Source organism: Thermoanaerobaculia bacterium (assembly GCA_018057705.1).
Classification (GTDB): Bacteria; Acidobacteriota; Thermoanaerobaculia; order Multivoradales; family JAGPDF01; genus JAGPDF01.
Map to the genome: position 1 here is coordinate 25415 of JAGPDF010000012.1, position 56135 is coordinate 81549.

56 protein-coding genes (1 of these 56 cut by a window edge) are annotated in these 56135 nt (G+C 69.3%); 39 read left to right on the forward strand and 17 right to left on the reverse strand.

Going from position 1 to position 56135, the window contains the following annotated elements; genetic code table 11:
* From KBI44_05700 to KBI44_05710, 3 genes are all read left to right on the forward strand, one after another.
* Nucleotides 1–206, forward strand: a 206-nt coding sequence (locus KBI44_05700; protein MBP9143958.1) for an ASPIC/UnbV domain-containing protein, incomplete at its 5' end; no start/stop codon positions are given.
* On the forward strand, nt 203–1150 hold the full coding sequence (locus KBI44_05705; GenBank protein MBP9143959.1) for a hypothetical protein: 948 nt from the start codon (nt 203–205) through the stop codon (nt 1148–1150). The genes KBI44_05700 and KBI44_05705, both read left to right, overlap by 4 nt.
* 145 nt (nt 1151–1295) lie before the next feature.
* Nucleotides 1296–1715, forward strand: coding sequence for a response regulator transcription factor (locus KBI44_05710; GenBank protein ID MBP9143960.1), 420 nt, complete (start codon nt 1296–1298; stop codon nt 1713–1715).
* 10 nt (nt 1716–1725) lie between these two features.
* Here the strand turns inward: KBI44_05710 and KBI44_05715 are convergent, their stop codons facing one another.
* On the reverse strand, nt 1726–3177 hold the full coding sequence (locus KBI44_05715; GenBank protein MBP9143961.1) for a DUF2867 domain-containing protein: 1452 nt from the start codon (nt 3175–3177) through the stop codon (nt 1726–1728).
* A gap of 155 nt (nt 3178–3332) precedes the next feature.
* On the opposite strand from KBI44_05715, the gene thiO reads away from it, so the two are divergent.
* Nucleotides 3333–4460 carry a glycine oxidase ThiO gene (gene thiO / locus KBI44_05720; protein ID MBP9143962.1) on the forward strand — a complete coding sequence of 376 codons (1128 nt, stop codon included), beginning with the start codon at nt 3333–3335 and terminating at the stop codon, nt 4458–4460.
* Here the strand turns inward: thiO and KBI44_05725 are convergent.
* The gene (locus tag KBI44_05725; GenBank protein MBP9143963.1) at nt 4436–6196 is read right to left on the reverse strand and encodes a hypothetical protein; all 1761 of its coding nucleotides are present in this window, start codon (nt 6194–6196) and stop codon (nt 4436–4438) included. The two genes, thiO and KBI44_05725, sit on opposite strands and share 25 nt — an antisense overlap.
* Before the next feature lie 179 nt (nt 6197–6375).
* On the opposite strand from KBI44_05725, the gene KBI44_05730 reads away from it, so the two are divergent.
* On the forward strand, nt 6376–8574 hold the full coding sequence (locus tag KBI44_05730; GenBank protein ID MBP9143964.1) for a UvrD-helicase domain-containing protein: 2199 nt from the start codon (nt 6376–6378) through the stop codon (nt 8572–8574).
* Nucleotides 8575–8590: 16 nt separating this feature from the next.
* On the opposite strand, the gene KBI44_05735 is transcribed toward KBI44_05730, so the two are convergent.
* A complete protein-coding gene (locus KBI44_05735) occupies nt 8591–9148 on the reverse strand; it encodes a GNAT family N-acetyltransferase (protein MBP9143965.1) in 558 nt (185 codons plus the stop codon).
* Nucleotides 9149–9426: 278 nt separating this feature from the next.
* Between KBI44_05735 and truA the strand changes: the two genes are divergently transcribed.
* From truA to rseP, 5 genes are read left to right on the forward strand one after another with little or no spacing between them, the layout of a single operon-like run.
* On the forward strand, nt 9427–10233 hold the full coding sequence (gene truA, locus KBI44_05740) for a tRNA pseudouridine(38-40) synthase TruA (protein MBP9143966.1): 807 nt from the start codon (nt 9427–9429) through the stop codon (nt 10231–10233).
* Nucleotides 10234–10281: 48 nt separating this feature from the next.
* On the forward strand, nt 10282–11187 hold the full coding sequence (gene uppS, locus KBI44_05745) for a di-trans,poly-cis-decaprenylcistransferase (GenBank protein MBP9143967.1): 906 nt from the start codon (nt 10282–10284) through the stop codon (nt 11185–11187).
* Between the two features lie 23 nt (nt 11188–11210).
* On the forward strand, nt 11211–12041 hold the full coding sequence (locus KBI44_05750; GenBank protein MBP9143968.1) for a phosphatidate cytidylyltransferase: 831 nt from the start codon (nt 11211–11213) through the stop codon (nt 12039–12041).
* The gene (locus KBI44_05755; protein MBP9143969.1) at nt 12041–13201 is read left to right on the forward strand and encodes a 1-deoxy-D-xylulose-5-phosphate reductoisomerase; all 1161 of its coding nucleotides are present in this window, start codon (nt 12041–12043) and stop codon (nt 13199–13201) included. The genes KBI44_05750 and KBI44_05755 overlap by 1 nt, the downstream gene beginning before the upstream one ends.
* Nucleotides 13202–13220: 19 nt before the next feature.
* On the forward strand, nt 13221–14522 hold the full coding sequence (gene rseP, locus KBI44_05760; protein ID MBP9143970.1) for an RIP metalloprotease RseP: 1302 nt from the start codon (nt 13221–13223) through the stop codon (nt 14520–14522).
* A gap of 355 nt (nt 14523–14877) precedes the next feature.
* Here rseP and KBI44_05765 read toward each other — a convergent pair whose 3' ends face one another.
* Nucleotides 14878–15771, reverse strand: coding sequence for a deoxyribonuclease IV (locus KBI44_05765; GenBank protein ID MBP9143971.1), 894 nt, complete (start codon nt 15769–15771; stop codon nt 14878–14880).
* Between the two features lie 79 nt (nt 15772–15850).
* On the opposite strand from KBI44_05765, the gene KBI44_05770 reads away from it, so the two are divergent.
* The 7 genes from KBI44_05770 to KBI44_05800 all read left to right on the forward strand — a co-directional run bounded on the left by KBI44_05770 (nt 15851) and on the right by KBI44_05800 (nt 21498).
* Complete coding sequence (locus KBI44_05770) at nt 15851–16582, forward strand: PASTA domain-containing protein (protein MBP9143972.1); 732 nt, start codon at nt 15851–15853, stop codon at nt 16580–16582.
* Entirely contained in the window at nt 16579–17241 is a 663-nt protein-coding gene (gene rpe / locus KBI44_05775) for a ribulose-phosphate 3-epimerase (protein MBP9143973.1), read from the forward strand. The genes KBI44_05770 and rpe overlap by 4 nt, the downstream gene beginning before the upstream one ends.
* Complete coding sequence (bamD, locus tag KBI44_05780; GenBank protein MBP9143974.1) at nt 17238–18005, forward strand: outer membrane protein assembly factor BamD; 768 nt, start codon at nt 17238–17240, stop codon at nt 18003–18005. Before rpe ends, bamD begins: the two co-directional genes overlap by 4 nt.
* 2 nt (nt 18006–18007) lie before the next feature.
* Complete coding sequence (ybgF, locus tag KBI44_05785) at nt 18008–18826, forward strand: tol-pal system protein YbgF (protein ID MBP9143975.1); 819 nt, start codon at nt 18008–18010, stop codon at nt 18824–18826.
* A gap of 200 nt (nt 18827–19026) precedes the next feature.
* Nucleotides 19027–20211: a LysM peptidoglycan-binding domain-containing protein gene (locus tag KBI44_05790; GenBank protein ID MBP9143976.1), complete on the forward strand. Its 1185-nt coding sequence runs from the start codon at nt 19027–19029 to the stop codon at nt 20209–20211.
* A 120-nt stretch (nt 20212–20331) separates the two neighbouring features.
* Complete coding sequence (locus tag KBI44_05795) at nt 20332–20613, forward strand: hypothetical protein (protein ID MBP9143977.1); 282 nt, start codon at nt 20332–20334, stop codon at nt 20611–20613.
* Between the two features lie 156 nt (nt 20614–20769).
* Entirely contained in the window at nt 20770–21498 is a 729-nt protein-coding gene (locus KBI44_05800; protein MBP9143978.1) for a lytic transglycosylase domain-containing protein, read from the forward strand.
* Here KBI44_05800 and KBI44_05805 read toward each other — a convergent pair.
* Nucleotides 21495–21671: a twin-arginine translocase TatA/TatE family subunit gene (locus KBI44_05805; GenBank protein ID MBP9143979.1), complete on the reverse strand. Its 177-nt coding sequence runs from the start codon at nt 21669–21671 to the stop codon at nt 21495–21497. The two genes, KBI44_05800 and KBI44_05805, sit on opposite strands and share 4 nt — an antisense overlap.
* Nucleotides 21672–21739: 68 nt before the next feature.
* Nucleotides 21740–22705: a phosphotransferase gene (locus KBI44_05810; protein ID MBP9143980.1), complete on the reverse strand. Its 966-nt coding sequence runs from the start codon at nt 22703–22705 to the stop codon at nt 21740–21742.
* 89 nt (nt 22706–22794) lie between these two features.
* Here KBI44_05810 and KBI44_05815 point away from each other — a divergent pair, with 89 nt between their 5' ends.
* Together KBI44_05815 and rlmN are read left to right on the forward strand one after the other, a co-directional pair.
* Nucleotides 22795–23133, forward strand: coding sequence for a hypothetical protein (locus KBI44_05815; GenBank protein MBP9143981.1), 339 nt, complete (start codon nt 22795–22797; stop codon nt 23131–23133).
* Between the two features lie 10 nt (nt 23134–23143).
* On the forward strand, nt 23144–24232 hold the full coding sequence (gene rlmN, locus KBI44_05820) for a 23S rRNA (adenine(2503)-C(2))-methyltransferase RlmN (protein ID MBP9143982.1): 1089 nt from the start codon (nt 23144–23146) through the stop codon (nt 24230–24232).
* Here rlmN and KBI44_05825 read toward each other — a convergent pair.
* Complete coding sequence (locus tag KBI44_05825) at nt 24220–24948, reverse strand: polyphenol oxidase family protein (GenBank protein ID MBP9143983.1); 729 nt, start codon at nt 24946–24948, stop codon at nt 24220–24222. The genes rlmN and KBI44_05825 overlap by 13 nt on opposite strands.
* A gap of 43 nt (nt 24949–24991) precedes the next feature.
* Here KBI44_05825 and gatB point away from each other — a divergent pair, with 43 nt between their 5' ends.
* The 3 genes from gatB to KBI44_05840 are packed head-to-tail and all read left to right on the forward strand — an operon-like array spanning nt 24992 to nt 28167.
* Nucleotides 24992–26452, forward strand: coding sequence for an Asp-tRNA(Asn)/Glu-tRNA(Gln) amidotransferase subunit GatB (gene gatB, locus KBI44_05830; protein MBP9143984.1), 1461 nt, complete (start codon nt 24992–24994; stop codon nt 26450–26452).
* A 54-nt stretch (nt 26453–26506) separates the two neighbouring features.
* Nucleotides 26507–27259 carry a cell division ATP-binding protein FtsE gene (gene ftsE, locus KBI44_05835; protein MBP9143985.1) on the forward strand — a complete coding sequence of 251 codons (753 nt, stop codon included), beginning with the start codon at nt 26507–26509 and terminating at the stop codon, nt 27257–27259.
* The gene (locus tag KBI44_05840) at nt 27256–28167 is read left to right on the forward strand and encodes a permease-like cell division protein FtsX (protein ID MBP9143986.1); all 912 of its coding nucleotides are present in this window, start codon (nt 27256–27258) and stop codon (nt 28165–28167) included. The genes ftsE and KBI44_05840 overlap by 4 nt, the downstream gene beginning before the upstream one ends.
* Nucleotides 28168–28294: 127 nt before the next feature.
* Here the strand turns inward: KBI44_05840 and KBI44_05845 are convergent, their stop codons facing one another.
* The 3 genes from KBI44_05845 to ruvC form a co-directional block, all read right to left on the reverse strand.
* Nucleotides 28295–29647 (reverse strand): OmpA family protein, encoded by a 1353-nt coding sequence (locus KBI44_05845; protein MBP9143987.1) that lies wholly within the window; start codon nt 29645–29647, stop codon nt 28295–28297.
* Nucleotides 29648–29869: 222 nt separating this feature from the next.
* Nucleotides 29870–30691, reverse strand: coding sequence for a DUF4388 domain-containing protein (locus KBI44_05850; protein MBP9143988.1), 822 nt, complete (start codon nt 30689–30691; stop codon nt 29870–29872).
* A 113-nt stretch (nt 30692–30804) separates the two neighbouring features.
* The gene (gene ruvC / locus KBI44_05855) at nt 30805–31311 is read right to left on the reverse strand and encodes a crossover junction endodeoxyribonuclease RuvC (GenBank protein ID MBP9143989.1); all 507 of its coding nucleotides are present in this window, start codon (nt 31309–31311) and stop codon (nt 30805–30807) included.
* A 167-nt stretch (nt 31312–31478) separates the two neighbouring features.
* Here ruvC and KBI44_05860 point away from each other — a divergent pair, with 167 nt between their 5' ends.
* The 5 genes from KBI44_05860 to KBI44_05880 all read left to right on the forward strand — a co-directional run bounded on the left by KBI44_05860 (nt 31479) and on the right by KBI44_05880 (nt 38976).
* A complete protein-coding gene (locus KBI44_05860) occupies nt 31479–34526 on the forward strand; it encodes a TonB family protein (GenBank protein MBP9143990.1) in 3048 nt (1015 codons plus the stop codon).
* 9 nt (nt 34527–34535) lie between these two features.
* A complete protein-coding gene (locus KBI44_05865; GenBank protein ID MBP9143991.1) occupies nt 34536–34769 on the forward strand; it encodes a hypothetical protein in 234 nt (77 codons plus the stop codon).
* A 151-nt stretch (nt 34770–34920) separates the two neighbouring features.
* A complete protein-coding gene (locus tag KBI44_05870; protein MBP9143992.1) occupies nt 34921–35766 on the forward strand; it encodes an acetyl-CoA carboxylase carboxyltransferase subunit beta in 846 nt (281 codons plus the stop codon).
* A 29-nt stretch (nt 35767–35795) separates the two neighbouring features.
* Nucleotides 35796–37124 carry a bifunctional folylpolyglutamate synthase/dihydrofolate synthase gene (locus KBI44_05875; protein MBP9143993.1) on the forward strand — a complete coding sequence of 443 codons (1329 nt, stop codon included), beginning with the start codon at nt 35796–35798 and terminating at the stop codon, nt 37122–37124.
* A gap of 55 nt (nt 37125–37179) precedes the next feature.
* Nucleotides 37180–38976, forward strand: a complete 1797-nt coding sequence (locus KBI44_05880; protein ID MBP9143994.1) for a hypothetical protein — start codon at nt 37180–37182, stop codon at nt 38974–38976.
* Here KBI44_05880 and KBI44_05885 read toward each other — a convergent pair.
* The 5 genes from KBI44_05885 to KBI44_05905 all read right to left on the reverse strand — a co-directional run bounded on the left by KBI44_05885 (nt 38973) and on the right by KBI44_05905 (nt 44096).
* Nucleotides 38973–40379, reverse strand: a complete 1407-nt coding sequence (locus KBI44_05885) for a 3-deoxy-7-phosphoheptulonate synthase class II (protein ID MBP9143995.1) — start codon at nt 40377–40379, stop codon at nt 38973–38975. The genes KBI44_05880 and KBI44_05885 overlap by 4 nt on opposite strands.
* On the reverse strand, nt 40333–41643 hold the full coding sequence (locus KBI44_05890; GenBank protein ID MBP9143996.1) for a serine hydroxymethyltransferase: 1311 nt from the start codon (nt 41641–41643) through the stop codon (nt 40333–40335). The genes KBI44_05885 and KBI44_05890 overlap by 47 nt, the downstream gene beginning before the upstream one ends.
* Complete coding sequence (gene rpiB, locus KBI44_05895; protein ID MBP9143997.1) at nt 41640–42077, reverse strand: ribose 5-phosphate isomerase B; 438 nt, start codon at nt 42075–42077, stop codon at nt 41640–41642. The genes KBI44_05890 and rpiB overlap by 4 nt, the downstream gene beginning before the upstream one ends.
* 13 nt (nt 42078–42090) lie before the next feature.
* Complete coding sequence (locus tag KBI44_05900) at nt 42091–42441, reverse strand: hypothetical protein (GenBank protein MBP9143998.1); 351 nt, start codon at nt 42439–42441, stop codon at nt 42091–42093.
* 107 nt (nt 42442–42548) lie between these two features.
* Entirely contained in the window at nt 42549–44096 is a 1548-nt protein-coding gene (locus KBI44_05905) for an acyl-CoA carboxylase subunit beta (protein MBP9143999.1), read from the reverse strand.
* Nucleotides 44097–44244: 148 nt separating this feature from the next.
* Here KBI44_05905 and KBI44_05910 point away from each other — a divergent pair, with 148 nt between their 5' ends.
* From KBI44_05910 to KBI44_05965, 12 genes are all read left to right on the forward strand, one after another.
* Entirely contained in the window at nt 44245–44658 is a 414-nt protein-coding gene (locus tag KBI44_05910) for a hypothetical protein (GenBank protein MBP9144000.1), read from the forward strand.
* A 160-nt stretch (nt 44659–44818) separates the two neighbouring features.
* Nucleotides 44819–45106, forward strand: a complete 288-nt coding sequence (locus KBI44_05915; protein ID MBP9144001.1) for an AtpZ/AtpI family protein — start codon at nt 44819–44821, stop codon at nt 45104–45106.
* Complete coding sequence (locus KBI44_05920) at nt 45103–45540, forward strand: hypothetical protein (GenBank protein MBP9144002.1); 438 nt, start codon at nt 45103–45105, stop codon at nt 45538–45540. Before KBI44_05915 ends, KBI44_05920 begins: the two co-directional genes overlap by 4 nt.
* Nucleotides 45541–45571: 31 nt before the next feature.
* Nucleotides 45572–46453: a F0F1 ATP synthase subunit A gene (atpB, locus tag KBI44_05925; protein ID MBP9144003.1), complete on the forward strand. Its 882-nt coding sequence runs from the start codon at nt 45572–45574 to the stop codon at nt 46451–46453.
* A 115-nt stretch (nt 46454–46568) separates the two neighbouring features.
* Nucleotides 46569–46844 carry an ATP synthase F0 subunit C gene (atpE, locus tag KBI44_05930; GenBank protein MBP9144004.1) on the forward strand — a complete coding sequence of 92 codons (276 nt, stop codon included), beginning with the start codon at nt 46569–46571 and terminating at the stop codon, nt 46842–46844.
* Between the two features lie 20 nt (nt 46845–46864).
* Entirely contained in the window at nt 46865–47449 is a 585-nt protein-coding gene (gene atpF / locus KBI44_05935; protein ID MBP9144005.1) for a F0F1 ATP synthase subunit B, read from the forward strand.
* Nucleotide 47450: 1 nt separating this feature from the next.
* On the forward strand, nt 47451–48071 hold the full coding sequence (atpH, locus tag KBI44_05940) for an ATP synthase F1 subunit delta (protein MBP9144006.1): 621 nt from the start codon (nt 47451–47453) through the stop codon (nt 48069–48071).
* Between the two features lie 3 nt (nt 48072–48074).
* Nucleotides 48075–49823, forward strand: a complete 1749-nt coding sequence (atpA, locus tag KBI44_05945; GenBank protein MBP9144007.1) for a F0F1 ATP synthase subunit alpha — start codon at nt 48075–48077, stop codon at nt 49821–49823.
* Nucleotides 49824–49827: 4 nt separating this feature from the next.
* On the forward strand, nt 49828–50709 hold the full coding sequence (atpG, locus tag KBI44_05950) for an ATP synthase F1 subunit gamma (protein MBP9144008.1): 882 nt from the start codon (nt 49828–49830) through the stop codon (nt 50707–50709).
* 59 nt (nt 50710–50768) lie between these two features.
* On the forward strand, nt 50769–52217 hold the full coding sequence (gene atpD / locus KBI44_05955; GenBank protein MBP9144009.1) for a F0F1 ATP synthase subunit beta: 1449 nt from the start codon (nt 50769–50771) through the stop codon (nt 52215–52217).
* A 2-nt stretch (nt 52218–52219) separates the two neighbouring features.
* Nucleotides 52220–52618, forward strand: coding sequence for an ATP synthase F1 subunit epsilon (gene atpC / locus KBI44_05960; protein MBP9144010.1), 399 nt, complete (start codon nt 52220–52222; stop codon nt 52616–52618).
* Between the two features lie 249 nt (nt 52619–52867).
* Nucleotides 52868–53341, forward strand: coding sequence for a hypothetical protein (locus KBI44_05965; GenBank protein MBP9144011.1), 474 nt, complete (start codon nt 52868–52870; stop codon nt 53339–53341).
* On the opposite strand, the gene KBI44_05970 is transcribed toward KBI44_05965, so the two are convergent.
* Both KBI44_05970 and KBI44_05975 read right to left on the reverse strand, forming a co-directional pair.
* Nucleotides 53305–54093: an RDD family protein gene (locus tag KBI44_05970; protein MBP9144012.1), complete on the reverse strand. Its 789-nt coding sequence runs from the start codon at nt 54091–54093 to the stop codon at nt 53305–53307. The two genes, KBI44_05965 and KBI44_05970, sit on opposite strands and share 37 nt — an antisense overlap.
* Nucleotides 54090–56135 carry the 3' portion of a tetratricopeptide repeat protein gene (locus tag KBI44_05975; protein MBP9144013.1) on the reverse strand. Its footprint extends 75 nt past the window's final position, so the window shows 2046 of its 2121 coding nt (coding positions 76–2121); the start codon falls outside the window, past its right edge — the gene reads right to left on this strand; it ends in the stop codon at nt 54090–54092. The genes KBI44_05970 and KBI44_05975 overlap by 4 nt, the downstream gene beginning before the upstream one ends.

Genomic DNA, 56135 nt, shown 5'->3' on the forward strand with positions numbered 1-56135 from the left:
ACCCGCGGCTGCTCTTCGGCCTGGCCGGAGGCTCCGACCTCGAGGCGGTGGAGGTCACCTGGCCCGACGGCCGCGCGGAGCGCTTCCCGCCCCCACCGCTGGGCGCTTACGCCACCTTGCGGCGCGGTCAGGGACGGATCGGGGAAGCGACGACCGGCGCACCTCCTCCTGCCACCGTGCCCCCAGGGCCGCCCGGACGCCGGTGACACGGCGAGGCATCCAGACGCTGCTCTGCGCTCTCGGGCTGCTCACACCGGCGGCCGTCGCGGCGCAGCCAGCGCCCGCGGCGGGTGCTGCGCAGTCACCCGCTGCCGCCACCCGCGAGGCGTCACGCGCGCCGCTCCGGACGGTGCCATGGCCCAACCTCGCCGGCCTCGAGCCAGCGGTTCGGCAGGCGTTGCAGCGCGCCTCCACAACGCTCGCCACCGGGACGTCGGACGGGGAGGCGCACGGCGAGCTCGGCCGGCTCTTCCATGCCCACGGTTTCCCGGCCGCCGCCCAGGTCTGCTACGCCAATGCCGCCGACCTTCAGCCGGACGACTTCCGCTGGCCGCACCTGCGCGGGCTGGCGCTCATCGAGGAGCAGCGCCTGGAGGAGGCCGGGGACGCGTTCGCCGAGGCCTTCTCGCGACGGCCGTATTACCCCGCGCTGCTGCGTCAGGCGCGCGTCGCACAGGAACTCGGCGACTTTGCGCAGACGAAAGCCCTGCTCGCGGTCGCCCTCGCGCACTCACCCAACGATCCGGCCCTGCTCGCCCTCCTCGGCGAGCAGGCGGCGCTCGAAGGCGACGATCGCGCCGCGGTCGACCAGCTGTCGCGCGCCCTCGCCGGAGCTCCGGGCGCAACTCGACTGCACTATCCGCTGGCGCTCTCCTATCGTGCGCTCGGCGATGTCGCGGCGGCCGACCGTCATCTCGCGCTGGCCGGGCGGGTCGGTATCGTGCCGCTCGATCCGCTCGCCGACGAGGTGCGCGCCCGACGCGTCGGCGCCACGGCCTGGGACCTCGAGGGACAACGGGCCCTCCAGGCCGGCGACGCTGCCGCCGCGGCGAAGGCCTTCCGCAAGGCGCTCGAAGCCCGTCCTGACGACCCGGAGCTGCGCAACCGCCTGCGCGCCTCCGAGGCCGCGATCCCCGGGGAGAAGAGATGAACGGGAACCTGATCCACGAATCCACGCACTTCACGACCCGTCAGGCATCGGACACGCGCGTGCCGGGTCATCTCATCGTCGCGAGCCGCAACGAGTGCACGTCGCTCGACGGATTCACCCCGGACCAGGCCGCCGATCTCATGCGATGTCTCGTGCGGGCCGAGGCCCTCCTGCAGCAGATTCTCCAGCCCGAGAGAATCTACATTCTCAAGTTCGGCGAGGCGGTGCCGCAGATTCACTTCCATGTCTTTCCCAGAACCGCCCGACTCCTGCAGGCGTACCTCACCGAGGTCGTCGACCGGGAACCCTACAGTGGCGCACGCATCATGGACTGGGCGTGGACGCACCGCGAGTCTGCCGGCTTCGCCGACGAGGAGATTCAGTCCTTTGTCGACGCGGCCAGGGCCCGCCTGGGACCCGGAGGCGAGATCCGTTGACCGCCGGCGATGCACTCGGCATCTCCGTGAACACGGTGCGCAAGCACATCCGCAATCTCTACGAGAAGCTCGAGGTCCATACCCGCTCGGAGGCGGTCGGCAAGGCGCTTCGGGGCGGCTGGATCTGACGGGCGCGCCTCAGCCGGCTTCGGCGCGCCCGGCGAGCCGGCGCACGAGGCCGCTGAAGATCAGGGCGTGCACGGGGTAGAGGGCGTACCAGTAGAGCAGGCCCGCGAGGCCTTTGGGCGCGAAGAAAGCGGTCTGTGCCAGAACGGTCGAGCCGTCGGCTTCGCGGATCTCGAACTGCAGCCAGGCGCGGCCCGGCACCTTCATCTCGGCGCGCAGGCGCAGGAGCGTCGGCGCCTCCACCGTCTCGACGCGCCAGAAATCGAGCGCGTCGCCCGGCCGCAAATCGTCGGGATCGCGCCGGCCACGCCGCATGCCGACGCCCCCCACCAGGCGATCGATGGCACCGCGCACACGCCAGGTCCAGTCCATGAAGAGCCAGCCGCGGCGGCCGCCCAGCTGCAGCACCGACGCGAAGACCCTTTCCGCAGGCGCGGCGACGCGCAGCTCGCGGCGCTCGAGGATCATCCCTTCGCGGTTCTCCAGCCGCACCACCGGGCGGTCTCCCTGACTCGAGGCCAGGGCGTCGCTCCAACTGGTCTCGACCTCGCCGGCGTCGAGCTTCGCCAGGGCGCGGCGCACCGCTTCGGGGTAGCCGACCGGGACGATTCCCGGAAAGAGCCGGCGCGCCGTCGTGTCTCGCACCACGACCTCGTTCTTCAAGCCGTCGATGAGCGGCCGCGCGATCGCCGCCGGAATCGGCGTCACCAGATGGACCCAGAACGAGGAGAGCCGCGGGGTCAGCACGGGCACCGGCAGGAGCCAGCGCCGCAGCCCGCGCTCGGCGGCATAACCGGTCATCATCTCGCCGTAGGTGACGACGTCGGCGCCACCGATCTCGATCACCTCGCCGGCGCTCTCCGGAGTCGTGAGCGCGGCGACTAGATAGTCGAGGACGTTGCGGATCGCGATCGGCTGGGTGCGGGTGAAGACCCAGCGCGGGCAGATCATCACCGGCACGCGCTCGGCGAGGTAGCGGATCATCTCGAACGACAGGCTCCCCGAACCGACCACGACTCCGGCCCGCAGCTCGGTCACCGGCACCCCCGCCTCGCCGAGCGCCGCGCCGGTCTCCTGGCGCGACCGCAGATGGTGCGAGAGCGCCGTCTCCGGGTCGCCCAGCCCGCCGAGATAGACGATGCGCCGGACACCGGCGGCGCGCGCTGCGGCGCCGAACGCCGCGGCGGCCTCGCGATCGCGCCGGGCGAACTCCTCGCCCGTCCCGAGACTGTGGATCAGGTAGTAGGCGACATCGACGCCGGCGAGCGCCGGCACCAGGGTCGCGGGCACCATCGCATCGCCGCCCACGACCTCGACCCGCCCGCGCCACGGCCGCCCCTCGAGCCGCCCGGGGTCGCGCGCCAGACAGCGCACTGCGAAGCCCGCCTCGAGCAGGCGCGGCACCAGCCGGCCGCCGACATAGCCGGTGGCACCGGTGACCAGGATCCGCTGAGGATTCGTCATGTGGAGAGTACGCTCCGCGGAGGCGTCCGGACCGATCGGTCCCAGGTGCGCGAGAGATCGGATCCAGAGCATACTGCCTCGCCGGGCAGGGAAGGGCGCCGGGCGGAACCGCTATCGTCGTGGCGGACAGGGCGCAGCTCGAACGGAGACAGGAAATGACCACCGACATCGTCGTGATCGGCGCCGGAATCCACGGCTGCGCCACCGCCCTGCGCCTCGCCCGGGCGGGCGCGCGGGTGACGGTCCTCGAACGCAGCGTTCCCGGAGCCGAGGCGTCGAGTGCCGCGGCAGGGATCCTCTCGCCCGGCGTCGAGGCCCAGCACGGCGGACCTCTCCTCACCCTGGCCCAGGATTCGATGCGCCGCTGGCCGCGCTTCGTCGAGGAGCTCGAGGCGGCGACCGGGATCGACCTCTTCTTCCGCGCCAACGGCACGCTGCGCATCGTTTTCAGCGCCGCCGAAGCAGCGGCCTGGCGCGCCGACCTGCCGCGGCTGGTCGCCCTCGGCGTCGCCGCCGAGTGGCTCGACGGGCCGGGTCTCTGCGCCCTCGAACCAGCTCTTGCCGCGAGTGTCCAGGGTGGCTTTCTCTTCCGGGGCGAAGCGTGCCTCGATCCGAAACCGCTGCTGCGCGCGCTCGCCCTCGCGGCGGCCGGCGCCGGGGCCCGCTTCGTCACTGGTCGGGTGCGGCGCATCACGATCGAGCGGGGCCGGGTCGCCGGCGTCGACCACGACTCGGGACACATCCCCGCCGGCGCCGTACTGCTCGCCGCGGGCGCCTGGGCGGGCCTCGTCGAAGGCAGTGGCCTCCCCGCTGGCGCCGTGCGCCCGGTACGCGGCCAGATGGTCGTCCTCGAAGGTCGTGCGCCGGGACCACCGGTCCCTGCGGCCCCTGCGATCGCCTCGCGTGTGGTCTTCTCACCCAAGGGCTATCTGGTACCGCGACCCGACGGGCGCGTGCTCTGCGGCTCGACGATGGAAGAGGCCGGCTTCGAGAAGGCCGTGACCGCCGGCGGCCTGCTGCACATTCTCGGGATGGCCGTGGAGACCGCTCCCCGCCTCGCCACGGCGCCCTACCTCGAGTCGTGGTCGAACTTCCGACCGGCCACCGCGGACGGGCTTCCCGTCCTCGGTCCGGGCGCGGTGCCCGGCCTCTTCTACTCGACCGGACACCACCGCCACGGCATCCTGCTGGCGCCGGCGAGCGCCGATCTCGTCGCCGCGTGCCTCCTCGGCGCGGCGCCGGAGCTCGACCTCACGCCCTACTCGGCGGCCCGGCTCGGCTGAGCGCCGCCCGACATTCCTGCGCCGCGGGCGCCGCCGGCGCTGGCGGCGGCGAAGGCCCGCTCCATGCGCTGCGGCGCGGCGAGGCGGTCGAGCTCGAGATCGGCGCGCGACCAAGAAAAGGCCAGCCGGCGGTCGACGGCTGCGGCCTGGATCTCCTTGCCCTGCCGGCGCAGCGCCGCGGCGAGGCCGGTGAGCGCCCAGCCGTTCTCCGGGTTGCGCTCGAGGTCGGCGCGGAAGTGCGCCTCCGCTGCCTCGTTCCGACTGGCCTCGAGCAGCAGCGGGCCGAGCATGTGACGCACCGGGAAGTACCAATCGCTCGGCTCGTTGTAGCGCAGCCCGTCTTCGACCGTCACGGCTTCCGCGAGCTTCGCGACTGCGGCGTCCCAGTCGCCGCGCGCGCGCGCCAGTTCGGCGGCGGCCAGGCTGCGCGCGATCTGCGCCAGGGCGGTCACCGGATTGAAACCCTGGAACGCCTCCGCTGGCAGAAGGGCATATAGGCGTTCGGCCTCGGCGCTCTCCTTCCCGGACTCCTCGAGGTTGCCGAGACGCGCCTGGGCGATGGCGCGCGCCACGTGGGTCACCGCCGTGGCGTAAGCGAACTCGGCGGGCGGCATCGGCTCGGCGAGGACCCCCTGCCAGCGCCCGAAGCGCACCAGCGTCCAGACCGGGTAGGCGAGCCAGCCGTCGTAGCCCGGCATGGCGCGCAGCATCTCGGCCGGCAGGCGCGCCGCGGTGTCGCGAGCGGCGCCGTAGGCTGTCGCGCTCCTGCCCTCCATCTGCGCCGCGAACCAGAGGAACTGATGATTGTGCGCGGCATACATCGGATAGATCATGAAGTTCCCGGCTCTGGGCAGGTAGGCGCCGTCGGCGGCCACCGCGCGCTCGTTGGCGAGCGCCGAGTCGGCGTAGCGACCGACGCGCTGGAAGATGTGCGACGGCATGTGCACGAGGTGGCCGGCGCCCGGCATTCGCGTGCGCAGGCGCTCCGCCGCCGCCACCGCGCGCTCGGGAGTCTTCGACGCCTCGACCGCGTGAATATAGAGATGGCAGAGACCGGCATGATCCGGCGCTTTCGCGAGCGCGCCCTCGAGCAGCGCCACGATCTCCGGGGTCCACTCCTTGGGCTCGCCGCCGGTCGTGTAGAGATCCCAGGGATGCAGGTTGAGGAGCGCCTCGGCGGCGAGATAGGCGACGTCGACATCGTTCGGGTGAGACTTCGCCACGGCGCGCATCGCGTCGGCGTACGCCAGGTCGAGTGCCGCCTGGCCTTCGGGCGTCGCGGGCGCAGGGTCACTGTAGCGCCGGGTGACCGCCTGGATGAGCGCGCGTTCGACCGGCGTCGCCGACCCGGCGCGTCGCAGCCCCTCCGCCGCCGCGGCGGCGGCCGCCACGGTGCGCTCCGGCGTCGCCGGGAAGTTGATGTGCGGCCCCAGCGCCATGGCGACTCCCCAGTTGCACATGGCGCAAGTGGGGTCGATCTCCACCGCGGCCCGGAACGCCCGCTCGGCCTCCTCGACGTTGAAGGCGAACATCAGCCGCAACCCCTGGTCGAAATAGCGCTGCGCCGCGGGCAGGTAGGTGGAGATCGTGCGATGGTGGTCGCCGAGGTTGTCGAGGATCGGGGCCGTCCGAGACTCCCCGGTGCCCGCCAGCGAGCCGTTGGCGTGACCCTGGGCAACGGCGGCGAGGCAGGACGCGATAGAGAGAAGGGCGAGAAGAGCGCAGTGTCGGCGCATGGAACACCTCCTGGAGGTGAATCCTAGGCAAGCCCCCGCCGGAGGCAATACTCACTTTCGTGAGCTGCGGGCTCTGACCATCGTGGGACCGAACCCTTGCAGGACGAGGTTCGAGGGGTCGACTCCCGCCGGCGCGCGGTCCGGACCGATGAAGGCACCGGCTGGTAAAGTGGCGGCGAATGCCGACTGCTACCCCCATCGATTTCGCCAAAGAGCTCAATCCGGATCAGTTCGCCGCCATCACCCACGGGGATGGGCCGCAGCTCGTCCTCGCCGGCGCCGGCTCCGGGAAGACCCGCGTCATCACCTATCGCGTCGCCTGGCTCGTGCAGGAGCGCGGTGTCGACCCGGCCTCGATCGTCGCCGTCACCTTCACCAACAAGGCGGCGGGCGAGATGCGCGACCGCGTCGAGCGGCTGGTCAACGTCTTTCCCCTGCCGACTTTCGTCGGCACCTTTCACCGCTACGCCCTGACGCTGCTGCGCCGTTACGGCGAGCGCGTCGGGTTGCCGCGCGATTTCGCGATCCTCGATACCGACGACCAGAAGCGCCTGGTGGTTCAGGCGATGGCCGCCGAAGGGGTGTCGGAGACGAGCTTCCCGCCGCGCACGATCCTCGCGGCGATCTCGGGCGCCAAGAACCGCCTGCTCTCGCCGGCTCAATACGAACGTGAAGCGAAGGACTTCTTCGAGCAGCGCGTGGCGCGCGTTTACCGCCGCTACCAGTCTCTGGTCGCACAGGCCTCGGGCGTCGACTTCGACGACATGATGAGCCTCGCGGTGAAGCTCTTCACCGAGCACAAGGAGATCGCCGACCGCCTGCGGCAGCGCACCCGCTACCTGCTGGTCGACGAGTTCCAGGACACCAACCAGGCGCAGCTCACCCTGGTCTCCGAGCTCGCCGGGGCGAACGGCAACCTGACCGCCGTCGGCGACGAGGACCAGGGCATCTATCGCTGGCGCGGCGCTGACCTCACGCACATCCTCGAGTTCGAGCGCCACTTTCCCGGCGCCGCGGTGCGCAAGCTCGAGCGCAACTACCGCTCGACCGGCATCATCCTGGATGCCGCCAACGCCGTGGTCTCGAACAATCAGCTGCGGCGGGGCAAGAAGCTCTGGACGGCCGCGGGCCGCGGCCAGCCGATCGCCCTTCATCGCGCCGGCGACGAGCTCGAGGAGGCGGCCTGGGTGGTCGAAACCCTGACCCGCCTGCGCGGCCAGCACGCGCTCTCGGACATGGCGATCCTGGTGCGCACCAACGCCCAGACGCGAGCTTTCGAGGACGAGTTCTTCCGCCACCGGATTCCGTACACCATGGTCGGCGGAGTGCGCTTCTACGAGCGCGCCGAGATCAAGGACCTGGTCGCCTATCTCCGCCTGCTGCGCAATCCGCGCGACAGCTTCTCGCTGTCGCGGATTCTCAACGTTCCGCCGCGCGGCATCGGCAAGACCACCGCCGCCATGCTCGACGAGCGGGCGGCGAAGCTCGGCGCCACTCTCTGGGACGTTCTCGAGGTCGATCCGCTCGAGAGTTTCCCGGCTCGCGCCACGACCGCGCTGCGCGCTTTTCGGGCGCTCATCCACGAGCTTCGCGCGACCGCCGAGGAGCTCCCGCTGCCGGCGCTCCTCGACGAGCTGCTGGCGAAGACCGGCTTCACCGACATGTTCCGGCGCGACAACGAGGAGGAGCAGGCCAAGCTCGAGAACATCCGCGAGTTCCTCTCGGCGGCACAGAACTTCACCGAGTCGAAGAGCTACGGCAGCGGCGAGGACGAGGACCTTCTCACCGCTTTCCTCGATCACGTCGCCCTGGTCTCCGACCTCGACGCCTGGGACGGCGAGCGCGGCGTCAGCCTGATGACGCTGCACAGCGCCAAGGGTCTCGAGTTTCCGGTCATCTTCCTGCCCGGTCTCGAGGACGGCCTCCTGCCACACTGGAATTCCCAGGGCAAGAGCGAAGACCTCGAGGAGGAACGGCGGCTCTTCTACGTCGGCATGACGCGGGCCAAGGAGCGCCTCCACCTCTCCTGCTGCCGGCGCCGCCGGATCGCCGGCGTCTACCAGGACCAGCGCGAGTCGCCGCTCCTCGCCGAGGTGCCGGAGAGCCTCCTTCAGGCTTCCGCGAGCCCCCGGATCTACCAGACGGAGCGCACTCGGCCGATCGAGGAGTTCTACGGCCGGCCGGCGGCCGCCCCCCCTCTGCCGGCCGCCGGCACTCGCGGCCCCAAGCGCGGCAGCCGCGTCCGCCATCCGACCCTCGGCCAGGGCGTGGTGCTCGAGCTCGAGGGCGAGGGCGACGACGCCAAGTTCACGATCTTCTTCGAGCGCGCCGGCAAGAAGAAGCTGATCGCCCGCTACGCCACGCTCGAGCTGCTCTAGCGCGGCAAGTGCCGGCTCAGTGCGCGGTGCGCGCCAGGAACTCTTCGCGCAGCAGGGCGTAGAGGTAGTTGTCGATCCGGCTGCCGTGGAGCGAGAAGTAGCTGCGCAGACGCCCTTCGCGGAGAAATCCGAGCCCCTCGAGGACGCTCGCCGAGCGCTCGTTCTCGACCGAGCAGCGGGCTTCGAGACGCTCGATGCCGACCGCCACGAAGAGCTCCGGGAGGAGCTGACCGAGCGCTTCCGACATCAGACGCATCCCCTGATACTCGGTGGCCAGGGCGTAGCCGATCTCGGCCAGGCCGTGCTCCCAGGAGAGGATCGCGAGCGTGATCCAGCCGGCGGACTCGCCGTCGACCAGAACGATCCACTGGAAGCGCTCCCCCCGCCCGCGGTAGAGATCCTCCATGCGCTGGCGCGCGAGGTCCGCCCGCAGCTCGCCGACGGACGACTCCTGCAGCGGCTGGTGGCGCCGCACCGACTCCTCCGCCCGCCAGGCGAAGAGACTCCCGGCATCGCCGGGCAGCGCCGCACGCAGGGCCACGCGGCGTTGACGGGGTTCGCGGTTGGCCACCATGGGGAGATCCTATCCAAGCGCGCGTTCGGCTTCGGTGGTGGGGGCACTCCGGCACTCGGGAATCCAGGAAAAATTGGTGACAGTTACCAATTTCCTGTAGTTGGGCGCGAAGACCCCGCCACGGTGAGTCTGGAAATTGGAAACTGTCACCAATTTTTCCCCGAGCGCCCCTGACCGGCGAAAGTTGGGGACATATTGCGGCCGCTCGGGAGCTTGGGCGGCCCACGGACAGCGAAGCCGCTATGTGTCCCCGGCCGAGAGTGAGGGATGATCCGGCGGTGCCGAGTCTGCCGCCCTTCGTCGACGACCGTCCCCGCGACCACGCGGTGCCGGAGGGTCACCTGCGCTATCGCCTCGACATCGCCTACGTCGGCGCCGGCTACGGCGGCTGGCAGCGCCAGCCGAACGCCGACACCGTGCAGGCGCGCGTCGAGGCTGCGGTCGGGGAGCTCGTCGGCGAAGAGGTCGCCGTGGTCGGTGCGAGCCGGACCGATGCCGGCGTCCACGCCCGTGCCCAGGTGGCGCACGTCGATCTCGGCCGGCCGTTCTCGCTCCGGGGGCTGGTCCACGGCACCAATCACCTGCTGCCGGCCGGCATCCGGATTCTCGCCGCGCGAGTGGCGCCCGAGGGCTTCCACGCCCGCTTCTCGGCAACCGCCAAGGAGTACGCCTACCGCATCCGGCCGGGACGCTTCTTGCCGCCGGCGCTCGCGCCGTTCGTTCTCGCCGTCCCCGCTCGGCTCGACCTCGAACGCTTGCAGGCAGCGACGCTGCGCCTGCCGGGGAGGCACGACTTCTCCTGCTTCGCTCTCGCCGGTGGCAGCCACCGCTCCCCCGTGCGCACGCTCTTGCGGGCCGCCTGGGAGGAGGAGGACTCCGGCCTCACGCTGCGAATTACGGGCGACGGCTTTCTGCGCGGCATGGTGCGGAGCCTCGTCGGCACCCTGCTCGAGGTCGCCCTCGGCCAGCGCTCCCCGGACGGCCTCGCGGCGCTGCTCGAGGGCGGCGACCGCGGCGCCGCCGGACCGACCGCCCCGGCGCACGGACTGACGCTCGAACGGATCGACTACCGGGCCGGGGGATAGGGCCGGCGCGAGGGTCCGGCGACCACACGCTGTGGTAGCTTGGATCGAATGTCCGAGCCGCTGCTGCGGGTAGAACCCGGATCGCTGGAAGAGACCCTGCTGCGTCAGGTCGACCGCAGCCGGTTGCCGCGCCACGTCGCCATCATCATGGACGGCAACGGACGCTGGGCCGGCAAACGCTTCCTGCCGCGCATCGAGGGTCACCGCGCCGGCGTTCAGGCGGTGCGCGAAACCGTCGAGAGCGCCGCCCGCCTGGGGGTCGAGGTCCTGACCCTCTACGCCTTCTCGATCGAGAACTGGAAGCGGCCGCGGCACGAGGTCTGGACGCTCATGAACCTCCTCAAGGAGTTTCTCCGGCGCGAGATCCGCACTCTGGTCGACAACGACATCCGGCTGCACATCGTGGGCCGCTGGCGCGAGCTCGACCCGTCGGTCGTCGCCACTCTCGAGGAGGCGCTCGCCCGGACCGCCGGGGGCAGGCGCATGGTGTTCAACATCGCGCTCAACTACTCGGGCCGCTGCGAAATCGTGGACGCCTGCCGGAGGCTCCTCGACCGGCGAGCGGCGGGGGAAGCGATCGAGCTCGACGAGGCCACGCTTTCGGGCGCGCTCGAGACCGCCGGGCAGCCGGACCCCGATCTGCTCATCCGGACCTCGGGCGAGATGCGGGTATCGAACTTTCTGCTCTGGCAGATCGCCTACTCCGAGATCGTCGTCACTGCGACCCTCTGGCCCGACTTCCGGCTGCGCCATCTCCTCGAGGCGATCGTCACCTTCCAGGGACGCGAACGCCGTTTCGGAGGCCTCGATGCCCCCCCCGGCCCGGCCGCGGAGAACGGCCGCAGCGATGGCAGGGATGGCAGCGTCGCCGGCGCAGAACGCAGCGAGCGCTCCGGGGAGGCGGCGACGCCGAATCCCTCCGCCGCCACCGCGCAGACCTCCAACCCGAGCTGACACCGAAAGAGCGGAAGCCATCGATGAAACGTCTCCTCACGGCCGCCATCGGCGTGCCTGCCGCCCTCTTCGCCGTCTTCCGCTTTCCCGAGTGGGCCTTCCTCCTCCTGCTGCTGGTGGTCTTCGAGTGGGCGGCGATCGAGTTCCTGGCCATGGTGCGGCCGCTCGCGCCGCAGGCCCCCTGGCGCCTCCTCTTGGTCACCGCCCCGCTCGCTGCGGTGGCGGTCGAGCGGGCGCTTGCGAGCGGCCTCGCCCAGGGCTCGCGGCTCGACGCGCACTGGCTGCTGGCGCTCGCGGCCGCGATCGCGATCGTGCCGCCGGTGGCGGTCCTCGTCACCCGCACACCGATCGAGCAGGCGGTGCCGGCGTCGGCCATCCTGGGCTGGGCCACGCTCTACTTCGCCGCGCCGGTTGCGAGTCTCGTCCTCCTGCAGCAGCGCGACCCATGGATCTTCTTCCTGCTGCTCGCTATCGTCTGGCTCGGCGACACCGCCGCCTACTACGTCGGCTCGACCTGGGGAAGGCACCGCCTGGCGCCGGTCGTCTCTCCGAAGAAGTCGTGGGAGGGGGCCATCGCCGGGCTCGCGACCTCGCTCGCTGCGACCGCCATCTGGTCGCTCTGGCGGCAGGGGGCCGTCGATCCGGCGCTCCTCGCCGTCGGCCTGGTGACGGCGATCGCGAGCCAGTTCGGCGATCTCGTCGAATCGCTGGTCAAACGAGCCGCGAACGTCAAGGATTCTGGCGCCATCCTGCCCGGGCACGGCGGTATGTTCGACCGCTTCGATGCCATGTTCCTCGCGGCACCGGTCATGCTCCTCGCGCTCTGGGCGGCTCGCGTCGAGCTCACGCGATGATTCAGCGCCTCGCGCTGCTCGGCGCCACCGGCTCGATCGGCGACTCCACGGTCGAGGTCGTCCGGCATCATCCCGGGCGCCTCGCGATCTCGACCATCGGCGCCCTGGGCAGGAATCCCGAGGCGCTGCTCGCGCTGGCACGGGAGTTTCGCCCGCGGCTCATCGCGGTCGTCGACCCGAAGGTAGCGCGCGACATCCGGCCGGAGCTGCCTCCCGGAGTCGAGATCGCCGCCGGGCCCGAGGCCCTCGTCGCCGCCGCCACGCACCCCGCGGTCGACAAGGTCGTGGCGGCCATCGTCGGGGCCGCGGGCCTTCCTCCGGTCGCCGCGGCGCTCGCGGCGGGCAAGTCGGTCGCCCTGGCCAACAAGGAGTCGCTGGTCGTCGCCGGCCGGCTGCTGACCGACCTCGCGCACGCCAACGGCGTCGAGATCGTGCCGATCGACAGCGAGCACGTCGCCCTTCACCAGGCTCTGCGTTGCGGCACCCGCACGGAGGTTCGGCGGCTCGTCCTGACGGCCTCCGGTGGACCGTTCCTGCATCGCGATCCGGCGACCTTCGCGTCCATCGGCAGAGAGGAGGCGCTGCGGCATCCGACCTGGTCGATGGGCGCCAAGATCAGCATCGACTCCGCGACCCTGGTCAACAAGGGGCTCGAGCTCATCGAAGCGTCGCACCTGTTCGGCGTCCCGCCCGAGGCGATCGACGTCGTCATCCACCCGCGCTCCCTGGTGCACTCCATGGTCGAGTTCCGCGACGGCTCCTGGATGGCGCAGCTCTCGGTCAACGACATGATCTTCCCGATTCAATACGCGCTCGCCTATCCCGAACGTTGGCCGAACGAGTTCCCGCGCCTCGCGCTCGCCGAGCTCGGCACGCTCGAGTTCCTGCCGCTCGACAACCGGCGCTTCCCGGCGGTCCAGATGGCGCGCGCAGCGCTCGCCGCGGGCGAGAGTGCGCCGGCCGTCCTGAACGCCGCCAACGAGGTGGCCGTCCACGCCTTCCTGGACGGCCGGATCGGCTACACCGACATCCTCGCCATCATCTCGGACGTCCTCGAGAGCCATCGCCCGGCGGGGGTCGCCGACCTCGAAGCGGCCCTCGAGTGGGATCGCTGGGGACGCGAGCGCGCCGCCGGGGCGCTTTCCAAGCGCTCGCGGTAGAGATAGTCTCCAGCGCCCCATGCTCCACCTCCTATCCAATACCGCCGCCTTCATCTTCGCCCTAGGCGTCATCATCTTCGTCCACGAAGCCGGCCACCTCCTGGTCGCCAAGGCCTTTGGAATGAAGGTGCTCGCCTTCTCTCTCGGCTTCGGGAAGCGCCTGTTCGGCTGGCAGATCGGCGAAACCGAGTACAAGGTCTCGCTGGTGCCCCTCGGCGGCTACGTCAAGCTCTCGGGCGAAGAACCCGGGGAATCGACCGACGACCCGCGCGACTTCCTCAACCAGCCGCGCTGGCAGCGCATCCTGGTCTATCTCGCCGGCCCACTGATGAACGGCGTGCTCTCGATTCTGCTGATCGCCGGGCTGTTCATGGTGGGCATCGAGGTGCCGGCGCTGCAGAGCGTGCCGTCGGTCATCGGCACGGTCGAGCCGGACTCGCCGGGCGCCGATGCCGGCCTCCTGGCCGGCGACGAGATCGTCGCCATCGACGGCCAGAAAGTGAGCCGCTGGCAGGACGTGGCGTTCACCGTCCTCACCGGCATCGGCAAGCCTCTCGAGTTCGAGATCGAACGCGATGGCGAGCGCAGCAAGGTCCGCGTCACGCCCGAGAAGCCCGCGGACTTCGACTTCGGCGACGCCGGCATCTACCCGAAGCTGCTGCCGCGGATCGGCGACATCGTCGCCGGCGGGCCCGCCGAGGCCGCCGGATTCCGCCTCGGTGACGAAGTGCGAAGCCTCGATGGGCGCCCCCTGGGAAGCCCCGCCGACTTCGTGGACTACATCGAGAAACACACCGGGACGGCGGTCGTGGTGGAGGTCCTGCGCGCCGGCGCGCTCACCCACCTCTCCGTGGTGCCGGCGGATCAGGGCGGCAAGGGGCGCATCGGCGTGCGGCTGACCGTCGCGCAGCGCTATCCACCGCTCGCGGCGCTGCGCGAAAGCGTGCGCTTCAACTACGACATTGCCAAGCAGACGCTGGCGGTCATCGGCAAGATCTTCAAGCGCGAAGTGGCGGCGAAGAGCGCGCTCGCAGGGCCGATCGAGATCGCCGCCCAGTCCGGCGCCGCGGCGCGCACCGGGTTCAAGAACCTGCTCTATCTGATGGGGGTTCTGAGCCTCTCCATCGGACTGTTGAATCTCTTCCCGATCCCGGTGCTCGACGGCGGTCAGATCACCATCCTGCTGATCGAGAGCGTGATGCGCCGCGATCTCTCCATGGCCGTCAAGGAGCGCATCGCCCAGGTGGGGCTCGCGCTAGTGGTGCTCTTGATGGTCACCGTTCTCTACTTCGATCTCTCCAAGAACCTGCTCGGCAAGTAGTTCCGCGCGTTTTCAACTCGGCGCCCGACAGGCCTCTTGCCCGGGGTCCTGTCTGGCCAGCTTCCCGGCGTTTCCGGGGACACATAGCGGCTTCGGCGCCCGTGGGCCGCCGAAGCGCCTGAGCGGCCGCAATATGTCCCCAACTTTCACCGGAAAGAAGAGCTGCCGACCAGGGGCGCTCTGGCGCTCGGGAACCCAGGGTGGGCGACCACGCTTCAAATAGGAGCCCGCCCTGGGTTCCCGAGTGCCGGAGTGCCCCCGCACCGCTGCTCGACGGGAGGGGACACATAGCGGCTGGAGATCCCGCTGGCCGCCACGGAGTTCGAGCGGCCGCAATGTGTCCCCGAATGCCTACCTAGATCAAACCGCGCAGGATCGCGAGGTCGCGCGCGTGCCCGAGCTCGTCGTCCCCGAACGGCGTCTCGAGGATCATCGGTGCGTGGCGCAGACGGGGCTCGGCAAGCAGACGTCGGAACGGCTCGACCCCGAGACAGCCTTCTCCGAGGTTGGCGTGGCGGTCCTTGTGCGACCCCAACGCTCCGACCGAATCGTTCAGGTGGACCCCGCCGACGAGGTCGAATCCGAGATGAGCGTCGAGCTCGGCCAGGAAGTCGTCCCAGCCGGCAGCGCTGTCGATGGCGTAGCCGGCGGCGAAGGCATGACAGGTGTCGAGGCAGATGCCCAGCCGATCCCGGCTCGCGGCGCGCGACCGGATCGCCCCCAGATGCTCGAGCCGGCTGCCCAGTACCGTCCCCTGCCCGGCCGTGATCTCGAGCAACACACGGGTGGGGCAGTCGCCGAGCCCGGCGTCCACGGCATCGAGCGACCGGGCAATGGCCGTCAGGCCCTCCTCGACCCCGGTTCCGAGGTGCGCCCCGGGGTGCACCACCAGCGCCGGGACACCGAGCGCCGCACAACGACGCAGCTCGTCGGCGAGGGCGGCGCGCGACTTCGCCAGGATCTGCGGATCGGGTGCAGCGAGGTTGATGAGATAGGCCGCGTGCGCGACGACCGGCCCGATCGCGCTCGCTGCGTGCGCGGTGCGAAAGGCCAGGGCGTCCTCCGGCAGCAGCGCTTTGCTCTGCCACTGGCTCGGGCTCTTGACGAAGATCTGGAGCGCCTCGCAGGCCAGATCGGTGCCCCGCCGCACGCCTTCGGCGAGCCCCCCGGCTACCGAGACGTGCGCGCCGAGAAGCGGGGACTGTCCCCGCTTCTTTGGGGACTGTCCCCGATTCTCTGTCGTCTTCATGACCCCACTCTAGCTGCAAGGCACCTCGGTTCGATCGGCGGGCGCCTGCTAGACTGCGCTCACCGTGGCTGGGCGTTTCGTGCGGCTCGTACAAAGTCTGCTCTGGGGAGTCGTGCTGCTGGCGGTTTTCGGCGCCACGGCCTATCTCTCGTTCAACCTGTTCGTTCGGCGGGGGGCGATGACCGTGCCGGAGCTCGCCGGCCTCACCGCCGAGGAGGCCTCCCGTCTGCTGGTGGACCAGGGTCTGCTCTTCCGCGCCGCCGAACCCGCCGGGCGCTGGAACGCCGAGGTCGCTGAGGGCCGGGTCATCGAGACCCGTCCCCGCGCCGGCGGCTTCGTCAAGCGCGGCAGCGCGGTGGAAGTCGTGCTCTCCCTGGGAGTGCGGCAGGCCAGTGTGCCGAATCTCGCCGGCAAGGCGATGAGCGCTGCCCAGCTCACTGTCCAGTCCGAGGGGCTCGTGCTCGGCGACACGCTCTCGATCGCGAGCTCAGCGGGTGAGCCCGGAACGATCGTCGGCCAGGACCCGCCTCCCGGAGCGAGCGTCCCCGCCGGCACCCGGATCGACCTGCTGGTTGCGCTGGACGCTCCGGCCGACACCTTCGTCATGCCGGATCTGGTCTATCGGCGCTACGAACCGGTGCGCAACTACTTCGAGGGCGGCGGCTTCCGCATCGGCGCGGTCAAGTTCGAGCCCTACGAAGGCATCTCGGACGGCACGATCCTGCGCCAGAATCCCCTGCCGGGGCACCCGCTCCGTCGGCGGGACGTCATCTCGCTCGTCGTCGCCGCCGCCCAGGGAGCCCTGCCGTGATCGAAATCGCCCCTTCTCTCCTCGCTTCCGACCTCGCGGATCTCGCCGGCGCTGCCCGGATCTGCGAGGCCGGCGGGGCCGACGTTCTCCATGTGGATGTCATGGACGGGCATTTCGTGCCCAACCTGACGATCGGTGTCCCGGTGGTCGCGGCGCTGCGCCGCCACACCCGTTTGCCGCTCGACGTCCACCTGATGGTCGCCAATCCGGAGCGTCTCCTGGGCGATTTCCTGAAGGCCGGGGCTGACCGGATCAGCGTTCACTGGGAGGCCGCGACCCACCTCGACCGCCTGCTCGCCCAGATCCGGGAAGGCGGCGCCCAGGCGGGGATCGCGCTCAACCCGGCGACGCCGGTCGAGCTCCTTTCCGATATCCTGCCGTCGGCCGACTTCGTGCTCCTCATGTCGGTCAATCCGGGATTCGGCGGTCAGGCGTTCCTGCCTTACGTGCTGGACAAGGCGCGGCGCTTGCATTCGTCGATCCTGGCGCGCCGACTCGACCTCTTCCTGGAGATCGACGGGGGCATCGGGCCCGCCAACATCCGCTCCGTGGCCGAAGCCGGGGTGCGCACGCTGGTGGCAGGATCGGCGGTTTTTGGCGCCCCCGATCCGGTCGCCGCACAACAGCAGCTGCGAAAGCTCGCGGAGGGTAGCGCTTGAACTCAAATCTGATCCGGCGGCTCACGGCGCTGGCCATCGTCCCGGTCCTCTCGGTCCTGGCGGTTTCCTGCAAGTCGAACATTCAGAACGACCCGATCCTCCGGCTGTCAGCCGCCGAATCGCTGGCCGAGGGCAAGCGGCTGTTCGAGCTCGAGAAGTTCGAGAAGGCGCGGCCCTATTTTTCGCACGCCTTCGAAGTCGAGCCCAATTCGAGCTCGGGCCGCGAGGCCCTGCTGATGGTCGCGGACTGCTACTCCCTCACCGGCAGCACGGCCGACCTGATCCAGGCGGAGGCCAAGTACCGGGACTTCCAGAACCGCTTCCCGACCAGTGACCGCGCCGCGTACGTGCAGTTCCAGATCGCTTCGTCTCTCGCACGTCGGATCGAGCGCGCCGACCGCGACCAGGCGGCGACGGTCAAGGCGCGGGAGGCGCTCGAAGAGCTGATCCGCCTCTATCCGACCAGCGAATACGCCGAGAAGGCCCGCGCCGAGCTGGTGATCGTGATCGACCGGCTGGCCGAGCACGAGTTCGTCGTCGGACGGTTCTACCAGCGCTACGGCGTTCCGGGAGCCACGGTGGCCCGCATCGAAGGCCTGCTCAAGAACTTTCCGGGCTACTCCGGTACCGACGCCGCGCTCTACTACCTCGGCCTCGCCTATATCGACCTGGCCCGCCCGGAGGACGCCGCGACGACGTTCGCCCGGCTGCGGGAAGAGCACCCCGAGAGTCGCTACGTCCGGAAAGCCTCGAAGCAGGGCTGACCTTGAAGACCCGTCGGAGGCTCGCCCGCCTTTGCGCCGCGACCCTGCTGGTGATGGCGGGCGGCTGCGCGGGCAGCGGGCCCTACTGGAGCCGCGAGGATCGGGGTGCGGCCCAGGCCCAGGAACGGGAAGAGCGCATTACCCGCCTCGAATCGCAGCTCGCCCAGGAGCAGGGGCGAAACGCCGCCCTTCAAGCCGAGGTCGATCGGCTCGGTCGCGAAGTCGCGCAGTTGCGGCGACCGGAGGCGCCGGAAGCGGCTCCTCGCGCGGTCCCGCCGCCTTCGGGTCTGGAGGCCGTCGAAATGGCGCCCGTTCCCGGAATCGGGGAGCGCCAGGAGATCGAACAGAGCGACCTCGAGCTCCCCGTTGAGCCAACTGCGGCCGCCGAGGAGCCGGGCAGCCCCGTCCCTGCCCCTGCCGCGACGTCGGCGACTGCCCTTCCCGCCGATGCGTCGAGCGCCGGCCTCTACGAGCGCAGCCTGGAGCTGCTCGAGCAGGGGCGCTCCGCAGAGGCCGAAGCGGGGTTCACCCGGTTTCTCGTCGCGAATCCGGTCTCCGACCTGGCGGACAACGCCCAGTTCTGGCTCGCCGAATCGGCGCTGCGGCGGATGGACACCGCCCTCGCGCTCGCCGGGTTCCGGGCCGTCGTCGAGAATTACCCCGAGGGCAACAAGATTCCGGACGCCCTGCTCAAGGTCGGATTCTGCCTCGCCGAGCTCGGCGACCCGGAGTCGGCGGCGACGGTTTACCGCGAGCTCCTGGAGCGCTTTCCCGAGACCACCGCAGCTGACACTGCGCGGCAACGGCTCGGCCCCCGCTAGGGCAGTTCCGGCGCGCAGCTAACCTCAAGAGGATACGTGGGTTCCGTGGAGAAAGCACTTGACACTGTGCACACCCGCGAGTACCCTTCGGGCAAGTCTTGGACGCAACGCGCCAGCTGGAAACGGCTTCTGGAGGTCGACCCGTGGCAAACCGCCATCTAACGGTATTCGCGCTGCTCGGTACTGTCGTATTCGCTGGCGTGGCTTTGGAGGCGGCGGACACCCCGCCGGCCAACCTCAAGCTGGTGAACGGACACTGGACGGCCTGGGATCCGCCGCCGACGCCCGAGGGCGCAAGAGTCCACATCGTCGTGCCGGGAGATACCTTCTGGGGTCTCGCGGCGACGAATCTCGGCAATCCCTATCTCTGGCCGCAAATCTGGGAGAAGAACCAGTATGTTCGCGACGCCCACTGGATCTACCCCGGCGACCCCCTGATCCTCGACCTCTCGGTCTCGGGGGCGGAGGCGGTCGGAGCCGTGGCGACCGATGAAGGAGCGACCGAAGAGGTGGCCGGGATGGGCGAGGGAGCCGAGGCGGAAGCCTCGGCGGCGGACGGGAGTCCGGCGGGCACGGGCGCAGCGGCGACGATTCGCGGCGTCGCTCCGGCCGGTAAAGGATCCGTTCCGGTGCCGCTCGGCAGCCAGGATGACATCTACTGTTCGGGTTTCATCGGCGCGCCGGACGAGGTCTTCGGCTACTCGGTGATCGGGTCCGAGTACCAGGTGCTCTCGCCGCAGCTCAAGAACCCGGTCTACGGCCAGGTCGAAGGGCTCTACGGGACTGTCGATGCCGTCAAGTACAAGCTGACCGCGGGCGACATCATCTACATCGACGGCGGCCGGGCAGCCGGCCTCTCTGCGGGCATGCAGTTCACCGCGGTCGGCAGCGGCAGGATCGTCCGGCATCCGGTCTCGAACGACGAGCTCGGCCGCCAGTACAGCTACGCCGGCCGCATCCGCGTGCTCTCCGTGCAGGAGAACTCGGCGATCGCCGAGATCACCCAGAGCTGCGACGGCATCCTCGTCGGAATGGCGCTCAAGCCCTTCGAACAGGAGCCCGTGCCGCTTGCGCGGCGCAGCCCGACGCGACCAGCCAGTGAGCCGGCGAGCGCCGAGGCTCTGGCGAGCGCGGCGGTGATCGTCTCCTCGCCGGTCGATCTCGTGACCCTGGGGCAGGACCATCTGGTCTTCATCGACCGCGGCGAGGACGACGAGGTCCTGCCCGGCGACATCTTCACGATCTACCGCATGAACCGCCCGGCGCATCCGCCGGTCGTTCTGGGCGAGCTCGCGGTCCTGTCCGTGCGGGCCCACACGGCGGTCGCCAAGATTCTCGAGTCGCGCTATCCGGTCTATGTCGGAGATCGTCTCGAGCGCAAGTGAGTGCCGCCGCGGCTGCCGCCCGCCCGTCGCCCCGCTGACTGCCGGACCGGCGGGGGGGTGTCGGCTTGCGGGCAGGGACGATTTGCGATAGATTTCCCGCTCTCGCAGGGTGAATCAGCTGTGAACCGACAAAACTACAACGGCAGACTCAACCAGATCGTCGATGAGTTGGTAAGCCAGGGACTCACCCTGGAGCAGGCTCGTCAGGAATTCGAACGGCAGTTCATCACGGCCTCCCTGCGGTCCAACGACTGGAACTACTGTCGCTCGGCGCGCAGCCTCGGAGTCCATCGCAACACCCTGCGCAACAAGGTTTCTCACTTGGGCATCAGCGGCACCGAAGGCAAGGGGAAGGCCTCCACTCCCCGCGTCGGCTTGCGGCGACAGTTCCCCAAGGTCTGACCCGAAACACCCGAAAAAACCAACCACACACGACATGAACCATGGCCGCTCCCCTCGCGGGAAGCGGCCCATTCGTGGCCATTACCGGCCGCGCCTGCCCGTTCCACACGGAGGCGACTCATGCCCACATCTCCATTCAGACGATTGACCCGCCGCATGATCTGGAGTGCCAGCGCTTCGATCACTTTGCTGTTCCTGACCTCCACCTCGAGTCTGCCGTCGGTTCCGGTGCCCCCGACCGGTTACTCGCTCGACCTCGACACGATCTTCGCCCGCCCTGCCGGTCTGGATCTCGCCGCGGCGACTGTGCCGCCCGCTCGCCCCGCGAGCTCCGACCAGTTCCATCTGAATCCGCGCGGCGAGCGCAGCCGTCCAGCCTCGGATCTCTACCTCGATGGGTTGCCATTCGGACGCGAGATCCGCGGCGCCGCGCAGCGCTACGAACTGGATTCGCTTCTGCTCGCTTCGATCGTCGAGGCGGAATCGAGCTTTCGCGCCGACGCCGTCTCCGTCAAGGGCGCCCTCGGTCTCATGCAGCTCATGCCGCTGCATTTCGCCCCGCTCGATCCGGCGATCGCCCCGATCGACCCGCTCGACCCGGCGGTGAACCTGAATCTGGGGGCGCGTTATCTGCGCGATCTGCGCAAGCGCTACGACGGCGACCTGGAGCTCGCGCTGGCGGCGTATCACGCCGGCCCTGGAACGATCGATCGATTCGGTGGATTTCCGCCCTACCGTGAAACCGAGGCCTATGTCGGCCGGGTGCTCAAGCTCTACAGCGAGCACCAGCGGGAAGCTGGCGCCGCGACCTCCGCCGGGTCTTCCTCCGCGTCATCTGCGGGCAGTCTGCCGCGGACGCGGCCGGAAACCCGGCTCGGCTCCTAGGCCCGTTTCCCGGTCTCGGAGTCGGTTCCGTCTTCGTCGCCCTTGAGGCCCTTCTTGAAGTTCTTGATCGCCTCGCCGAGTCCCTTGCCCAACTGCGGGATCTTCGAGGCGCCGAACAGCAGCACGAGGATGACGAAAATCACCAGCAACTCAGGAACTCCGAGCGATCCCATCGCGGGAACCTCCTCGATGCCGAGCGCGCGACGAAGCGTTCGCCGCGCGCCGGTCAACTGCTTTCACTTTAGCAGAAGCGCCCGGAAGCGGGCCCGGTGGCCCACCACCCGCGCAACGGGGGGACGCTCGCGGCCGTCTCCGGCAAAAGCTCGAGATGCGGCAGGGCGCGCGCCAGGGTCGGCGCGATCAGCGGTACGTGCCGCGGATTGCCTTGCGCCGCGAAGCGCGCGAACGTGCCCGCGGCCTTGAGCGTGCGCTGCACGACCGCCCGCGAGTAAGCCTCGTGCCCCGGGCTGCCTCGCCAGCGGTGCGGCAGGATCGCCGCCTCGCGGGCCGGATCGGGGAAGAAGCTGTCGTTCAGCAGCGAGGCCAGATCGTAGGCGGGGGGCCCCAGCCGAAGATCCTGGAAGTCGATGACCGCGACGCCCTCCACCACAGGCATGAGATTGCGCGCCATGTAGTCGCGGTGGCAGGGCACGAGCGGATCGCCCCCGAGGCGCGCGCAGAGCTCGTCGAGCGCGGCGCGAAAATCGCGCCGCGCTCCGGGAAGCGCCGTGAGGCCTGCGGGATCGAACAGGAACTCGAACGTCGGCTCGAGCTCGCGGCGCAGCAAGGCGCCGTCGAGGGGGGGGCACCCGAGGCGTGCCACCTCGCCCGGGTCCAGCCCGGCGATCCGCTCCGCGCTCTGCGCCGCGGCGACGAAACCGGCGGTCTGCTCGTCCGCGCTGCGGTCGCCGACCTCGAACAGTGTCGCGGCGCCCAGATCCTCGACCAGCATCCAGCCGCGCCCGGGGCTCGACCCGCGAATCTCCGGCACGCGCACCCCGGCATCGGCGAGAAGCGTCCGCGCGGCGACGAAGCGCGCCATCGTCGCGCGGAGGCTTTCGGGGTAGTACGCCGCGAGCAGCGAAGCGCCCCCTTCGAGGACGATCCGGAAGTAGCGCCGCTGCGAGAGGTCGCCCGCGAGCGCGGTGGAGCTGCGCGCGCCGATTCCCAGCTCGTCCAGCCAGTCGTCGAGATCCTTTGCGTTCACGGGCCGGAAAGGTAGCACAAGCATCCGTTTGACAGCGCTTTCTGGCGCGCCCGATAATCCAACCCGATTCGGAGAGGATCGTTACCTGAATGGACGAGCGACGCCGCACCTTCATGCGCGAACTGGAGCGCGCGCTTCTCGAGGCGATCTCGGAATCGGCCGAGGTCCATCGCACGCTGCATCGGATGCACAGCGAAGGTTATACGCTGCAGCTGTTTCTCGACTGTCAGCCGGCCGGCGCCCCCGAATCCACGACTGCCGATCCTGCCGCCGACCGCGACCCCTGCAATACCCTCGTGCCGGCAAGGACCGGGAACCGTGCCGAGACCGGCGTGAAGGAGCCAGCATTCCGCATCAACAGCGAAGACCTCACCCTCCTGCGGGCACTCGGGATCGATCCGACGCGCAAGAGCCGCGCACGCAAGTAGAGTCCAGAGCGTGACCGTGGACGACTCCACCCCCGAGCCGCTCGTCGGACTCGATCGTCCGGGACTCGGCGAGCGTCTGGGCGCGCTCGTCACGCGTTCCTTTCAGATCGACCAGATCTACGACGCGCTCTACCTGCGCGGCGTCACCGACTTCTCCGAGATGACCAACCTCTCGCTCGCGCTGCGCCGCGAGCTCTGCTCAAAGTTCTCGCTCGGGCTCCCCGAGGTCGCCTCGCGGCAGGCCGGGGCCGACGGCACGACGAAGTTTCTCCTCCGCCTGCGCGACGGCGCTTCGATCGAGACCGTCGACATTCCGGACACCAAGCGGCGAACGCTCTGCATTTCGAGTCAGGCCGGGTGCGGACTCGCCTGCGCCTTCTGCGTGACGGGATACTGGGGAGCGGGAAGGAATCTCTCGGCGGGCGAGATCGTCGGCCAGGTCCAGCTCGTGCGCAGGCTCCAGGAACTTCCCGACACCCTGAATCTCGTCTTCATGGGCATGGGCGAGCCGCTGCTGAATCTTCCGGCAGTGCACACCGCGCTGCGACTGCTCTCCGAGCGTATCTCCTGGCGACGGATGACCGTCTCGACCGCCGGGGTGATACCGGGTATCGACGCAATCGGAACCTGGGAGCGCCGCCCCAACCTCGCCATCTCTCTGCATGCGCCCGACGACGCGCGGCGCAGCGAGATCATGCCGATCAACCGCAGCTATCCGTTGGCGGACCTGCTCGACGCGCTGCGCCGGTTTCCGCTCGAACCGCGGCGCCGGATCACCGTCGAGTACATCCTGCTCGCCGGCTTCAACGATCGTTCCGCCGACGCCGTCGCGCTCGCCCAGCTGCTGCGCAAGATACCGGTCAAGGTCAACCTCATCCCGTTCAACGCCGATCCGGTGCTCGGCGACCGATTCGAGCGCCCGGACGACACGGTCGTGACCCGCTTCCAGGAGACACTCATGGCGCGCAACCTGACGGCGACGGTTCGCCGCACCCGGGGGGAAGATGTCGGTGCCGCCTGCGGCCAGCTCCGCGCCTTCGCCCGGCCGCCCCGCGCCCAGACGGTGCGTCCCGGCGGCGGCAGTCGTCAGACCTCCTGATCCGACTCGCCGTCCCTCCGCCAGATCAGGCTCAGATTGCGGCCCGCGGCTTTGCCCTCGCGGCGATAGCTCTCGAGTGTCCCAGGGTGGCACGCGGTGCAGGCGGCGAGCGTTCGCACTTGTGCGACGCCGCCGCGGGCGAGCTCCGCCGCGGCCGCGAGCTGCAGGTCGAGGTGCGGCCGGCCGCGCGGTCCGGGGGAACGCACGGCCTCCGAGCTTCGGGCGACGACCGCATCCGCCACCTCGTCTCCTACCTCGTAGCAGCAGGGGCCGATCGCCGGACCGATCCAGGCGACGACCCGGCCGGGGTCGTCGAACCCCGCCAACGCCGCCGAGATGATGCCGCCCACGAAGCCCCGCCAGCCGGCGTGAACGGCGGCGACGCGACCGCTCCCGGCGAGCAGGATCGGCACGCAGTCGGCGGTGACGACGACCAGCACGAGGCCGGCCTCGGTGGTCTCCAGAGCGTCCCCCTCGCCGCAGGAACCGGCGTGCGCGGCGAGAACGGTCGCGCCGTGAACCTGGCGCATTCGGGCCGCGCGACGGTTTGCTCCGACCCAGGCCGCGGGGAGTGTCGCTCCGCGCCCGCGGTCGGCGCTGCGCCCGACGAACCGAACCTCCGCCGAAGGTGAGCTGTCGCGCCAGCCGGGGATTCCAGCGACGCATTCCGGCTCGACCGCGAAGCGGCGCCCACCGTTGCGATCGGCCTCTCCCATCGCGCGATTCTAGCCACTTCGAACGCTGCGATACACTCGCGCCATGCTTGCTTGGGAGCCGGTCATCGGGCTGGAGGTGCACGTCCACCTCTCGACCCGAAGCAAGATCTTCTGTCGTTGCGAGAACCGTTTCGGCGCCGATCCCAACACCCTGGTCTGCCCGGTCTGTCTCGGCTATCCCGGCACTCTGCCGGTCGTCAATAGCCACGCGATCGAGCTCGCGGCGACGTTGGCGCTCGCCCTCGACTGCGAGGTCCACGGAGCTTCGGTTTTCGCGCGCAAGAACTACTTCTACGCCGATCTGCCCAAGGGCTACCAGATCAGCCAGTTCGACCGGCCGCTCGCCGAGCGCGGCACGCTTCCGCTCACCGATCACCCGCGCTCCATTCGAGTCCATCGCCTGCATCTCGAGGAGGACGCCGGCAAGCTCCTGCACGAATGGCCCGGCGGCGGCCGCCTCGAGGACGCGAGCCTCGTGGATTTCAATCGCTGCGGCGTGCCGCTCGTCGAGATCGTCTCCGAGCCCGAGATCGCGAGCTCTGCGGAGGCCGAGGACTACCTGCGCAGCCTCCATCAGCTCCTGATGTTCACCGGCGCGAGCGACGGCAACATGGAGGAGGGCTCGCTGCGCTGCGACGCCAACGTTTCGCTCCGGCGCCCCGGGGACGACCGTCTCGGAACCAAAGTCGAGATCAAGAACCTGAACTCCTTCAAGAATGTCGCGCGCGCCATCGAGTACGAGATCGGACGGCAGGCCGCTCGCCTCGACGAAGGCCTGGATGTGGCCCAGGAGACGCGCGGATTCGACGCCGACGCCGGCCGGTCGCGCTCGCTGCGCGGCAAGGAGGCCGCCCACGACTATCGCTATTTCCCCGAGCCCGACCTGCCCGCGCTGCACCTCTCGGCCGAGCGTCTCGCTCGGCTGCGCGCGGCGCTTCCCGAGATGCCGTGGAAGCGCCGCGAGCGGTTCGTGCGGGAGCTCGGTCTCTCTCCGGCGGAGGCCCGCGACCTGATCGCGGCCCGCGAGCTCGCCGACTACTTCGAAGCCGTGGTCGCGGGCTGCCCGGGTTCGGCGCGCGCCGCCGCCAACTGGGTTCGCAACGACCTCGCGCGCGAGCTCAACGAGCGCCGCGCGGGACTCGAGTTGGCGATCGAGCCGGCGCGACTCGCGGAGATCGTGCGGTTGGTCGAGAATGGCGAGCTCTCCTCGAGCGGCGCGCGCGACCTGCTGGGCGTGATCTGGACGACGGGCGAGGGGGCCCGCGAAGCGATGGACCGGCTCGGCCTCGCCCAGGTACGCGACGAATCGCAGCTCGCCGCGTGGGTGAACGCAGTCGTGCGCGAGAGCCCCCAGCAGGCTGCCCAGTTCCGCGCCGGCAGGACACAGGTGCTCGGATTCCTCGTCGGCCAGGTGATGAAGCGCTCGGCAGGCAGGGCGGAGCCCCGGCGGGTCCAGGAGCTCCTCACCGCGGCGCTCCTCGAGGAGACGACCCCTGGGACCTGACTGTCAGCGCGCACCCGGCGGCCTGGCCTTCCCCGCCGCCGGAGGACTCCGGGCGTGATCCAGTTCTTCGGCGTCTCGAAGCGATTTCCGACCGGACAATCGGCGCTCGATGGCATCAATCTCGAGATCGCCCGCGGCGAGTTCTGTTTCATCACCGGCGCGAGCGGGGCCGGCAAGACGACCCTGCTCAAGCTGATCTTCCGCGAGGACGTGCCGAGCTCCGGCCAGATCCTGGTCAACGGGCGCAACGTCTCCCTGATCCCGCGCGGCAAGATCCCGTTTCTCCGCCGGACGATCGGCGTGGTCTTCCAGGACTTCCGCCTCATCGAGAGGAAGACGATCTTCGAGAACGTCGCCTTTCTGCCCCGTATCCTGGGACTCGATCACGGCCGGCAGAAACGCGTCGCGTTCGAGGCGCTGCGCCGCGTCGGACTCTCGCACCGCATGGCGAGCTTCCCCAGCCAGCTTTCGGGAGGAGAGAAGCAGCGGGTCGCCATCGCGCGCGCGCTGATCAACGAGCCCGAGATCCTGATCGCCGACGAGCCGACCGGCAATCTCGACAACGATCTCTCGCAGGAGATCGTCCGTCTCTTTCTCGACATCCACCTGCGCGGCACCACCGTCCTGTTCGCCACCCACGACCGGGCACTCATCGAGAGCGTCGGGCACCGTGTGTTGACACTCGCGCAAGGCAAGGTCGTCGACGATCGGCCCTCGCGTCGCAGCAGCGCGCCGCGCGCAGAGGAGCCCCCCGGAGCGACGGCGGAAGTCACTGGCGAGGGAGCGGCGTCCGGGGACGGCAGTTGAGTTTTCTGCAGGCGCTCGGATACTTCCTGCGCGAGGCCGCCATCGGGCTCGTGCGCAGCCTGCGCGTGAGCCTGCTGGCGATCCTCACCATCGCGGTGAGCCTCTTCCTGTCCGGAATGGTCCTCCTGGTGAGCAAGAACCTCGCGCGCACCGTGCACGAGTGGCGCGCCGAGGCACGCTTCGTCGTCTACCTCGCGCCCGAGGTCGACGCCTCCTCGAGGGCCGGCCTGCGCGCGCTGATCGAACAGGCGCCGTGGACCCGCAGCCTCGAGGAGATCACTCCAGAAGCGGCTCGGACACGCTTCGAGCGCTCCTTCCCGAGCCTCGCGGAGCTCGTCACCGAGCGCGGCGAAGGGGCGCTGCCGTACTCGTTCGAGGCGGTGCTCGAAGCCGTTCCTTCGGGCGAGAGCGCGCGCTTCTCTGCCTGGGTCGAGGAGCTTCGGGCGCGACCGGAGGTCGCCCTGGTCGACGCCGATCAGGACTGGATCAGCCAGATCGAGACCCTGCTCGCCCTGATTCGCGGCCTGGGGATCACCCTGGCGGCGATCCTGCTCGGCGCCTCGGTATTCACGATCGCGAGCGTCGTCCGGCTGACCTCCTTCCTTTATCGCGAGGAGATCGCAGTGATGCGCCTCGTCGGCGCCACCGAGTTCTACATCCGCGGCCCGTTCTACTTCGAGGGTATCCTGCAGGGCCTGCTCGGCGGACTGATGGCGGCGGGCGCGCTCGGCGCGGTTCATCTGATGATCGAACCCAGGGTCGCGAGCTCGATGGTCGCCGGCGCCCTCGGCGCCAACTTCCTCAGCCCGGGCGAGCTCGTCGCACTGGTCGCCTTCGGAGCGCTCGCCGGATGGGCCGGCGCCGTCGTCTCTCTCTCCCGCGAAAGCCTCGAAGCCCCCGGCAGCTGAATCCGGGCGAGGCATGCCTCGCCCATGGAATCACGAGGACAAAGAAAAACCCCGCGGCACAGTGGCTCCGCGGGGTTTCCCTCCACATCTGACGGGCGAGGCGCGCCTCGCCCGTCGGCGATTCGACTTACGGCAGGGTGACCACGATCACGACGCGCCGGTTCTGCTCCCGTCCGGCCTCGGTGTCGTTCGCGGCGATCGGTTCGGCGCTGCCCCGACTCTCGACCGCGATGCGACTGCCGTCGATCTGGTGGCGGGTCACCAGGAACGCCTTCGCTGCTTCGGCGCGGCGCAGGCCGAGAGCCTGATTGACCGCGTCGCTGCCCTGGTTGTCCGCGTGACCGATGATGAGCGCGGTGGCTGCGGGGCTCTGCTTGAGGCGCAGCGCGACCTCGTCCAGCTTGGCCTTGGCGATGTTCGACAGGCGCTCACTCGAGCTCGGGAAGGCGATCTCTTCACGAACCTCGGTCGGAGCCGGCGGCGGCGGCGGAGCCGGTGCGGGCGCGGGCGCCGGTGCGGGCGCGGGCGCCGGTGCGGGCGGCGGCGGCGGCGGCGCCGGAGCCGGTGGCGGCTCGACGACCGGGACGAACCGGGCCGGCATCAGCGTGAGGCCGACGAGGCCGCCGACCGGGCAGTGCTCGTCCGTGTCGGAGAGCTGGTTCAGCTCGAGGCGGAGTCCGAAGTTGACCGCCCAGGTGTGGTTCTCGCCGAACCAGTAGCGTCCGCCGGTGGTGAGGTCGAAGGCGTCGTCCGCATTCGAGTCGCCACCCTGATAGAAGGTCGCGGCGAGCTCGGTGATCCAGTCGAAGCGATCGTTGATCGCGGCCGCGTAGCCGACGCCGGCCAGAAGCTCTTCGGAGACGTCGAAGTTGTTGGCGTCACCGGCATCGCGATAGCCGACGTTCGCCAGCCAGTTGTGAGCGAAGTTCCAGTTGAAACCGACGCCGTAACCGGTGTCGCCGGTGACGATGCCTTCATCCTCGTCGCCCGTCGGCAGCTCGACGAACGCGTTCATGGAGAACGCCTTGCCTGCATCCGCGTCGCCGAAGAACTGGTACTTGGCGCCGACCCGGACATTGCCGATGCCGCTGCCCTCGATGTCATCGGCGAAGGCGCGGCCGTTGACGAAGCCACGGTGACGGTTGTCGGAGGCCGAGTAATCTTCGTACGGCACCATCAGCGAGAGCTCGAACCGGTCGGAGAGACCGTAGCCGACGCTGGCACCCAGCCGGTTCCAGTCGTAGTCCCAGTCGTCGGTGAGCGGCGCGGCGACGCCGCCCGGCACCGGCGCCACGAGACGATCCCAATTGTTGTACTGGAAGCCGAGCGACCATTCGCCGCGCGGCAGGGTCCAGCCGTCGATCAGGGTGAACAGTCCCGTCTCACCGGTCGCGGTGGGGGCCGACGACACCTGTGCGAGGGCCGGAAGGCCAGCCACGCAAGAGCCGACCAGGAGCAGAATCATGGGTAATTTCTTCATTCGTCCTCCAGAAAACAGCGGGAAAGTGCATCGTTCGAGAGACTGCCAAGGCGAATTGAGCCCCTGGGATCTGCCGACGTCGAATTATTGTAACTCCAACTGATCCTCAAAGAGCTGCCTCTTCGGGCCATTCCGCACGAATCGTGCCCGGTGCCGGGCAACCTGGAAGGGACGGGGAAAGCAGAGGTTCCGGGGAATTCCGAGACCCCGGGGGGAAGGGAGTCAAGCGGGCTGCAGGAGCTGTCCGACCCGATCGAGGAAGGTCTTGGCCTGGTTCGGGCCGAGCTGCGCCGAAACCACCTTCTCGCAAGCGCGAACCAGGTCCAGCACGGCGTCGGCGCCGCGCCCGGACTCCATCTCGGCCCGGAACAACCGAAGCGCGCCATCGAGCTGGCCGCCGCGCTCCTGGCCGGTCATCAACTGCTGCCCGAAACGGTAGATCTGTTCCGCTACCCGCACCTGCTCGTCGGGTGACATCCGCTGCAGGCGATCGAGCGGCAGGCGCCGGAGATCCTCGCGCAGCGCCAGCACTCCGGCGGTGAGCATGCCGTAGATGACCTTGCAGACTTCGAAGGCGCCGTGCCCCAGGCCGGCTGCGATCTCGTCGATGTTGCGGCGCTCGTCCACCTTGGAGACCACCGCCCACTCCGAGGGCGAGAAGGAAACCGAGCTCAGCCCCTCCTGCGGAGCGAACACCGGGACCATGCGGGTCGAGCCGATCTTCTTGGAGAGAATCTTCCATTCGTCGATCTGCCGCGCTGCCTCCATGAGGAGGTTGGTGTTCGACTTGTCGATCGACTCGACTTCCGATTCGGTTCCGGGGGTGAAGAGGAACTCGCCCTGCTGCCAGCGCGCCAGCTCGTAGACCGCATGCTCCCCGACGAGCGTGCTCACGACGGCATGCACGATCTGGCCCTTGCGAAGAAAGATCTTTCCGGCCTCCGCGCCGTTCTTCAGCGTGAAGACCCCGGTCTTCCCCGATACCGCCACCAACTGAATGATGTCGGGCAGCGGCAACTCACGAAGCGAACCTTGAAAGGCCACGATCCCCCGTCACTACGTCGGCTGCACTTGCGCCTGATCGTCGAGAGTCGAAGCGTAGCACAGCGAAAAAAAACCGGTCAAGCGCGGCGAGCGCCTAAGCACCTGAACAGGCACTACTTAGGGACACCTTCAGGCTCCGTCAGGCGACGCAGACTCTGCCGTTGTGAAGAGCACAACGCCACGGCGAGGGCGTCGGTCGCATCGGCAGGAAAGGCGCCCGTCGCGACTCCGAGGAGGAGCCCGACCATTCGCGCGACCTGGCCCTTCTCGGCCCGCCCGCTGCCGGTGACCGCGCTCTTGACCTCCGCGGGGGAGTACTCCTCGACCCGCAGGCCGCCGCGCGCGAGGGTGACGAGCAGCGCGCCCCGCGCTTCGGCGAGGACGATCACCGAGCGCGAGTTGACGCCGTGGAAAGGCCGCTCCAGGGCGGCAAAGTCGGGCCGGAAACGCTGCAGCAGCTCGTCGAGACCGTCGGCGAGGATCTTCAGCCGATCGGCGACAGCGAGCTTCGGCGGCGCCGACCATCGACCCGCGGCGACCGCCCGCGCCGTGCCGGCGCGGCAATCGATGAGTCCATAGCCTGTGTGCAGGCTGCCAGGGTCGAGTCCGAGGATGAGCATGAGATCGCGTTCGCCGGGGATCCGCCTGAGCGCCGGCAGAGGCCCTCCGCACGGAGCGATCATCCTACGCTAAACCCCTCAGGAATCAGCGGATCGCAGCGACGCGCTGATTGACTCGCTGGAGTCAGAGTGTTAGAACTGCCGCAACGTCTCTTGAGGGAGTTCCGATGTCGTTGATCCTCGTCGTTGAATCGGAAGGCCGCCACGCTGAGCGCGTGCGCGACGGCCTCGGCTCGGACGGCTGGCAGGTGGAAGTCGTCTCGAGCTGTGAAGCCGCGGTGGCCGCAGTGGCGGATCGCGCCCCGCAGCTCGTCATCGTCAACGCCGAGTTGCCGGGTGCTCCAGAGATGCTGCGCAGCTTTTCGCGGGCCCAGGGCGGACCGGGATCGATCGCGCTCCTGCCAGAGATCGTGGGCAAAGACCTGGGGCATCTCGAAGCCGACGAGTCGCTGATCAAGCCGTTCACCGAGAAGGACCTTCGGCAGCTCGCGCGCCGTGTCGCGAGCAGCGCGCGCACGCCGCGCAAGAGCGAGACCGAGGTCGATGCCGACCCGAAGAGGCTGACCTCGCACGAGCTGTTCGGCGACCTGCTCGCCGAAGTCGAAAACGAGGTCGAGGGCGTGCTGCCGGCGAAGAGCCCCGAGGCCGCCCCCCGACCGGCGCCGGCGCCGGTCGCTCCGGTTGCCGGCGCGCGATCGCTGGAGATGGAGCAGCGCCTCGAGCGCACCCTCTCCGGTTTGACGAAGGACGACCGGCCGGTCGCCGCGCCGCCCAAGAAGGCTTCGACGCAGATCGACGACATGCTGACGCGGACGCTCTCCGGTCTCGACATGCCGAAGAAGTCGATCAAGGCGGCGACCCCGGCCGCGCCGGCGAGCCCCGCGCCGGCGCCACGGCCCACGCCCGCCCCTGCGCCCCCCCCCGCAGTCACCGCGAAGCCAGAGCCGGCGCCACCCGCGCCGTCCACACCACCCGCTGCGCCGCCCGCGGCAGCCACGGCGGCGATCCCGCTCGTCCCTCCGCCGGCTGTGGTGCCCCCCCCGGCCGCCAAGCCCCCCGCTCCCACGCCGCCCGCGGCGCCCAAACCGCCGGCCACTCCGGCGACGCCCGCCATGGCCGCGCCCGCGGCGCGCAAGCAGAGCCGGGAGATCGACCTGGCCCAGCTCGATGAGCTTGCCAAGCCGCGCGCCAGGGAGAGCACGCCTTCGGCACGGCCCGCCGCCAAGGAGGGTTTCGCCACCCAGAAGATCTCCATCCAGCCCTCCTTCCTGCAGCCGCCGTCGAGTGAGTTCGGGCAGTACACGCTGCTCGAGCGGATCGCCGTCGGCGGCATGGCGGAGGTCTGGAAGGCGCGGATGAAAGGCGTCGAGGGTTTCCAGAAGACGGTCGCGATCAAGAAGATCCTGCCCCACCTCACCGACAGCTCCGACTTCGTCACGATGTTCATCGACGAGGCGAAGCTCGCCGCCCAGCTCAATCACAACAACATCATCCACATCTACGACCTCGGCAAGATCGGCGACGACTATTTCATCGCAATGGAGTTCGTGGACGGCAAGGACCTGCGCTCGATCCTGAACAGCGCGCGCGCCGAAAGCCGCCCGCTGCCGCTCGGCCTGGCTCTGCTGGTCGGTTCGCGGCTCGCCTCGGCGCTCGATCATGCGCACCGGCAGAAGGACTTCGAAGGCCGGGCCCTGGGCCTCGTGCATCGCGACGTCTCGCCCCAGAATGTCCTGATCAGTTACGAAGGCGACATCAAGCTCTGCGACTTCGGGATCGTCAAGGCGGTCACCAAAGCGTCGAAGACCCAGATGGGCGCTCTCAAAGGCAAGCTCCAGTACATGTCCCCCGAGCAGGCCTGGGGACGCCCCGTCGATGCGCGTTCCGACATCTTCTCGCTCGGCTCGCTGCTGTTCGAGATGCTGACCGGCAGGAGGCTCTTCTCCGGCGAAAGCGAGATGTCGGTCCTCGACGCCGTGCGCGAGGGCCGGATCCAGGCGCCGCGGGATCTCGACCCGAGGCTGCCGCTGGAGGTGAACGCGCTGGTTCTCAAGGCACTGGCGCGCGATCCCGACGACCGCTTCTCCTCGGCCGGCGAGATGCAACGCGAAATCGACGGCATTCTCGCCTCGCTCAAGCCGGCGCCTTCGCAGGCGGACCTCGGCGTTTACCTGCACCAGCTCTTCGCCGCCGAAGCCGCGGCAGGTGCGGCTCCGGCCTTCTCGGGGGCACTGCCGTCGATCGCGCCAGCTCCCGCCGCGCGCAGCGCCGCCGCCCCCCCGTCAGCGGCGGTGCCGGGGCGGCAGCCGGAGGTCGCGGTCGTGGCTCCGACCGGCGTCTCGAAGATCGAAGAGCCCGACGCTGGACGCAGCGGCAAGATGCTCTGGATCGCCATCGGAGGCGTCGCGGCCGCCGGCCTCATCGCCTACTTCGCGCTCGGCCGCGGTAAGGCGTCCGCACCCTCGACCCCGCCCGCGGCGACCGAGATCGCGGCGCCGACGCAGGACGTCGCGAATGCCACAGGCACTGCGGGAACCAGCGAGGCCGGCACTCCCGCGGCGCCCGCGACCACGGTGTCCGAGGTGCCGGCCGCGCCGCCGGCAGCGGCACCCGCCGCAGGACAGAACGTCGACCAGTTGGTGAGCGACGAGGTCAAGCGGCGCGAGGAAGAGCTCAAGCGGAAATACGAAGAGGAGCTCGCGCGCCGCAAGGCCGAGCTCGACAAGCTGAACACCAAGCCGCCGGCGGCCGCGCAAGCGCCGGCGACCGTCGCGGCCGCACCGCCGGTCGCGCAGGAAGTCCCGGTCGAGACGGCACCGGCACCCGCCCCGGCCGAGCCCGAGGTGGTCGCGCCGCCCGCCGCCGAGCCGGTCGTCGAAGCGCCGCCAGCGGCGCCGGCGGCGCCGCTGGTCAAGGAAGGCGATCTCGTCCGGCCGGGCGCCGGAGTGAAGCCGCCAGTTCTTGTCAGCCTCACGAAACCAGAGTATCCTGCGATGGCTCGACGCATGAAAGTGGAGGGGACAGTCATCGTGTCCCTGCTGGTCGACGAGACCGGCCGAGTCGCGGAAACGCGCCTCGAAAGCGGAGTGTCGCAGAAGGTCGGCATCAACGAAGCGGCGGTCGCGGCAGCAAAGTCTGCGGTGTTCAGTCCCGCCACCAAGTCTGGCGTGCGGGTGAAGATGTGGTACCAACTCAAGATTCCGTTCAAGCTGTAAGGAGAACGCATGAGCCTGAACGACCAACAGCGGAAGTTCTACGAGAACACCCTCTCCGTCACCAAGCAGGAGATTTCGGATCTCGATCGTCAGATCGAGGACGAGCTCGCCAAGGTGAAGGAGAAGCTCGCCCAGCTGCAGAACGCGAAGAAGGCCGCGCGCCAGATGTACGACGCCGCCTGCCTTCGTCTCGGAATTCCGAACGACCTCGAGGCGGAGGAAGAGGGCGCAGCCGAAATCTGAGCCCGTTCGTCTGCTAACGGGTCCGCGCATTCCGGATCCGCCAGGGGCGCCGATCGAATCGTCGACCGGCGCCTCTGTCGTTTCCTCCGTCAGCATTCTTGCGGCGGGTGGCCCGATCTAGCGGACCCGATCCCCGATCCCCGAACCCGACATGGCCTGGTTCAAGAAAGACAAGAAGCCGAAAGCCGTCCGTGAATCGCGCGAGCGCAGCACGGTGCCGGAGGGTCTCTGGCTGCGCTGCGACGGTTGCCGGGAGATCGTCTACTCGAAAGAGCTCGAGCGCAATCTCCGCATCTGCCCGAAGTGCGGCTACCACTTCCGCATCGACGCGCCGGCGCGCATCGCCCTGCTGCTCGACGATCCGGGTGCGAAGACCCTCTTCGACGAGGTCGTACCCGCCGATCCGCTCGGATTCACCGACACGAAGCGCTACGCCGACCGCCTGAAGGCCTACCAGAAGGCCCTCGGCGTCGCCGATGCCGCGATCGTCGTCGCCGGAGCCATCGAAGAGATGCCCGTGGTGCTCGCGGTCATGGACTACCGGTTCATGGGCGGCTCGATGGGCTCCGTCGTCGGCGAGAAGCTCACCCGCGCCGCCGAGGCCGCTCGTGATCGAAAGCTCCCGCTGATCATCGTCTCGGCCTCGGGGGGGGCGCGCATGCAGGAGGGCATCCTCTCGCTCATGCAGATGGCGAAGATCTCGGCCGCCCTGATGCGCCTGCGCGAGGCCGGGGTGCCCTACATCTCGGTGCTCACCGACCCGACGACCGGCGGCGTCACGGCATCGTTCGCGATGCTGGGCGACCTGAACATCGCCGAGCCCGGCGCCCTCATCGGCTTCGCCGGACCGCGCGTCATCGAGCAGACGATCCGACAGAGCCTCCCCGAGGGGTTCCAGCGCAGCGAGTTCCTGCTCGAGCACGGCTTCCTCGACCTCGTCGTGCCGCGGCCCGAGCTCAAGGCGACGCTCGCGCGCTGCCTGCGGCACCTCGCCTGACGGACTTTCGCGGAGGCGAACGAGCGCCCATGGCCTCGGCCCGCGAGATCCTCCTCGGACTCGAGCAGTGGGGCATCCGGCTCGGCCTCGAACACCTGCGCGAGCTCGCCGCCGCCCTCGGCCATCCCGAACGCGCGACGCCGGCGGTCATCGTCGCCGGCACCAACGGCAAGGGTTCGGTTTCCGCCCTGCTCGCCTCGATCGCCGAGGCCGCGGGCCTCCGGACCGGGCTCTACACCTCGCCCCATCTCGAGCGGGTCGAAGAACGGATCCGGGTCGGCGGGCGAGAGATCGACGCCGCCGCGCTGGGCGATCTGCTGCAGGAGGTCCTCGCCGCCGCCGCCCGGCTCGGCCACGCGAGTCCGACCTACTTCGAGGCGATGACGCTCGGCGCCCTCCTCCAGTTCGCGCGCCAGAAGGTCGACCTCTCCGTCCTCGAGGTCGGTATGGGGGGGCGCCTCGACGCCACCAACCTCGCCGATGGGCGTCTCGCCGTCGTTACCGCCATCGCACTCGACCATCAGGAGTTCCTGGGCTCGACTCTCGACGCCATCGCGCGGGAGAAGGCCGGGGTTCTGCGCACCGGACAGCCGGCGGTCTTCTCTCCCCAGCTCCCCGACGCCGCGCGGGCGCTCGCCGACGAAGCCGGGAAGCGCGGCGCGCGGGCGCTCGACGTCGGCGACGAGGTCGTCGCGATGGCTGTGCGCTTTCGCGGCCTTGCCGGCCTGGGGATCCGCCTCACGACCCGGCAGCGCAGCTACGAGCTCGAGAGCGCACTCTCCGGACGCCATCAGGCCTGGAACGTCGCGACCGCGGTCGTCGCCGCCGAGCAGTTCGCGGCGGCCGGTCTGCCCACGCTTCCGCCCGGCGCGATCGTCGCCGGCGTCGCGGCGTGCCGGTGGCCCGGCCGGCTCGAAGCGCTGCCCGTGCCCGGCGCGGGCACGACCGTGCTGCTCGACGCCGCGCACAATCCCGCCGGTTGCAAGGCCCTGGTCGAATTCCTCGACGAGCTCGACCGCCCCTTCACCCTGCTCTTCGGCGCCCTGGCGGACAAGGACCTCGGGCAGATGCTGCCGGATCTCGCGGCGCGCGCCAGTCGCGTGGTGCTGACCCGTCCGGCCTCGCCGCGCGCCGCCGACCCGGCGACACTCGCCGCCCTCGTGCCGGCAGCGAAGAGCGTTCGCGTCGAAGCGCGTATCGAAGCGGCCCTCGAGCTCGCCCTCGCGGACGAGCCCGCACGGCCCGCGCCGCCCCACTTGGCCCATCTGCCCCACCTGGTCGTGGCGTGCGGCTCGATCTTCCTGATCGGCGAGCTGCGTACGATCCTCCTGCGATCGCGCCCCGAACCCTCGGGCTGACCGACGGCGCGACGGCGAAGCCGCGATTCTGCGAGGATGGGGTCCGGAGAGCGCCTTGACAGCCCGTCCCCAGGACGCCCCGTCCGACGCCAGGTCCGTGCGGGCGATCCTCCGCCCACGCGCTCGCGATCCCATCCTGGTTTGTGGACTTGCCTTCCTGCTCGCGCTGGTCTCCCTCTACATCTTTCCGATCGTCTCTCCTGCGCGGCTCTCGGCCTGGAGCGAGGGCCCGATCTTCGTGCCGCTGCTCTTCTGGGTCGTGGCGGCCACCTTCGCCCGTTCACGGCATGCGCCCGAGCTCCAGGAACAGCGATTCTGGCGTTGGATCGCCTGCGGCTTCGCCTGTTGGCTCGCCGCCCTCCTGCTCTCTCTCACACCGGCCTGGGGGGAGGGCTCCCTGGAGCTGCGCCTGATCTACGACGGGCTCTTCGTGGCCTTCTATCTCCAGCTCTTCCTGGCGACGACCAAGGCGCCGCATGCCCCGAGGGCCGCCGCGCAGCGCGACGCCAGCGCGGGACTCGTCGCGCTCGGCACCGTCATCTTCGGCGTCGGGATGACGGCCTACTTCGACCTCATTCCCTATCTGCTCGACCGCTCCGACTTCGGCAGTCGCGCCCCTGCCTTCTATCTTTTTCTCGCTCTCGACTTCGCCCTCATCGCCCGTGCGGCCACCCAGGTGCGGGCGACGAAGGACCGCAGCTGGCGTTGGCCCTACGCGCTCGTGCTGCTCGCCACGGCCCTGCTCGGACTGGGCGACCTGCTCGATCTGCTCGACCGGCTCAGGCTCCACACCTACGCCTCGGGCACGGCGACCGATTTTCTCTGGTACGGAGTGCTGATCGCGGTCGCCGTCGCGGCGAGCCTGCGCGAGTCCGCCGCGCCGCCATTGCCGGCCTCCGGACCGCCCGGCGTCCTGTTCAGCAGTCCACTGCTGACTTTCGCGTTCATCGTGCCGCTGGTGCATTTTATGTACTCGGGCGCGGGCCTTCTCGGAGCGCGTTCGCAGCACCCGCGCGAGGCCGTCGCCCTGGCGACGATGGCAGGCGTGTTGCTCGTTGCCTGGTGGCAGCAGTTGCGGCTGGAGCGAAGCCATCTCGCTCTCGAGCGCGAGCTCGATCAGGAGCGTCTTCGCGTGCGCAACGCCGAACGCCTCGAGGCGGTCGCGACGATGGCGGGAGGCGTGGCGCACGACTTCAATAACCAGCTCGCGATCGTTCTGGGGTACGCCGAGCTCCTGGAACGGGAGGCTGCAGTCCGGCCGGAGCTCCTCGAACCGGTGCGGGAGATCAGCGTCGCAGCGAGCCGGGCGGCGAGATTGACGAAAGACCTGCTCGCGGTCGGCGGCAGGCAGGCGTTGGCGAGGCGGCCCATGAATCTGAATGAGGTCGTCGGTGCGCTCGAGAACCAACTGCGTGCGCTCACGGGATCTGCAATTCGCCTGGAGCTCGCGCTCGCCCCGGAGCCTGCCACCGTGATGGCCGATCGCGGAGAGATCGAGCGCGCCATCCTCTCCCTGGCGGCGAACTCGACGGAGGCGATGCCCAACGGCGGCCGGTTGTGCGTCAGCGTGGCCCTTTCGGAGCCTCTCGAGAGCGCCTCGGCCCCCCGACTCGTCACTCTCGAGGTTCTGGACGAAGGCCGGGGAATGCCCGCCGAAGTCCTCGCCCACGCTCTGGAGCCCTTCTTCACCACGAAGCCCTTCGGCCAGAGCGGCGGCCTCGGGCTCGCCGCAGTCCATGGCGCCGTCACGCAGCTCGGTGGAACGCTGACGATCGCGAGCGAACCGGGCAAGGGCACCCGCGTCACCATCCGGCTTCCCTACGCCGGCGAGAGCCGCGCAAACCCTCTCTAGGCCGGTGGGGGGCCGATGCGTCGGGCGATGCGCATGACCATCTCGAGGGCCTGCTCGCAGTTGAGGCGCGGGTCGACCTGGGTGCGGTAGGCGAGCTCGAGGCCCGCCGCCTCGAGTCCGCGCGCGCCACCGATGCATTCGGTGACGTTCTCTCCGGTGAGCTCGAGGTGAACGCCGCCCAGCACCGAGCCGATCGTCTGGTGAATCGCGAACGCCTGCTCGAGCTCCTCGAGGATGTGCTCGAAGCGCCGGGTCTTCCTGCCCAGCTGCGTCGACTCGGTGTTGCCGTGCATCGGATCGCAGGACCAGACGACGCGGCGGCCGGCGCGCTCGACCGCCTCGACGAGCGGCGGCAGTCCGGCGGCGATCGCCCGCGCGCCGAACCGGTGAATGAGCGTCAGCCGGCCAGGCTCGTTGTGCGGAGAGAGCACATCGATGAGCTCGAGCAGCCCCTCCGCCGACGTTGCCGGACCGATCTTGACGGCGACCGGATTGGCGATGCCGCGGAAGTACTCGACATGGGCGCCGCCGAGCTTCGCGGTGCGCATGCCGATCCAGGGAAAGTGGGTCGAGAGGTTGTACCAGCCATCGCGATGCGGCACCTTGCGGGTCTGCGCCTGCTCATAGAGCAGATGCAGGCCCTCGTGACTGGTGAAGAAGTCGACCCGGTTCATCTCCCCCACCTGCCGGCCGGCGAGGGTCTCCATGAAGCGCAGCGAGTCGCCGATACCGGCGACGATCCGCCGGTAGTCCTCGGCGAGCGGCGAGTGCTGGACGAAGTCGAGGTCCCAGTACTCGGGATGGTGGAGGTCGGCGAAGCCGCCGTCCACCAGGGCGCGGATGAAGTTGAGCGTCAGCGCGGCGCGCTCGTAGCCGCGCAGGAGGAGTTGCGGATCGCTCGCGCGGTCGGCGGCGGTGAACGGCGTACGGTTGATGAGATCGCCGCGGTAGGCCGGGAGCGCCACACCGGCCTGCTCCTCGAGGTCCGCCGAGCGCGGCTTGGCGTACTGGCCCGCGAAGCGCCCGACGCGAATGACCCGCCGTTGCGAACCGTGCACCAGCACGAGGCTCATCTGCAGCAGGACCTTGAGCTTGTTGGCGATGACCGCGGAGGTGCAGTCGGCGAAGCTCTCGGCGCAGTCTCCCCCCTGCAGCAGAAAGGCCTTTCCGGCGGCGGCGTCGGCGAGCTGGCTCTTGAGCGCTTCGACCTCCCAGGAGGTGACCAGGGGCGGCAGAGACGCCAGCTGGCGATAAACCTCCTCCACAGCTTCCGGATCCGTGTAGACCGGCTGCTGCTCGGCCGGAAGGCGCCGCCAGGAATCGGGGGACCAGCCGGTCACGACGCCCTCCCGCTTTTCAACGAGCGGGGCTGGGGGCGTTGGCGCCAGTGGCGGCAGCGGCATCGGAGGGGGTGGCGGTGTCGGCGGGGGTGTAGAGCGGGAAGCGGGCGCAGAGCCGGCGCACGCGTTCGCGCACCGCGGCCTGCACCCCGGTATCTTCGGGCGCCGCCAGGACCTCGGAGATCAGCCGCGCGATCTCGCCCATCTCCGGGCCCTTCATGCCGCGCGTCGTGACGGCGGCGGTGCCGACCCGGACGCCGGAAGCGACCATCGGGGACTGGGTATCGAAGGGGATCGTGTTCTTGTTCACCGTGATCTGGGCGGCGTCGAGCGCACCCTCCGACGCCTTTCCGGTCAGACCGCGGCTGGCGACATCCATCAGGAAGAGGTGATTGTCGGTGCCGCCCGAGACGATCCGGAAGCCCTCCGCCGCGAGCGCCGCGGCCAGGGTAGCGGTGTTGGCGACGACCTGCGCCTGATAGGCGCGGAAGCCTGCGGAGAGCGCTTCCTCGAACGCCACCGCCTTGGCAGCGATGATGTGCATCAACGGACCGCCCTGAAGGCCGGGAAAGACCGCCCGGTCGATCTCCTTGGCGAACTCCTGCCTGCACAGGATCACTCCGCCGCGCGGTCCGCGCAGCGTCTTGTGGGTCGTCGAGGTGACGAAATGGCAGTGCGGAACCGGCGAGGGGTGGAGCCCGGCGGCCACCAGCCCGGCGATGTGGGCGATGTCCGCCATGAGGAGCGAGCCGGCGCGGTCGGCGATCTCGCGAAAGCGCGCGAAATCGATCGTCCGGCTGTAGGCCGAAGCGCCGCAGACGATGAGCTTCGGCCGGTGCTCGAGCGCCAACCGCTCGACCTCGTCGAAATCGATGCGCTCGGTCGCGCGATCGACGCCGTAGGCGACGACGTTGAAGTCGCGGCCCGAATAGGAGAGGCGATGGCCGTGGGTGAGGTGCCCGCCGCAGGAGAGGTCCATCCCCATCAGGGTGTCGCCCGGGCGCAGCATGGCGAAGTAGACCGCAGTGTTCGCCGAAGTGCCCGAGTGCGGCTGCACGTTGGCGTGCTCGGCGCCGAAGAGCCGCTTCAAGCGGTCGATCGCCAGCGTCTCGACCCGGTCGACCACTTCGCAGCCGCCGTAGTAGCGGCGTCCCGGATACCCCTCGGCATACTTGTTGGTGAGGACGCTGCCGGCGGCCTCCATCACTGCGCGACTGGCGAAGTTCTCCGAAGCGATGAGCTCCAGTCCGGTGTTCTGGCGCTCCTTTTCGGCGGCAATCTCGACGGCGATTTCGGGGTCCACCTCGACCAGCGGGCGAGCGATCATCCAGGGTCTCCGTCCAGCTTGGCGACACGGCGCTGGTGGCGGCCGCCTTCGAATGGGGTGGCGAGAAAGAGGTCGACGATCGCTTCCGCGAGCGGCGGCGCGACGATGCGGCTGCCGAGGGTGAGAACGTTGGCGTCGTTGTGCTGCCGGCAGAGCCGGGCGGAATAGAGATCCACGCAGGCGGCGGCGCGGACGCCACGGTGGCGGTTGGCGGCGATCGCCATGCCGATCCCTGAGCCGCAGACCAGAATGCCGCGCTCGGCGGAGCCGGCGGCGACCGCCCGCGCCACCTCCGCAGCAAAATCCGGATAGTCCACCGAGACTTCGGAGTGGGCGCCGACGTCGTGCAGCTCGTGCCCGGCTTCCGCGAGGCGGGCACGAAGATGGTCTTTCAGGGTGTAGCCGGCGTGATCGGCACCGATCGCGATGCGCATGGTGGTGCCAGGCTCAGCTGCCTTCCGTCTCCGGGATCGTCTCCTGGGTCGACTCTTCGGCCTTCTTGGCGGCAGGCTTCTTGGCCGGCGCCTTGCGGACCTTCTTCTCGGCGGAGTCGGAGGCCGCGGCCCCGGCATCAGCGCCAGCATCCGCGGCGGGCTTCTTGGCTGCCGGCTTCTTCGTCGCCTTCTTGTCGGCTCCGGCGGCGGCGGCGTCGGTCTCCTTCTCGTTCGGCTTCAGGGCCCGCTTCGAGCCCTCCGTCCGCGCCGTCTTGCGCTTGGCGACCTCTTCCTGATTGCGCTGTCTGAGACGCTCGAGGCGGCGTTGACGCCGCCGTCGGAGATCGCGATCTTTTTCACGCATAACGGCTTCTCCTCAACTTCAATTGTTGAATAACAGGCCCCTGCAGCTTGCCGCAGGGTGGCGCAACTGTCAAGCGAACCGGGCTTGCGGGCGCTCCCGGAGCGGCATCAAAGCGGCAGATTGCCATGCTTCTTGGGCGGCAGGGACTGGCGCTTGCTGCGCAGCTGGCGCAGGGCGCGGATGAGCGCCGGCCGGGTCTTGCGCGGTTCGATGACCGCGTCGACGAAGCCCCGCTCGGCGGCGATGTAGGGGTTGGAGAACTTCTCCCGATAGAGGGCCACCTTCTCGGCGCGTGCCTCGGCGGGAGAGTCCGCCTTCTCGAGCTCGCGTTTGAAGAGGACGTTGACCGCGCCCTCGGGACCCATGACCGCGATCTCGGCCGATGGGTAGGCGAGGTTGACGTCCGTCCGGAGGTGCTTCGAGGCCATGACGCAATAGGCGCCGCCGTAGGCCTTGCGTGTGATCACGGTGAGTTTGGGGACGGTCGCCTCGGCGTAGGCATAGAGGAGCTTGGCGCCGTGCTTGATGATCCCGCCATACTCCTGCTGGGTGCCGGGCAGGAACCCGGGGACGTCCTCGAAGGTGATCAGGGGAATGTTGAAGGCGTCGCAAAAGCGCACGAAGCGGGCGCCCTTCAGGGAGGCGTCGATGTCGAGCACCCCGGCGAGGTAGTTCGGCTGGTTGGCGACGATGCCGACGCTCTGGTTGGCGAGTCGCGCGAAACCGACGACCAGGTTGCGCGCGTAGGCGGCGTGCACCTCGAGGAACTTGCCGTCGTCGACCACTTCGCCGATCAGCCGATGCACGTCGTAGGGCTTGTTCGGGTCGTCCGGAATCAGCTTGGCGAGGAGCTCCGATTCGCGGTCCGGGTCGTCGTCGCTCCTGCCGGCCGGAGGGTCGTCGATGTTGTTGGAAGGCAGGAAGGAGAGCAGCTCGCGGATCCCCATGAGGCAGGCGGCGTCGTTGCCGTAGGTGAAATGCGCCACCCCGCTCTTGCCGGCGTGGGTCGCCGCCCCTCCCAGATCCTCTTTCGTCACCTCTTCGTGAGTGACGGTGCGGATCACGTCCGGTCCGGTGACGAACATGTAGCTCGTCCCCTCGACCATCAGGATGAAATCGGTGATCGCCGGCGAGTAGACCGCCCCGCCGGCGCACGGACCCATGATCGCCGAGATCTGGGGCACGACGCCCGAGGCGAGCGTGTTGCGGAGGAAGATGTCGGCGTAGCCGCCGAGGGAGACCACGCCCTCCTGGATCCGCGCGCCGCCCGAATCGTTGAGTCCGATGACCGGCGCGCCGTTTTCGACCGCGAGATCCATCACCTTGCAGATCTTGGCGGCGTTGGTCTCCGACAGCGACCCGCCGAAAACCGTGAAGTCCTGGGCGAAGAGGTAGACCAGGCGGCCGTCGATCGTGCCGTAGCCGCAGACCACCCCGTCGCCGGGGATCTTCTGATCCTCCATGCCGAAGTCGCGGCAGCGGTGCGTGACCAAGGCGTCGATCTCGACGAACGACCCGGCGTCGAGCAGCAGGTCGACCCGTTCGCGGGCGGTGAGCTTGCCGTCCTTGTGCTGGCGGTCCACGCGCTCCGCCCCGCCCCCGGCGGCGGAGGCCGCGAGGCGTCTCTCGAGATCGGTCAACAGTTGCTCGCGCACGAATCGCCCTCAGTCTGCCCACAGGGAGCGTGACGGCCCGGGCGGAGTCTCCGCCCGGCGCCCCCGCCCGGTTTGCGTTCGCTGGCCAGGGGCGTGTGCGGGAAGACTATCGCCAAGCGGCAGCCATGTGCAGCAGAATCCCCCTGCGATGAACCAGGACGAAGAACAGCTCCACCTGCTCTCGGTCTTCCACTACGTCCTCGCCGGCATCTGCTCGCTGGTCTCGCTCCTTCCGCTGATCTACTTCGGGATGGGCCTGGCAATGATCTCCGGCATGGGCGGCGGGCCGTCCGGCGATTTCGGTCCTCGGCTGGCCGGCTGCGTCGTGGCCGGAATGGGCGGGCTCTTCCTCGTCTTCGCGGTCGGCTACGCTCTGGCCCTCTTCCTCGCCGCCCGTTTTCTCGCCCAGCGCCGCCGGCACACCTTCTGCGTCGTCGTGGCGGCGATCTCCTGCACTTTCACGCCGCTGGGGACTGTCCTCGGCGTCTTCACCCTCATCGTGCTCTTCCGCCCCTCCGTCAAGACCCTCTTCGGTCTCGACAGCCCGCCCCCCGCTGCCTGAGGGGCGCGCCCCGCCCGGGCGACCCGGCCCGGGCGCCTTGCCCCGGGCCGTGGCCCTTTGTTAGACTTTGCTGCGTCGCGGCAGATGTGCGCGATCGCAGCTCACCGAGTCGGACCCCAGTAACCAGGCGCTTGCCCTCGGGCTCAATGAATCGGGGCTCATGGTCGAAGAACGCAACGACCCGCGCCGTCTTAAGGATCCCCAGGACCGGCAGCCGTGGATGCGGCTCGCGGGCACCGGGGTCGAGCTCGCCGCAGCCGTGGGCGGGTTCGCGCTCCTGGGTTACTGGATCGATCGGCACTACGATTCGAGTCCCTGGGGCCTGCTGGTCGGGGCGCTCCTCGGCCTCATTGGCGGGTTCTACAACCTGATCAAGGCGTCTCTCTCGGCCTCCCGGGAGGCTCGCGAGCTCGATCAGGAGTCGAAAGAGGAACGCGAGCAGCCGTGAATGGAGCCCGGACGTCGGAGATCTGGCTGGGCTTCGCCGGTGTCGGCGCCGCGGCCACCCTCGCGCTCTGTCTTCTGGGCCAGGTAGTGGCGGCGCAGCTCGGAGTGCCGGAGGCCGGCAGCAGCATCTGGGCAGGATGCCTCGCGAGCTTCGCGGGGAGTCTCGCCGGCGCGCTGCCGCTGGCGCAGGAGATCGCCGGCAAGGCGGGGGACGGAGCCGCGGCAGCTGGCCGTGTCACCGGGTCGCCCATCGCCGCCATCGGCAAGGCGAGCCTCTTCCGGCTGCTGGTCGCCTTGACGGCAGGTTTGGGAGCGGTCCTCGCCGGCCGCTGGGATCGACGGGCACTGCTCTTCACGCTGGCCGCGAGCTACGTCGCGCTGCTCGCGGTGGAAACCTGGTGGCTATTGAGCCGCCTGCGCGCGAAGCGGGCGTAGCTTTCACGAAGGACGATCGGAGACCTGCCGGATGATGGCACCTGAAAATCCCCTCAGCCATGTGATCCAGCACCCTTTGAAGGAGTTTCCCGCCGACCTCGGAATGCTCACTCCCCGGGGCGTGATCACGGTGCTCTCCGATCAGATCGTCATGATGATCGTGGCCGGACTGCTGCTGATGTTCGTGTTTCCCCTCCTGCTGCGCCGACGCGCCGGTGCCGATCCGATCGGCCGCCTGGTGCCCACCGGCTTCGGGAACTTCGTCGAGACGGTCTGCCAGTACCTGCGCAAGGAGATCGCCGAGCCGGTCCTGGGTGTGCATACCGACCGCTTCATCCAGTACGTCTGGAGCGCCTTCTTCTTCGTCCTCACGATCAACCTCCTGGGGTTGCTTCCCCTGCACCCGGTTTCGGCGCTCTTCGGCACCCACATCGGCGGCGCGGCGACCGGCAACATCTGGGTGACGGCGACCCTCGCCATCCTCACCCTCATCCTGATGGTCGTGAACGGCCTGCGCTTCGGCGGCATGGCCTACATCAAGCACTTCTGTCCCGGCCCGCTCTGGCTCGCCCCGCTGCTGATTCCGGTCGAGATCATCGGCCTCGGCGCCAAGACCTTCGCGCTCGCCGTCCGACTCTTCGCCAACATGATCGCCGGCCACATCCTGCTCGGCGTCCTGCTCGGCCTGATCTTCTCGGCTGTCCAGGCGCTCGGCACCGGCGCAGGTCTCGCCGTGACCTCGGTCATCGTCGCCGGCAGCGTGGCCATCACGCTCCTCGAGGTCTTCGTCGCCTTCCTGCAGGCCTTCATCTTCACGTTCTTGACCGCCCTCTTCATCGGCATGTCGGTGAACGTGCATCACGATGAGCACGACGAACACCACGAGCACCACGAAGAAGCAGCCGCCCACTGATTCCACGTCCGCCCGCAACTTTCGACCACCCTCCGACCACGAAAGGAAGCTCAAAATGAACCGCAAGAACTCCGCCCGGCTCGTCCTGATGCTCGTCGCCGTTGGTTTCGTCCTGATGTTCGCCCCCGCCGCGTTCGCCGCCGAGGGAGATGCCGGCGCGGCCGCGGCCTCGTCCTCCGGTCTCGGCAAGATGGGCGGCGCGATCGGCGCCGGCCTCGCCGTGATCGGCTGCGGTCTCGGCATCGGCCGCGTCGGCGGCAGCGCCACCGAAGCGATGGCCCGCCAGCCGGAAGCCGCCGGCCAGATCAACACCGCGATGATCGTCACCGCCGCGATGATCGAAGGCGCGACCCTGTTCGCCGTCGTCGTCGGCCTGCTGGCGGCGCTCTAACGCCCGCTGCCACCGATCGAATGAAGATCGAACGCACGCTTCAGCTGGCTACCACGTTCGCTCTTTCTGCCGCGCCTCTTCTGGCGTCGGAAGAGGGCGGGCAGGGCGGGCCTTTCGAAGGCAACATCGGCAACGCCCTGTGGACGCTGGTCATCTTCGGACTGGTGGTCCTGGTGCTCGGCAAGTTCGCCTGGAAGCCGATTCTCGGCGGACTCCAGCAGCGCGAGGAGTTCATCCGCACCTCGCTCACCCAGGCGAAGGCCGACCGCGAAGCGGCCGAGGCCCGTCTCAAGGAGTACTCCGACAAGCTGGTCTCGGCGCGCGCCGAGGCCACGGCGATCGTCGAAGAGGCTCGCCGGGACTCCGAGGCGCTCAAGCGGCGCTTCCAGGAGGAGACCCAGGTGGAGGCAAACCGAACGATCGAGCGCGCCCGGCGCGAGATCAAGATCGCCCAGGAGACCGCCGTCAAGGAGCTCTACGTGCTCACGGCGCGGCTCACCACCGACGTCGCGGGCAAGATCCTCGAGCGCGAGATCAACCCCGCCGACCACGATCGGCTGATTCGCGACTCGATTCAGGCGCTCGCCGACGGAAAGAGGAACTGAGATGGCAAGCAGCCAGGCCGAGGAACAGTCGCTCGCCCGCGTCTGGAGCGACGCGGTCTTCAGCCTCGCCGCGAGTCGCGGCGTCGAGGACGCCATGCTCGAGGAGTGGCGCGGCCTGGTCGAGCTGCTCGACCGCGACAAGGACTTGAAGGCCGTGATGGCGAGCCCCCTCGTCAAGAACGAGGAGAAGCGCCAGCTGATCGAGAAGAGCTTTCGCGGCAAGGCGAGCGACCTGTTCGTCGATTCGCTCCAGGTGATGCGGAGCAAAGGACGGCTCGGACTGGTGCGCTTCGTCGCGGCCGCTTTTCACGACACCTGGATGACGAGCAAGAACCAGGTCGAAGTGCGGGTCACGAGCGCCGTGCCGCTCTCGCCGGAGCTGCGCCAGAACCTGGTCGCCGCGGCAGGGAAGTTCGCCGGACGCAGTGCCCAGCTCGTCGAGAAGGTCGATCCGGCCCTACTTGGCGGCCTGGTCGTGCGCGTCGGCGACGACAAGTTCGACGACAGCGTCGCCCGGGAGCTCGAGCTGCTTCTCGGCGCCTTTGCGGCCCGCGGTTCGCGCGAGCTGCCCAGGCTTCAGGACTACATACACAACAGCGAAGAGTCTTCGCGAGGAGTTTGAAGGATGCGATTCAGGGTCGACGAGATCTCTTCGGTCATCAGCGAAGAGATTCAGCAGTATCGGCAGAGTGTCGATCTCACCGAGACCGGCAAGGTCCTCGAGGTCGGTGACGGCATCGCCCAGGTCTACGGGCTTTCGAATGCCAAGTCGGGCGAGCTGATCGCCTTCTCGAACGGCTCCATGGGCCAGGTCTTCAACCTCGAAGAGAGCTCGGTCGGCATCGTCATCCTCGGCGAGTACCTCGGGATCAAGGAGGGCGACGAGGTCCGCCGCACCGGCGAGCTCGTCTCCGTGCCCTGCGGCGAGGCCATGATCGGCCGCATCGTCGACCCGCTCGGCCGGCCGCTCGACGGCCTCGGTGTGATCGAAACTCCGCATCGCCGCCCGCTCGAGTTCAAGGCTCCCGGCATCGCCCAGCGCCAGCCGGTCACCGAGCCGCTGCAGACGGGCTTGAAGGCCATCGACTCGATGATTCCGATCGGCCGCGGCCAGCGCGAGCTGATCATCGGCGACCGCAAGACCGGCAAGACCGCGATCGCGATCGACGCCATCCTCAACCAGAAGGGCGCCGGCGTGATCTGCGTCTACGTCGCGGTCGGCCAGAAGGAGTCGACGGTCGTCGGCCTGGTCGAGAAGCTCCGCGAGCACGGCGCCATGGACTACACGATCGTCGTGTCGGCCTCCTCCGCTGATCCTGCGCCGCTGCAGTACATCGCCCCCTACGCCGGCGCAGCGATGGCCGAGTACTTCATGTACCAGCAGGGCAAGGCCACGCTCTGCGTCTACGACGACCTGTCGAAGCAGGCGGCGTCGTACCGGCAGCTGTCGCTCCTGCTGCGGCGTCCGCCCGGCCGCGAGGCCTACCCCGGCGACGTCTTCTATCTCCACTCCCGGTTGCTGGAGCGTTCGGTCAAGCTGCGCGACGAGTACGGCATCGTGCCGAAGGACGCGCCGGCGGATCTCACGGATCGCTCCAAGGTGAAGCGGCACCCGCAGGGGCTCGCCGCTCCGGTCGAGGTGCGGCCCGACGACGAGATCGGCCTCTATCACCGCCCGCACGGCAAGCACACCGCCGAAGCATTCCTCGCGACGCTGCCGGACAAGGACAAGTTCCGGGTGCACCGCTTTCCCGACTCGGGCGGTTCGATGACGGCGCTGCCGATCATCGAGACCCTCGAAGGCGAGGTTTCGGCCTACATTCCGACCAACGTGATCTCGATCACCGACGGCCAGATCTACCTCGAGCCCGATCTCTTCTTCGCCGGCGTCCGGCCGGCGGTGAACGTCGGCATCTCGGTGTCGCGCGTCGGCGGCAACGCCCAGCGCAAGGCGATGAAGAAGTTCGCCGGCTCCCTGCGGCTCGACCTCGCGTCGTTCCGCGCCCTGGAGGCTTTCTCGCAGCTGGGCACCGACCTCGACACCGCGACGCAGAAGCAGCTCGACCGCGGCAAGCGCATGGTCGAGCTCCTGAAGCAGCCGCAGTTCCGCCCGCTGCCGACCTTCGAACAGGTGATCTCGATCTTCGCCGGCACCCAGGGCGTGCTCGACGACATCCCGGTTTCGGGTGTTCTGGCCTTCGAGAGCGCGATGCTCGCGCATGTGCGCCACGAGTTCCCGGAGATCCTCCAGGAGATGGAGAAGACCGGCGACCTGCCGGAGGCGCTCGCCAAGAAGTTGCTCGACGTGCTCCACAACTTCAGGGGCCAGTACGTAGCGACGAACCTGGCGGGCGCCGCCAAGAGGCCGGCCTAGGGTCATGGCGAACCGCCGCGTCCTCGTCAAGCGACGCAAGTCGATCCGCAACATCCGCAAGATCACGCGGACGATGCAGCTGATCGCGACCGCCAGGTTCCAGGCGGCCTTCAACCGCGCCGTGGCCTCTCGGCCCTACACCGAGAAGCTCGCCGAGCTGGTGGCCGATCTGGCACGCGCCGGCGACGGCCTCGACCATCCGCTGCTCAAGACCCGGAACCCGTCCGCTCCGGCGGCAGTGCTCGTGCTGACCTCGAGCCGTGGCCTCTGCGGCGGCTACAACTCGAGCATCCTGCGCACCGCTCTGGGCTTCCTCGAAGAGCGCCGGCTGGGTGCTGCGCCTTCCGAGGTGTCGGTCCACGGCAAGAAGGGCCTGGCCTACTTCAAGTTCATCAAGATGGCCTTCACCCCGCCCGAGGCCGAGATCAGCGACCCGCCGCGTTTCGAGCAGGTCGAGCCGCTGGCCAACACGCTCATCCGGCGCTTCCTGGACGGCGAGATCTCCGCGGTTCACGTGACCTACATGCGCTTCTACTCGGCCAGCAAGCAGCGGCCCGAGACGATCCAGCTCCTCCCTCTGGCCCCGACGGCCCCGCCGGCCGGTTCCGGGGGCGCCAAGGCCAGGGCGGTCGACTACGAGTTCCGTCCGGAGCCCGGAGCGCTGCTCGACGACCTGCTGCCCGCGGTGGCGCGCATCCGGCTCTTCCAGGCCTTTCTCGACGCCGCGGTCTCCGAGCAGATCGCCCGGATGGTCGCGATGAAGGCGGCGACCGAGGCCTCCGAAGAGATGATCAAGACCCTGAGCCGCCAGTACAACCGGGCGCGCCAGACGCAAATCACCATGGAACTGCTCGACATCGTCGGCGGCGCGAACGCGCTCGCCTGACGCTGTCCGGAACGACACTTTAAGAACTCGTAACGATTCGCAGCGAAAGGTTGAACGACATGTCCAGCCCCAACGTCGGACGCATCACCCAGGTCATCGGCTCGACTCTCGACGCGCAGTTCAGCGAAGACAGCATGCCGTCGCTCTACAACGCGCTCTCCGTTCAGGTCGAGCGCACCGTGCTCGGCGAGAAGATGCGGGAGACGCTCTGGTGCGAAGTCGCCCAGCATCTGGGTGGCGGGCAGGTTCGCGCCGTGTCGCTCGGCTCGACCGACGGCCTGCAGCGCGGTCAGGAGATCACCGACAGCGGCTCGGCCGTGACCGTCCCCGTCGGCCTAGAGACCCTCGGCCGGGTGTTCAACCTGGTCGGCGAGCCGATCGACGACCGCGGTCCGGTCACCACCACGGCCCGCCGCGCCATTCACCAGCTGCCCCCCGAGATGTCCGACCTGTCCTCGAAGACGGAGATCTTCGAGACCGGCATCAAGGTGATGGACCTGCTCTGCCCGCTGGTGCGCGGCGGCAAGGCCGGCCTCTTCGGCGGCGCCGGCGTCGGCAAGACGGTCATCATTCAGGAGCTCATCGCCCGTCTCGCCCGCTTTCACTCCGGCTACAGCTGCTTCGCCGGCGTCGGTGAGCGCACCCGCGAGGGCAACGACCTCTGGCTCGAAATGCAGGAGGCCAAGATCGGCGACACCGGCAAGTCCGTCATCGACCAGACCGTCATGGTCTTCGGCCAGATGAACGAGCCGCCCGGCGCGCGCCTGCGCGTCGCCCTTTCGGCGCTCACCATGGCCGAGTATTTCCGCGACCAGACCGGCGCCGACACCCTGCTGTTCATCGACAACATCTTCCGCTTCACCCAGGCCGGTTCCGAAGTCTCGGCGCTCCTCGGCCGCATGCCCTCCGCCGTCGGCTACCAGCCGACCCTCGCGACCGAAATGGGCGAGCTGCAGGAGCGCATCACTTCGACCAAGCGCGGCGCGGTGACCTCGATTCAGGCGATCTACGTGCCGGCCGACGACTACACCGACCCGGCGCCCGCGAACGCGTTCACGCATCTCGACTCGACTGTGAACCTCGAGCGCTCGATCGCCGAGAAGGGCATCTACCCCGCCGTCGATCCGCTCGCGTCCTCGAGCCGCATCGTGACCGCCGAGATCCTCGGCGAGCGCCACTATCAGGTCTCGCGGCGCGTGCAGCAGATCCTGCAGCGCTACAAGGACCTGCAGGACATCATCGCGATCCTCGGCATCGACGAGCTCTCCGAGGACGACAAGGTCATCGTCCGCCGGGCGCGCAAGATCGAGCGCTTCTTCTCGCAGCCGTTCTTCGTCGCCGAGCAGTTCACCGGTTTCCCGGGCATCTACGTCAAGCGCGAGGACACGATTCGCTCGTTCGAGGAGCTCTGCGACGGCAAGTGGGATCATCTGCCGGACCAGGCGTTCATGTACGTCGGCACCGTCGAGGAAGCGGCGGCGAAGGCCGAGAAGATGGCGGCGGCCTGACGATGGCCAACTCCTTTCACCTCTCGGTCGTGACACCGGAGCGCGAAGTGCTTTCTCTGGAAGCCAGATTCGTCGCCCTCCCGGCCTACGACGGTGAGATGGGTATCCTCGCGCAGAGAGCGCCGCTCCTCGCCAAACTGGGAGCGGGCCTGCTGCGCGTCGAGGAGGCCGGCGGCGCCAAGCGCAAGCTGTTCATTGCCGGCGGCTTTGCGCAGATGGTGGACGACAGACTCACCATCCTCACCGAAGAGGCACAGGAACCCGACAAGATCACCGCCGAGGCCGCGAAGAGCGCCCTCGCCGCGGCCGCGAAGCTCCCGAACGGCACCGAGAGCGAGAACCAGCGCCGCGCTCAGGCCACCGTCCGGGCGCGCGCGATGGGCCGTCTCGCCAAGGCCTGAGGGGCAGCAACCACGTCCGAGCCGCCCCGCATCCTCGCTGCTCGGGGCGACGCGCCCTCGGAGTACGACGAGCTCTTCGCTCCGCCGGGCGAGGAGGAGCAGCGCTCGGTCGAGGTCGTCCGCCGGGCGTTCCACGCCGCCGCCGGTCCCTATCTCTCCCATCCCCTGCCCTGGTTCGCCTGGGCCTGCATCCTGCCTGCGGCGGCGCTGCTCACGCCGCTCGCCCTGGCGACGGCGCGCGAGGCCGGCGTGACGATCCTATGGTCGGTGGCCATTCTGATCGGCGGCGCGATCGAAGGACTGACGATCCTGCGTCAACAGCGACACCGCGGGCGTTCGCGACTCGGCGCCTGGGCAATGCGCGCGCAGGGGAATCTCTCGCTCGTGGCGGTCGCACTCTCAGGGCTCGTGCTCTGGCTCGACGGCGCGCGTTTCCTGCCGGGCATCTGGCTGCTTCTGCTCGGGCACAACTTCTTCGCGCTCGGAGGCCTCGCCTTCCCGCCCATGCGCCTCGCCGGGCTCTTCTATCAGGCCGGGGGCCTTGCCGCACTCGTCCCGGGCTCACGCCCGTTGTGGGCAATGGCCGCGGCGACCGCGCTCGGCAACGGCTGGATCGGCTGGGGGGTGCTTCGGGAAAGGGCGCGCGAACAGGCGAGGGCCGTGGCGCGAGAGAGCGACCGCTCCGGTCAGGCGACCGTCGAACCGGAAAACGGCGTCTCGTAGGTGCCCGAGCCGCTCAGCCGGTCGGCGAGCGAACGGCCCGAGAGGGCGAGCAATCCGGGCAGCCCGAGCAGCATCCAGGTCAGCCAGTGGCCGAGCCAGCGCAGCGCCGTCTGGCCGAACGAGAGCGGTTCCGTCTCTTCGCTGCGCGCGATCAGACCCGACCAGGCCATTCCCGGCGTCTGCCCCCAGAAGGCGAGCGAGACCACACAGTAGAGGAACGAGAACGAGAGCAGGAAGACCACCAGTGCGGGCAGCGAGGCCAGGCTGAGCTCGGCGCCGAGGAGTGTCGCCCCGACAGCGGCGACAGCGCCGACACCGAGCAGGATCGCGACATCCCCGCACGCGGCACGCAGCCGGGGCGCGATCGGAGCCGAGGGCGCCAGCGCCTTCGGGCCGTCCGCGGCCGACCCCGCGAATGCCGCCGTGGCCGCTGCGACAGCCGGCATCGCCGAAGTCGCCGATCCGCCGGTCCCGGAATTCCGAGCCGCTTCGCGCGCCGCCGGGCTTGGTACCGGAACGGGTCCGCGAGGCGCAGCGGGAGGCCTCGCCCCGTACGACGGCTCGGAGGCGACCGGCTCCGAGCCGGACGGCGGGAGCTCGTCGTCGTCGAACAGCGGCAGCGACTCCGGCCGCGCGCTGCGCCGCGATCCACGGCGCGCCGGGCTCTCACCCCGGTGAGCGTCCGCCAACGCCGGCGGTGGGCCGGAAAGCGGCAGGTCGAAGAGAAACGGTTCTTCGGGTTCGCGGCTCATCGCGCAGGGAGATTGCGGACGAAGATCTCGAACAGCAGGTCCTCGTTGCGCTGGCTGTAGACAGTGGCGAACGCCTGGAGTCGGCCGAGCGCCGCATCCTGGGGATCGAGCTCGAGCGCCTCGCGGAACTTGTCCGCAGCGGCTGCCGGATCGCCGCGCTGAAGGTCCACGATGCCGAGGTTGTAGTACGAATCCACGATCAATTGCCGGACGTCCCGATTCGCCGGTTCCGCCTCGCGGCGCCGCCAGAGTCGGTTGAGCAGGAAGTCGTAGTCGCCGTCGGCGTAGAGCTTGAGCTCTTCTGCGAGCGGCGCCAACCCCTCCTTCGCCTGGCCCTGGAGCGCGGTCAGCTCCGGCGAGAGCGGCGCGATCGCCGCCGCCTCGGTCAGCCAGCGGTCGCAGCGCAGGAGCTCGCGGTCCCGGCAGGCGCGCTCGGCACCGCCAACGAGCTCCTGGCGCTTCCGCTCGAACTCGGGGGGCAACCCCGCCGGCACCGGCTCCGCGGGCTTGATCAGAGCCTCCCACTGCGAGATGAGCGACTGGGCCTCGGCGTACTGCGGCTCTTGCGGCGGCAGGCGGCGCAGCTGCGCGATGGCGACCGCCGTCTTGCCTTCGGCCTGCAGCGTCCTGGCGCGCGCAATGACGTCGACCGCGGCCGGTGCCGCGGTCTCGAGCGGCTCCCGCGAATTCGGGAAGAGGCTCGCCCGATTGCGCAGCAGCAGCCAGCCACCGGCCAGAAGCAGGACGAGCACGGCGCCGCCGATCCAGACGAAACCCCGCGCCGGAGCGCCGCGCCGCTTGGCCGCGAGCGCGAACCCGGGGCGCTCGCCATCGCCCCGGGGGCGGGCCGCGCCCGGCTCCGGCGGCACCAGAATCTCCCCGCTCACATTCTCGCGCGCACCGCGAGCGCCCGGCGCGCCGCTCTCGACGGCGAGACCCGGAGCCTCGCCACCGCGCAGCCCGGCCCCAGGCAGGCCGGCTACGGAGGCGAGCGGAGCGCCGATCTGGCGCTCACGGATCTTCTCCAGATACTCGAGGGCGACGAGATGACCCGGCGAAAGCTCGAGGACCTGCTTGAAGGCCGCCTCGGCGCTCTCGAAGCCGCCGCTGTCGAAGCGGGCGACGCCCTCGTGGAAGATCTCTTCCATCTCCCTCTCGCGCTCCGCCTTGAGCTGGCGCGCTTTCTCGATGCGGCGCGCCGCCTCCTGGTGGTCGATATCGATCAGGAAGATCCGTGACCAGGCGTCGATCGCGGCCTGGTACTCGCCGCGATCGCAAGCGCTCTGGCCGGTGGCGAGCAGCTCCTCGATACGTCCCGAATGCTCGCCGGAGACCTCCCCGGTGCCCGAGCCGTACCCGACTTCACCGGCGTAGGAGTTTCCCGCCGGTTCGAGTGAGTAGTTGTCTTCCGCCAGACCGGCGAACGAGAAGTCGACCTCGGGCAACTCGAGATCCACCCCTGGAGCCGCGCTGGCAGCCGGAGCCTCGGGCTCCTCGTCCATCTCGATGCCGCGACGCCGGCCGCCCATCGAGCGCTCCGGATCGGAGTAGAACTTCTTCGCCTCCTCGAGAGCCAGGAGCTCGGGATGATCGGCGTCGAGCACCCGCGCCTTGCGGATCAGGCGGTCGGCCTCCTCGGTGTCGCCGCTCTGCAGCGCCTGACGAGCCGAATCGACGAAGGTCTTGACGTACGGGGCAGCTTCGAGTCGTGCCCGCGCCTGGTCGACCAGCTGACGGGCCTCCGCATCGGCGGCGAGCGCCTGCCGGCCCTGCTCGGCCTCGGTGAGAATGTCGCCAAAGCGGCGTTCCACGAACAGACGGGCGAAGTGCGCCCCCAGCGGGGCGCCGGCCGGCGGGGACGGCGGCGGGACCTCCAGCGGAGCGACCTCGGCGCCGCCGAAGAGTGCCGCGAGATCCGGGCCGCTGCGCCCGGCCTGGACCAACTGCTGCAGGGTGCGGGCCGGGCCGAAATGCGGATCGAGGCGCAGGATGAAGTCGCATCCCAGGAGCGCCTCCTGACGGCTTCCCTTCGTGGCCAGCTC

Excerpts from the sequence above, each read along its gene's own strand:
- uppS (MBP9143967.1), top strand. The coding sequence starts at position 10,282 with ATGTCCGAGCCGCTGCTGCGGGTAGAACCCGGATCGCTGGAAGAGACC.
- KBI44_05860 (MBP9143990.1), top strand. The coding sequence starts at position 31,479 with ATGTCGTTGATCCTCGTCGTTGAATCGGAAGGCCGCCACGCTGAGCGC.
- KBI44_05825 (MBP9143983.1), bottom strand. The coding sequence starts at position 24,948 with ATGGGAGAGGCCGATCGCAACGGTGGGCGCCGCTTCGCGGTCGAGCCG.
- rseP (MBP9143970.1), top strand. The coding sequence starts at position 13,221 with ATGCTCCACCTCCTATCCAATACCGCCGCCTTCATCTTCGCCCTAGGC.
- KBI44_05800 (MBP9143978.1), top strand. The coding sequence starts at position 20,770 with ATGATCTGGAGTGCCAGCGCTTCGATCACTTTGCTGTTCCTGACCTCC.
- KBI44_05815 (MBP9143981.1), top strand. The coding sequence starts at position 22,795 with ATGGACGAGCGACGCCGCACCTTCATGCGCGAACTGGAGCGCGCGCTT.
- KBI44_05915 (MBP9144001.1), top strand. The coding sequence starts at position 44,819 with ATGGTCGAAGAACGCAACGACCCGCGCCGTCTTAAGGATCCCCAGGAC.
- KBI44_05875 (MBP9143993.1), top strand. The coding sequence starts at position 35,796 with ATGGCCTCGGCCCGCGAGATCCTCCTCGGACTCGAGCAGTGGGGCATC.
- atpH (MBP9144006.1), top strand. The coding sequence starts at position 47,451 with ATGGCAAGCAGCCAGGCCGAGGAACAGTCGCTCGCCCGCGTCTGGAGC.
- KBI44_05885 (MBP9143995.1), bottom strand. The coding sequence starts at position 40,379 with ATGCCGCTGCCGCCACTGGCGCCAACGCCCCCAGCCCCGCTCGTTGAA.
- KBI44_05730 (MBP9143964.1), top strand. The coding sequence starts at position 6,376 with ATGCCGACTGCTACCCCCATCGATTTCGCCAAAGAGCTCAATCCGGAT.
- KBI44_05725 (MBP9143963.1), bottom strand. The coding sequence starts at position 6,196 with ATGCGCCGACACTGCGCTCTTCTCGCCCTTCTCTCTATCGCGTCCTGC.
- atpD (MBP9144009.1), top strand. The coding sequence starts at position 50,769 with ATGTCCAGCCCCAACGTCGGACGCATCACCCAGGTCATCGGCTCGACT.
- KBI44_05890 (MBP9143996.1), bottom strand. The coding sequence starts at position 41,643 with ATGATCGCTCGCCCGCTGGTCGAGGTGGACCCCGAAATCGCCGTCGAG.
- KBI44_05845 (MBP9143987.1), bottom strand. The coding sequence starts at position 29,647 with ATGAAGAAATTACCCATGATTCTGCTCCTGGTCGGCTCTTGCGTGGCT.
- KBI44_05970 (MBP9144012.1), bottom strand. The coding sequence starts at position 54,093 with ATGAGCCGCGAACCCGAAGAACCGTTTCTCTTCGACCTGCCGCTTTCC.
- atpF (MBP9144005.1), top strand. The coding sequence starts at position 46,865 with ATGAAGATCGAACGCACGCTTCAGCTGGCTACCACGTTCGCTCTTTCT.
- KBI44_05865 (MBP9143991.1), top strand. The coding sequence starts at position 34,536 with ATGAGCCTGAACGACCAACAGCGGAAGTTCTACGAGAACACCCTCTCC.
- gatB (MBP9143984.1), top strand. The coding sequence starts at position 24,992 with ATGCTTGCTTGGGAGCCGGTCATCGGGCTGGAGGTGCACGTCCACCTC.
- atpG (MBP9144008.1), top strand. The coding sequence starts at position 49,828 with ATGGCGAACCGCCGCGTCCTCGTCAAGCGACGCAAGTCGATCCGCAAC.
- KBI44_05900 (MBP9143998.1), bottom strand. The coding sequence starts at position 42,441 with ATGCGTGAAAAAGATCGCGATCTCCGACGGCGGCGTCAACGCCGCCTC.
- ruvC (MBP9143989.1), bottom strand. The coding sequence starts at position 31,311 with ATGCTCATCCTCGGACTCGACCCTGGCAGCCTGCACACAGGCTATGGA.
- atpC (MBP9144010.1), top strand. The coding sequence starts at position 52,220 with ATGGCCAACTCCTTTCACCTCTCGGTCGTGACACCGGAGCGCGAAGTG.
- KBI44_05765 (MBP9143971.1), bottom strand. The coding sequence starts at position 15,771 with ATGAAGACGACAGAGAATCGGGGACAGTCCCCAAAGAAGCGGGGACAG.
- thiO (MBP9143962.1), top strand. The coding sequence starts at position 3,333 with ATGACCACCGACATCGTCGTGATCGGCGCCGGAATCCACGGCTGCGCC.
- KBI44_05735 (MBP9143965.1), bottom strand. The coding sequence starts at position 9,148 with ATGGTGGCCAACCGCGAACCCCGTCAACGCCGCGTGGCCCTGCGTGCG.
- KBI44_05870 (MBP9143992.1), top strand. The coding sequence starts at position 34,921 with ATGGCCTGGTTCAAGAAAGACAAGAAGCCGAAAGCCGTCCGTGAATCG.
- atpA (MBP9144007.1), top strand. The coding sequence starts at position 48,075 with ATGCGATTCAGGGTCGACGAGATCTCTTCGGTCATCAGCGAAGAGATT.
- rpiB (MBP9143997.1), bottom strand. The coding sequence starts at position 42,077 with ATGCGCATCGCGATCGGTGCCGATCACGCCGGCTACACCCTGAAAGAC.
- KBI44_05910 (MBP9144000.1), top strand. The coding sequence starts at position 44,245 with ATGAACCAGGACGAAGAACAGCTCCACCTGCTCTCGGTCTTCCACTAC.
- KBI44_05715 (MBP9143961.1), bottom strand. The coding sequence starts at position 3,177 with ATGACGAATCCTCAGCGGATCCTGGTCACCGGTGCCACCGGCTATGTC.
- atpE (MBP9144004.1), top strand. The coding sequence starts at position 46,569 with ATGTTCGCCCCCGCCGCGTTCGCCGCCGAGGGAGATGCCGGCGCGGCC.
- KBI44_05710 (MBP9143960.1), top strand. The coding sequence starts at position 1,296 with ATGTCTCGTGCGGGCCGAGGCCCTCCTGCAGCAGATTCTCCAGCCCGA.
- atpB (MBP9144003.1), top strand. The coding sequence starts at position 45,572 with ATGATGGCACCTGAAAATCCCCTCAGCCATGTGATCCAGCACCCTTTG.
- KBI44_05750 (MBP9143968.1), top strand. The coding sequence starts at position 11,211 with ATGAAACGTCTCCTCACGGCCGCCATCGGCGTGCCTGCCGCCCTCTTC.
- KBI44_05805 (MBP9143979.1), bottom strand. The coding sequence starts at position 21,671 with ATGGGATCGCTCGGAGTTCCTGAGTTGCTGGTGATTTTCGTCATCCTC.